This window comes from Flavobacteriales bacterium (genome assembly GCA_026129465.1).
GTDB lineage: Bacteria > Bacteroidota > Bacteroidia > Flavobacteriales_F > PHOS-HE28 > PHOS-HE28.
Map to the genome: position 1 here is coordinate 3,507,172 of JAHCIA010000001.1, position 57,671 is coordinate 3,564,842.

The 57,671-nt window shown below is 63.2% G+C and carries 30 protein-coding genes (2 of these 30 only partly in view); 9 read left to right on the forward strand and 21 right to left on the reverse strand.

The window, feature by feature from the left end:
* Positions 1-529 carry the 3' portion of a 16S rRNA (guanine(527)-N(7))-methyltransferase RsmG gene (gene rsmG, locus KIT10_14925; protein MCW5900556.1) on the forward strand. The gene continues 71 nt to the left of window position 1, outside the view, so 529 of the gene's 600 nt are visible here — the last part of the coding sequence; the start codon falls outside the window, past its left edge; its stop codon occupies positions 527-529.
* A 63-nt stretch (positions 530-592) separates the two neighbouring features.
* On the forward strand, positions 593-1,912 hold the full coding sequence (locus KIT10_14930; protein MCW5900557.1) for a hypothetical protein: 1,320 nt from the start codon (positions 593-595) through the stop codon (positions 1,910-1,912).
* A gap of 55 nt (positions 1,913-1,967) precedes the next feature.
* On the opposite strand, the gene KIT10_14935 is transcribed toward KIT10_14930, so the two are convergent.
* The 5 genes from KIT10_14935 to KIT10_14955 all read right to left on the reverse strand — a co-directional run bounded on the left by KIT10_14935 (position 1,968) and on the right by KIT10_14955 (position 11,330).
* Positions 1,968-3,143, reverse strand: coding sequence for a T9SS type A sorting domain-containing protein (locus KIT10_14935; GenBank protein MCW5900558.1), 1,176 nt, complete (start codon positions 3,141-3,143; stop codon positions 1,968-1,970).
* A 385-nt stretch (positions 3,144-3,528) separates the two neighbouring features.
* Entirely contained in the window at positions 3,529-7,917 is a 4,389-nt protein-coding gene (locus KIT10_14940; protein ID MCW5900559.1) for a right-handed parallel beta-helix repeat-containing protein, read from the reverse strand.
* Positions 7,918-8,273: 356 nt separating this feature from the next.
* Positions 8,274-10,097 carry an ATP-binding cassette domain-containing protein gene (locus KIT10_14945; GenBank protein MCW5900560.1) on the reverse strand — a complete coding sequence of 608 codons (1,824 nt, stop codon included), beginning with the start codon at positions 10,095-10,097 and terminating at the stop codon, positions 8,274-8,276.
* 75 nt (positions 10,098-10,172) lie between these two features.
* Complete coding sequence (locus KIT10_14950; GenBank protein ID MCW5900561.1) at positions 10,173-10,574, reverse strand: hypothetical protein; 402 nt, start codon at positions 10,572-10,574, stop codon at positions 10,173-10,175.
* Between the two features lie 99 nt (positions 10,575-10,673).
* Entirely contained in the window at positions 10,674-11,330 is a 657-nt protein-coding gene (locus tag KIT10_14955) for an orotate phosphoribosyltransferase (GenBank protein MCW5900562.1), read from the reverse strand.
* Between KIT10_14955 and KIT10_14960 the strand changes: the two genes are divergently transcribed.
* Positions 11,329-11,997, forward strand: a complete 669-nt coding sequence (locus KIT10_14960) for an NUDIX domain-containing protein (protein ID MCW5900563.1) — start codon at positions 11,329-11,331, stop codon at positions 11,995-11,997. The genes KIT10_14955 and KIT10_14960 overlap by 2 nt on opposite strands.
* On the opposite strand, the gene KIT10_14965 is transcribed toward KIT10_14960, so the two are convergent.
* The 5 genes from KIT10_14965 to KIT10_14985 are packed head-to-tail and all read right to left on the reverse strand — an operon-like array spanning position 11,978 to position 16,047.
* The gene (locus KIT10_14965) at positions 11,978-13,486 is read right to left on the reverse strand and encodes a hypothetical protein (protein ID MCW5900564.1); all 1,509 of its coding nucleotides are present in this window, start codon (positions 13,484-13,486) and stop codon (positions 11,978-11,980) included. The two genes, KIT10_14960 and KIT10_14965, sit on opposite strands and share 20 nt — an antisense overlap.
* Positions 13,483-13,959, reverse strand: a complete 477-nt coding sequence (gene coaD / locus KIT10_14970) for a pantetheine-phosphate adenylyltransferase (GenBank protein ID MCW5900565.1) — start codon at positions 13,957-13,959, stop codon at positions 13,483-13,485. The genes KIT10_14965 and coaD overlap by 4 nt, the downstream gene beginning before the upstream one ends.
* Positions 13,956-14,501, reverse strand: a complete 546-nt coding sequence (gene rsmD, locus KIT10_14975; GenBank protein MCW5900566.1) for a 16S rRNA (guanine(966)-N(2))-methyltransferase RsmD — start codon at positions 14,499-14,501, stop codon at positions 13,956-13,958. The genes coaD and rsmD overlap by 4 nt, the downstream gene beginning before the upstream one ends.
* Positions 14,489-15,289 carry a DUF3822 family protein gene (locus KIT10_14980; protein MCW5900567.1) on the reverse strand — a complete coding sequence of 267 codons (801 nt, stop codon included), beginning with the start codon at positions 15,287-15,289 and terminating at the stop codon, positions 14,489-14,491. Before KIT10_14980 ends, rsmD begins: the two co-directional genes overlap by 13 nt.
* Positions 15,290-15,294: 5 nt before the next feature.
* Complete coding sequence (locus KIT10_14985; protein ID MCW5900568.1) at positions 15,295-16,047, reverse strand: hypothetical protein; 753 nt, start codon at positions 16,045-16,047, stop codon at positions 15,295-15,297.
* Positions 16,048-16,227: 180 nt separating this feature from the next.
* Between KIT10_14985 and KIT10_14990 the strand changes: the two genes are divergently transcribed.
* Entirely contained in the window at positions 16,228-17,685 is a 1,458-nt protein-coding gene (locus KIT10_14990) for an AAA family ATPase (protein ID MCW5900569.1), read from the forward strand.
* A gap of 3 nt (positions 17,686-17,688) precedes the next feature.
* Here KIT10_14990 and KIT10_14995 read toward each other — a convergent pair whose 3' ends face one another.
* Genes KIT10_14995 through KIT10_15005 form a run of 3 tightly spaced genes read right to left on the reverse strand, consistent with a single transcriptional unit; the run spans position 17,689 to position 28,904 of the window.
* Positions 17,689-18,450 carry a 4'-phosphopantetheinyl transferase superfamily protein gene (locus tag KIT10_14995; GenBank protein ID MCW5900570.1) on the reverse strand — a complete coding sequence of 254 codons (762 nt, stop codon included), beginning with the start codon at positions 18,448-18,450 and terminating at the stop codon, positions 17,689-17,691.
* Positions 18,447-22,412, reverse strand: coding sequence for an amino acid adenylation domain-containing protein (locus tag KIT10_15000; GenBank protein MCW5900571.1), 3,966 nt, complete (start codon positions 22,410-22,412; stop codon positions 18,447-18,449). The genes KIT10_14995 and KIT10_15000 overlap by 4 nt, the downstream gene beginning before the upstream one ends.
* A 3-nt stretch (positions 22,413-22,415) precedes the next feature.
* Complete coding sequence (locus KIT10_15005; GenBank protein MCW5900572.1) at positions 22,416-28,904, reverse strand: amino acid adenylation domain-containing protein; 6,489 nt, start codon at positions 28,902-28,904, stop codon at positions 22,416-22,418.
* A gap of 357 nt (positions 28,905-29,261) precedes the next feature.
* On the opposite strand from KIT10_15005, the gene KIT10_15010 reads away from it, so the two are divergent.
* A complete protein-coding gene (locus tag KIT10_15010; GenBank protein MCW5900573.1) occupies positions 29,262-34,976 on the forward strand; it encodes a hypothetical protein in 5,715 nt (1,904 codons plus the stop codon).
* Positions 34,977-36,639: 1,663 nt separating this feature from the next.
* On the forward strand, positions 36,640-39,042 hold the full coding sequence (locus KIT10_15015) for a thrombospondin type 3 repeat-containing protein (GenBank protein ID MCW5900574.1): 2,403 nt from the start codon (positions 36,640-36,642) through the stop codon (positions 39,040-39,042).
* Between the two features lie 27 nt (positions 39,043-39,069).
* Here the strand turns inward: KIT10_15015 and KIT10_15020 are convergent, their stop codons facing one another.
* Together KIT10_15020 and pfkA are read right to left on the reverse strand one after the other, a co-directional pair.
* Entirely contained in the window at positions 39,070-43,341 is a 4,272-nt protein-coding gene (locus tag KIT10_15020; protein ID MCW5900575.1) for a gliding motility-associated C-terminal domain-containing protein, read from the reverse strand.
* 49 nt (positions 43,342-43,390) lie between these two features.
* The gene (gene pfkA / locus KIT10_15025; protein MCW5900576.1) at positions 43,391-44,386 is read right to left on the reverse strand and encodes a 6-phosphofructokinase; all 996 of its coding nucleotides are present in this window, start codon (positions 44,384-44,386) and stop codon (positions 43,391-43,393) included.
* 119 nt (positions 44,387-44,505) lie between these two features.
* Here pfkA and KIT10_15030 point away from each other — a divergent pair, with 119 nt between their 5' ends.
* The gene (locus KIT10_15030; protein ID MCW5900577.1) at positions 44,506-46,854 is read left to right on the forward strand and encodes a TonB-dependent receptor; all 2,349 of its coding nucleotides are present in this window, start codon (positions 44,506-44,508) and stop codon (positions 46,852-46,854) included.
* A gap of 58 nt (positions 46,855-46,912) precedes the next feature.
* Positions 46,913-47,515 carry a L,D-transpeptidase gene (locus tag KIT10_15035; GenBank protein MCW5900578.1) on the forward strand — a complete coding sequence of 201 codons (603 nt, stop codon included), beginning with the start codon at positions 46,913-46,915 and terminating at the stop codon, positions 47,513-47,515.
* Positions 47,516-47,535: 20 nt separating this feature from the next.
* On the opposite strand, the gene purE is transcribed toward KIT10_15035, so the two are convergent.
* The 4 genes from purE to KIT10_15055 form a co-directional block, all read right to left on the reverse strand.
* Positions 47,536-48,039 (reverse strand): 5-(carboxyamino)imidazole ribonucleotide mutase, encoded by a 504-nt coding sequence (purE, locus tag KIT10_15040; protein ID MCW5900579.1) that lies wholly within the window; start codon positions 48,037-48,039, stop codon positions 47,536-47,538.
* A 10-nt stretch (positions 48,040-48,049) separates the two neighbouring features.
* A complete protein-coding gene (locus tag KIT10_15045; protein ID MCW5900580.1) occupies positions 48,050-49,207 on the reverse strand; it encodes a 5-(carboxyamino)imidazole ribonucleotide synthase in 1,158 nt (385 codons plus the stop codon).
* A 32-nt stretch (positions 49,208-49,239) separates the two neighbouring features.
* Positions 49,240-49,854: an outer membrane beta-barrel protein gene (locus KIT10_15050; GenBank protein MCW5900581.1), complete on the reverse strand. Its 615-nt coding sequence runs from the start codon at positions 49,852-49,854 to the stop codon at positions 49,240-49,242.
* Between the two features lie 102 nt (positions 49,855-49,956).
* The gene (locus KIT10_15055) at positions 49,957-50,970 is read right to left on the reverse strand and encodes a zinc-dependent metalloprotease (GenBank protein ID MCW5900582.1); all 1,014 of its coding nucleotides are present in this window, start codon (positions 50,968-50,970) and stop codon (positions 49,957-49,959) included.
* On the opposite strand from KIT10_15055, the gene KIT10_15060 reads away from it, so the two are divergent.
* Entirely contained in the window at positions 50,933-55,990 is a 5,058-nt protein-coding gene (locus tag KIT10_15060; GenBank protein ID MCW5900583.1) for a T9SS type A sorting domain-containing protein, read from the forward strand. The genes KIT10_15055 and KIT10_15060 overlap by 38 nt on opposite strands.
* 90 nt (positions 55,991-56,080) lie before the next feature.
* Here the strand turns inward: KIT10_15060 and rpe are convergent, their stop codons facing one another.
* Together rpe and KIT10_15070 are read right to left on the reverse strand one after the other, a co-directional pair.
* Positions 56,081-56,728, reverse strand: coding sequence for a ribulose-phosphate 3-epimerase (gene rpe, locus KIT10_15065; GenBank protein MCW5900584.1), 648 nt, complete (start codon positions 56,726-56,728; stop codon positions 56,081-56,083).
* Between the two features lie 101 nt (positions 56,729-56,829).
* Positions 56,830-57,671, reverse strand: the 3' portion of a protein-coding gene (locus tag KIT10_15070; protein ID MCW5900585.1) for an RNA polymerase sigma factor RpoD/SigA. The gene runs 25 nt beyond the window's last position; only the last 842 of its 867 coding nucleotides appear in the window; its start codon lies off the right edge, out of view; its stop codon occupies positions 56,830-56,832.

Genomic DNA, 57,671 nt, shown 5'->3' on the forward strand with positions numbered 1-57,671 from the left:
TGCCCACTGGAACGAGCGTGTGAATCTGATCTCGCGGAAGGACTTCGAGCACCTGTACGAGCGGCACATTCTGCATTCGTTGGGCATCGCCAAGGTGGTGCGGTTCAAGAAGGGCACGCGGATCGTGGACGTGGGTACCGGCGGTGGCTTCCCCCTGGTGCCCTTGGCGATCATGTTCCCCCAGTGCACCTTCCATGGCATCGATGGTACCGGCAAGAAGATCGCGGCCGTGAAGGGGGTGATAGAAGGGCTCGGCCTCACCAACTGCACCGCCGAACAGGTGCGCAGCGAGGACCACAAGCAGCGCTACGATGTGATCGTGAGCCGAGCCGTCACCACGCTGCCGGAGTTCATCCGCATGACGAAGCACCTGGTGCCGAAAGGGCAGGGTAAGCTGTACTACCTGAAGGGCGGCGAACTGGCCGATGAACTGCTGCCGTTGAAGCAGAAGTACCGCGTCTTCGAGCTTTCGGAATTCTTCGAGGAGGAGTTCTTTGTGACGAAGAAGGTGGTGGAGGTGGAGTTGTAAGGAATACCATGGACTTGCAGCTGCAGCGTACCCTGTGGATGCGACTCCCAACCCTGAGCGAGCATGCGCATCATGAACTTCCCATGGATCCTTGTTCTGGTAGTTCACGGTCTCTCACTCCGTGCGATGGACCACTACGTGCTGCGGATCACCGACCCTTCAGCACGGCTGGTGCAAGTGGAAGCCACCATCCACACCACGGACCCGATGCTGTTGATGAGCCCCTTCGGTGCGGACCATCTGGAGCATGGCTGGGCCACGTTCGTGCAAGATCTGAAAGCCATGGTGGATGGGGCGAACGTGCCAGTGGAACGGATGCCTGGAGGTGCCCTCAAGATCGGCAGCGAGCCGGGAAAGGTGATCGCGCTGAGCTACACCGTTCGCATGGAGCACGACCTCACCTCATGGCCTTTCGGTAGTGATGAAGCTGCGTATGTGAAGGGCGATATGATGATGTCCACCGGCAACGCCCTGTTCATCACCAGGCTTGATCTCGATAGCGCGCTGGTGCGATTTGAAATGCCCGGAAACTATTCCGTGGCCACCGCATGGCAGCCATCGGGACCGCATTCGTTCCTGGTCAGGGGCGCTGAGGAATTGGTCTGGACGGTGCTGATCTTGGGTGACTTCCAACGGCATGAACTCGAGGCCGGGGACATGCGCGTGATCCTGGCCTTCGGCAACGACCTCCAGGATGCCAAGGAGGCGCTCATCGATATCACCACACGCGCCATTCACACTTACACGACCTATTACGGCGGACCGCCCCGCACGAACACGGCATCGCGCACCTACCTGCAAGTGATCAATGTGGACACCACCTTCGAGGGTGGCGGCGCGGCATTCACCAATTCAATGAGCATTCTGCTGAGTGATCATCCCGCGACCTGCGATACCATCTCCACGTGTTGCTGGCATCACATCATCGTGCATGAACTGGGGCACCTGTGGAACGGCTACAGCCTTACGGTGGATGAGATCGACCAATGGTTCCAGGAAGGCTTCACGGATCACCTCGCCTTCCGGCTTCAGCGCGACATCGGCCTCTTTACCGAAGCCCAATGGCGCTCCTTCCTCACGGAGAAGGAGCAGGAGGCCCAAGCGATCCGGCAGGCGACCGCTGTATCACTCGCGAAAGCCGGGGAGGACAAGGGCGCCAACTACCACCTCATCTATTCCGGTGGCTTCCAGTTCGCCCATCGGCTGAATGAATCGATCGCCGCGCGCACGAACAAGCACTATGACCTGCTCGATGTGATGCGCTCGCTCTATGGGACGCATGCAGGGACCGGCATACCCGTGGATCGCGTCGTGCTTCAGGCAAGTGCGGAACGCATCTGCACCTGCGACCTGCAGGACCTGTTCAGGGAAATGTTGGAGTGAAGGACGCCAGCTGGAGCCTGCTCAGCGAGTGGTACAAGCCCCTCACCATCCACTCTTATTGCACCACCACCTTCCCGCCCGTCAACCACTTTCCCTCGCTGGCGATGTGAACGTAGTATATCCCTGCGGCCAAGCCCTCCAACGCCAAGCCATGCGCACCATTGCCTGCGAGGCGTTCCTGCCGCACCACGCGAGCATCGCTGGCCACGAGCGTGAGGGCGAAAGGACCGTTGCCCACGCTGGGCGGCAGGCTGAGCTGCACCGTGCATTGCCCATGCGCCGGGTTGGGGTAGATGTGGATCGCATCCTGCAGGTTGGTGGCCTGCTCGGTGATGCCCACGCTGTTGCAGCCGGGCACGATGCAGCCCAGGCCGTCCACCTTCACCACCCAGGTGTCCTGGCTGTAGCCGGGCGGGTACGGGCCGCCGACGGGATTCCGTGTAACACCAGCCGCAATGAAGCCACCATCGAGAGTGGGGAGTACATCGTAGAAGCGGCCCTGGCCTGTGCTGATCACATCGTCCTGATAGAAATACGTGAACATCCATATGCTATCTCCGTCATTGGTTGTACGCGCCAAAAGCCCCTTTTCCGTATTGGGTGATTGGCTGATATACGTTCCGCCTGCGGCAATAAGATCTCCATTGAAGTTCTCCTTGCCTGAAAAGAAGATCGTATTCGGATATAATGCCCCATAGGTGTGTTCCCATAAAAGCGAACCATCGGAACTGTCCAACTTGGCGATGTATGGCCGCATAAGCGCGTAACTCGTAGCGTAGCCATGACCACTGAAGATGATCGGTTGTCCATCGGAGCCGGTGATCAATTGTGTGGCGCCTTCAGAGAACGGACCGCCCCAATCCACGCTCCAGATCACTTCGCCCAACGTATCCACGCGCATCACCCAGCGCTGGCCGTTGTCCGGCGTGGGAAAGGTGGAGCCTGCCAGGTAATAGGTGTGTGCCGGGCCGATGTCACACGAGATCAGTGCCTCCCACTCGGGTGGAGGCCCCCCATAGTTCCTGCGCCATTGCTCATTACCCAAGCTGTCTGTTTTAATAGCAAAGCCATCTATGCCATTCTGTAGGATATCTCCGAAACCCGTATCGCCCGCTATCAGAAAACCTCCGTCGGGGGTGCGCTTTACCTGGCGGCCGATCATGTAGTGTGCGGGCGTGGGCCCGCTAAATACGCGCGTCCACAGCGTGTCACCTTCGGCATCGAAGCGCATAAGAAAAACCTCATCGTAGCCAGTGCTGTCTTCGCTCGATCCCCCCACCACGAATCCGCCACCAGGGATAGTATCACAGCAGTTGGCCCAGCCGGCGAAGGCACTGTGCTGAGGCCGCCAAGAGCGTTTCTCTGACAGTTTTGTGCCACTCTCGTCCAGCCATGTGAGCAGTACGGAAGCATGAAATTCCCAGAGTCCTGGCGCAATGCTGTCATGATCCTCACTTACGGATAATGTCACATAGACATTATCTACGACCTCAATGCCGAACCCGGTTTGCGCGAATCCCCATCCGAATGCATCATACCGCTTGTTGAAGCCCTGGCCATGGGCCAGGGCTTCAACTAAGAGCGATATGGCAAGTAGCCAGTTCCGCATACATCCATCATCGTTGCACTACCACTTTCACTTGTTTGCTGGCCATGCCATCCACGCGTAGTTCGGCCATATAGATGCCGGGTGCCAGACCCTGGGTGCTCCATTGCAGCATGCCGGGGCCATCGCCCAGGCGAGTACTGCGCATCGTGCGCCCGTGCAAGTCCAGCAATCGCAATTCGGCCTGTGGGCTGCTTTCGGGCACTTCGTACACCACGAATAGCGGTCCATTGCTGGGGTTGGGGAAGGCTTCCAGCAGCATGCCGGTATCCCAATCGATGGCAGCGTGATCGCGCGGCTGGCCTGCGCTCTTAGGCCCATCCTCTGGCAGGATGATGATCTCCTCCGGAAGGTCATACCCTAAACCAAGTAACCAGGCGTTGGCATGCGCGCTGCCGATCACATCCCGTTGTGCGGCCAATTGTTCCAACCAGGCCACATCGGTCACTTCCGCATCGTGCCAGCCGCCCTGCTGTTGGGCTTCGGCGTAGTGCTTCAGCAGGGCGTATAGTTCCGGAACTTCGTTGGTCTGGCTTTCCTGCAGGGCCAGGGTCTCCAACTGGCCGTATTCGCCTTTGGCGGCCAACACACCGCTGAAGGCCAGGGGGCTGTTCCACGAAGGCAGCTCTTGGTGCAGCAGCAGCAGGCTGTCCAGTTGTTGGTCCAGGCTCAGACTGTCCAGCCAGGTCAGGTGTCCCAGGCCGCTGATCGCTTCAGAGAAGGCGCCCGCGTGCCAGGCCATGGTACTGCGCAGCAGGCTCAGGATGTTCACTTCCCCGCTTTGTGCGCTGTACACCATTGACGCATAGGAACTGGGCAGGGCATAGTGGTCCACCATCTTCAGCACTTCGCCCTGCAAGGGGCTGTTGCTCAGCAGGGCCTGGGTGATGTGCCAGGCATTCATGGTGGGGTTGCGCTCGAAGACGGCCTGCCACACCTCGGTGCTCACCTTGGGCGCCACGCTCTGCAAGGCATCGCGCACCTGCACGCTGCCGTGCGCCGGGTCGCTTACATAGCCCAGCAGGCTGTAGGTGTCTCCATCGTCCTTGGTGGCGTCGTAGGCCGCCTGTCCATCCGCATACGCATCGTATTCCTCTCCGGCCTGCACGCGCTTCACCTCGTGGCCGCCACCGTCCAAATGGGTTGGACAAGCAAGTTCTCTTTCACTGGGCCATGGTACACCTTGCGGGTTGGGCAAAAGCCAATCCAAGTCATGGTGGTCAGGCCGCGTTCTGTTCCCGAAAGTCGAAGTATGGTGGAAATACTCCACGAAGGTGCTGCTGTTCTGCACATACCAGTCCTCCTCTGGGTGGTCGCTGCCGGTGTGCAGCAGGCTGAAGCGGTTGCCGGCGGGGTTTCTCCATTGAACTTGATCGAAAGGGTCAAGAATGACCGAGCCTTGCGAGCCTTGCACGGTGACGTAGCTGCCGGTGAGTGCCACATCGAAGGCGTTGCCATCGGCCAGGCCGTAGTCGTTGCACTTCACCTCCAAGCCGATGGTGGCGGGCACGTTGGCGTTGCGGCCCTGGATGAGGGAGCCGGTGTAGAGGTTATCGAAGGTGTTGTTGTAGAAGGTGTTGTACTGCGGCCCGCTGTCCTTGATGATAAGGCCCACCTTGCGGTTGAGACCGGTGGGTTGCAGGGTGGTGAACGTGTTCTCCTGGATGGTGTAGCCGGTGCATTGGTCGCTGTACACGCCGTACACGGCACCGAAGATGCCGGGAATGAGGGGCTCCGGCACATTGAAGGTGCTGCGTGTGATGGCGGCATCCTGGATGCCTTCCATGCGGATGCCGAAGTTGGTGCCGGTGAAGGTGGTATTGTCCACGCTGAAGGTGCGGCTGGGGTCGAAGGTGGTGGCGAGGATGCCGCGGTGCAGGTTGGTGAAACTGCTGGGCGTGGTGTTCGCAGGCGGGCAGGGGTTGGGATAGGGAACGATCACGCTGCAGTGGTTGCCGACCGTGAAGCTGCTGTTGATGGCGCGGATGCCGGTGCCTTGCTCGAAGGGCCATTCCATGGGCGGGCCCAGGAGGCTGTTACCCCAGGTACAGCCCCGGAAGGGAATGCCGCGCACGCCCACCATGGCCACGTGGTCGGCCGGGAACTGTCCGGGCAAGGGCAGGCCGCCACTGGTCATCATGCTGCAGCGGTTGAAATAGCTGGCGTTGCTGGTGACGGCACCGCTCGCCAGCCGGTTCTCGAAGGGGTGGAAGACGGCATCGTACCGGTTGTTGAGGAAGGTGGCCTGGCTGGCGTGGACAATGCCCCCGGTGCTGTTCTTGATGATCGGCCCAAGCGGGTTCCTGGGATCCCCCTTGGCGGCGAGCACCCCGGTGCGTGCATGGGAGATGGTGGCGAACTCCATGCGCAGGGTTCCTTGATACTGCGGCAATTGCCGGGCGAAGTAGTTGCCATGCAACTGCACGCCGTCCCACATGCTGTTGGGGCACCTGTCATCCGCGGTGAGCGTGGCATTCTGTACATAGATCACCCCCCCTGGTTCCACGATGATCCTGCTGGCCCAGTGCATCTGGTCGCTGTCGGCGAAGCGGATGGTGGCCCCGTTGATGGAGAGGGTGGACCCGTTCGGCACGATCACTTCACCATGCAGGGTAAGGTCGGCGGTCCAATCGGTGTTCCCATTGGGAAGCATGTGTTGGCCGTATGCATCGGGCACCAGGTCGTAGGCCAGTTTGGCCTGGCAGTCGGGCCGAAATTTCATTAGGAGGGCATCGTCGAAATTGTGGCTGGTGTTGCCACTGATCACCAGCCCGCCATCGTCCGCCTCGGTGATCTTGTAGAGGCACTCCTGTTTGCGGATGTCGCCGGGCCAGATCTGGTGATCCTTGTCCGGTTCAGCATCGACGACCATTTCCCAGATGGGTGCGCCCGTGGCGCCATCGAGCTTGGCCACATAGGCACTGGTGGCCCAATAATCGTAGTCTTCCGTATTGACCCAATCGTGTCCCGAGAAGTCAGTGGTGATGTGGTCTTGGATGTGTGCCTGCAGGTCGGGATAGCGGAAGGGGTTCCCTAGATCAAATGGTGGATGCCACTTGCTGCTGACCACGGCGATGTGGCCATCGGCGGTGCTGGTGACGCCGGCCTGCAGGTCGTAGGCACGCACTTCGCCCAGGTCGGCGGTCCAGGTGGGCGTGGGGCCCGAACCGACATCGAAGCGATGCACTTTCAGCGTGGCGATGCTGCGTCCGGCATACCAGTTCGTTGGAGGCACAAAGTCGCTCAATACCGGCCATATGATCGCCAGGTCCTGTCCATCCACGTGAAAGCAGATGTCGTTGCTGTTCTGGATGCTCGCAGGGTCATGATCGCTGGCCAAGGAAGCACTGTTGGTGTGGTACACGGCATCCACGGTGTACGGATCGGCATCGATGTCTTCGATGAGGCATGCAAAGGCGTGGAGCGTACCTGCCTGGGGACCCTGGCTCACGCCATATTGCCCGGCAATGGCCACGTGCTGCGTGCCTCCAAGCTCCACGCTCTTCACGGAGAAGCCCCTGACGAGGTTGTTCGCCGTCCAGCCCAACGCGGTGCCCAGTGCATCCGTTGGATCGAACATGTACCGGTCCACGATACTGCCATCGCTGCGGATCCGCATGTTCCACATACGGTTCCAATCGCTCTGCTGGCCGCTGCCGCCGTGCATCACGCAATAGAACCCTGTGCCGCCATCCACGGCAATGGGCGCCAAGGCGAATCCCCGGCTGAAGGTCTTCCACCCGGCAATATGGTCCGTGGGCCAGCCATAGAGGTTCTGCCAAACCACCTGTCCGTTCAGGTCGATCTTGGCGATATAGGCCTTCGTGACCATGCCCATGAGCATGTCACCTTCGTACATCATGGAGCAATCCAACTCGGCCAGGTTAACGGGGTCGCTTAGCCCTGGATCATAGCCGACCACCTGTCCATTGTTCAGATCCGCAGCCTTCCGATTGGCATGGGCCTCACCAATGGCCACGATGTTCCCATCCGTGTCTAGGGCCACCCCGTAGAACGCACCGGGCAGGTAACTGCGGCACCAGAGCTGGTTGCCGTCCAGGTCGTATCTCGCCAGCCAGCTTTGAAGTGCTCCCTTCCGCAGGCCTGGCTTTTCCCATTCTATGGTCTTGTGGGGGTCAGTGTCCATGTCATCGAAGTCGAAGCAGAAGTAGCCGTCCACATATTTCCAATTCGGCATGGTGTTGTAGCCTGCCGCTGCATATCCGATATGCGTCCCACTTCCATCGTAGAGGTTGCAGTGCGCATACCACCAGTCCTCGCCGCTGTCCTCGCGGTCCATCATCTGGCCTGTGGAAGGAGCGTAGCTGAAGTAGCCATATTGCCCGAAGGGTACCCATGTGCCTACCGATCCCCAGAAGGGCATACGAGGTGGGGCCATGATGTCCACCCATTCCACAGCGGGACCGCCGTTGGTTTGGGCCAGGCATGTGGATGCTCCAAAACCCTTGTCAGACAAGGGTTCTAGGATGGGGGGGGGTAACAAAGCCAGCGATGATGGCTACCTTCAAGAGAATGTCTTTGTATTCAATGGTGAAGGGCTAAGGAAAATGAACTTATAGCATCCGACATGCGAATTCCAAATTCAGTGCACACATTCACTTCAAAAATGGTTGGCCGTGACCGTGGATCTGGTCGGTCAGGTCAGTGTTGTGCAGGAATTGTGAGATGTGCGTGTGAAGGTGTGAATTGTGTGGTCGCGCCCGCCCTCACACCTCACAAACAACACTTCACGAATCACACATCGCTGAGCTGTAATTTGCTCAAACTGTGGTACAGCCCCTCGCTAACCGCGATCAGCTCCTCGTGTCGGCCGCTTTCCACAATGGTCCCCTTGTCCAGCACCAGGATCCGGTCCGCGTCGCGCACAGTGCTCAGGCGGTGGGCGATCACGATGCTCGTGCGCCCCTTCATCAGTTCGTCCAGCGCCTCCTGCACCAGGCGTTCGCTCTCGCTGTCAAGCGCGCTCGTGGCCTCGTCCAGGATAAGGATGGCGGGATCCTTCAGCACGGCGCGGGCGATCGCGATGCGTTGCCGCTGACCGCCGCTCAATTGCACGCCGCGCTCGCCCACCACGGTGCCGTAGCCCTCGGGGAAGGAGGCGATGAAGGCATGTGCATTGGCCTTGCGGGCGGCGGCCTCGATCTCGGCGTCGCTCGCGCCGGGCCTGCCGTAGGCGATGTTCTCGCGGATGGTCCCACCGAAGAGGATCACCTCCTGGGGCACGATGGCCATACGGTCGCGCAGCGCGGTGAGCGGGTATTCACGCGCATCCTTCCCATCGATGAGGATCGCGCCGGAGACCGGGTCATGGAAGCGAAGGACAAGGGAGGCGATGGTGCTCTTGCCCGCCCCGCTCGGTCCCACCAAAGCGATACGCTGCCCCGGCTCGGCGGTGAAGGAGACATCGCGCAGCACGGGCATGTCCGGGCGTGAGGCATAATGGAAGCTCACGTTCCGGAACTCGATCCGGCCTTGCAGCGGCAGTGGTGCGGGCTTCGGTCCCAGCTCGATGGCCTCGCCCGTTTCATCGTGCAGGTCCATCAGGCGCTCCGTGGCACCGATGGCCTTCAGCAGCTGCGTGATGTACTCCGGGATGCTGCCGATGCTGGCGCCGATGAAGACCGAGTACATGATGAAGGTGACGAGCTGCCCAGTGCTCATCGCGCCTTCTTCCTTCAGGTGTACGCCGCGCCAGATCACCAGCACGATGGCGCCGAACATGCACAGGATGATGAACGACACGAAGGCGCCCCGCCAGCGCGCACCCTTCATGGCCAGGCCCCGCGCGGCATGTACGTTCCGCTGGTAGCGCAGCGCCTCCCAGGCTTCGTTGGCGAAGGCTTTCACGCTCTGGATGCCCTGCAGCGTTTCCTCCACCACCACGTTGGTGTCGGCGATGCGGTCCTGCACCTCCTTGCTCAGCTTGCGGATGAAGCGCCCGAAGACCACCGCCACCAGGGCCACCACGGGGATGCTCACCAACATGGTGAGGGTGAGCTGCGGCGAGAGCAGGGTGAGCAGGACGAGGCCCACGCTCACGATCACAAGTTGCCGCACCAGCTCGGCCAGGGTGGTGGTGAAGGTGTCCTGCAGCAGGGCCACGTCGGCGCTGATGCGGCTGTTCAATTCGCCCACACGCCGCGATGCGAAGAAGCTCATGGGCAGCTTCAGCAGGTGCTCGTAGGTGTCCTGACGGAGCCGTGCCAGCATGTGCTCGGTGACGTAGGAGAAGAGGTAGATGCGGCCGAAACCCAGCAAGGCCTGCAAGGCGAACACGCCGAAGAGCAGCAACGCTACCGAATCGATGTTCGAGAGGTCCAGCAAGGCTTCCGCATCGCGCGGCACCTCGCCCTTGGTGGCGTCCACCAAACTGCCCATCAGGCCGGGGAACACCAGGCTCAGCAGGCTGGTGCCCAGCAGCAGCACCATGCCCACCGCGAAGGGCAACCGGTAGGGGCGCAGGTAGCGGAAGAGCCGGAAGAACTTCCGCAGGGTGCTGCGGGTGAGCTTCGCGGGCTTGGCGTCATCGTCGTTGCGTCGGTTCCGTCTTGAGGCCATCGGGACGCTTGTCTGGTTGCGACGAACCTTGGTTCCATCATGGTCACATGCTCACATGGCACATGACCACATGTCTTATCCGTGGATCTTCACCATCCGGTCCGCGATGTGGTCGAAGAGGTTCTTCAGCGGCGTCTCCACCATCATCTTGATGAAGGGGTTGATCTCGCCGTTGAATTCCATCCAGGCGGTGGTGGTGCCGTTCTCCTCCTTCAGGTGGCCGTCCAGCGTGAAGGGGAAGGGGCTGCGCTCGGTGGCTTTCATGCGCACCAGGGTGGGTCCATCACCTTCCAGCAGTTCCAAACCGATGGTGGCCGCGCCCTGCACCTTGAAAGAGCACGACTTCCCGTCGCTGGTCCAGTCGCTGATGCGGCCCTGCGGCAGCAATTGTTCGAAGTTGTGCATGTCCTGCAGGAAGGCGTACAATTCCTTGGCGGGCTTGGCGATGGAGACCTGCTTGCTGGTGATGGTGGTCATGCTGTCGGGCTGATCGGTTGAAGGTTGGACATGGAAGGTCGTGGGTCGGTCAACATGCGACCTCCCCCGAAATGCATCGGGGTCCTCAACTTTCCCGCTTCATTGGACCTTGGAACCCACACCCCACGAGGCCGGCCCCTTCCGCCACTCGTTCAGCGGCATCAGGTCCTTCTCGGTGATGTAGTCGCTGCGCAGGGCCTGGTCCAGCAGGATGCTGTAGTTGGTAAGGGAGAAGAGCTTCACCTTCTCCTTGGCGAAGGCCTTGGCGGCCTCGTCGAACCCATAGGTGAAGATGCTCACCATGCCTTTCACCTCGCAGCCCGCGTCGCGCAGGGCTTTCACGGCGCTCAGGCTGCTCTTGCCGGTGCTCACCAGATCCTCCACCACCACCACGCTACGGCCCACGGTGAGGTCGCCCTCCACCTGGTTGCCCAGGCCGTGGCCCTTGGCATCGCTGCGCACATAGATGAAGGGCAGGCCCATGTCGTGCGCCACCAGCGCGCCGTGGGCGATGCCGCCCGTGGCCACCCCGGCGATCATGTCCGGACGGCCGAACTCGCTGTTGATGATGTGCACGAACTGCTGCCGGATGTAGGTGCGCACCGGTGGGTAGGAGAGGGTCTTGCGGTTGTCGCAATAGATCGGGCTCTTCCAGCCGGAGGCCCAGGTGAAAGGCTTCGCGGGGCTAAGTTTGACGGCCTTGATCTGCAGGAGGAACTCCGCGATCTTCAACGCGGGATCGAGGTTCGAGGGCATGCGGCGAAGGTATGACATCCACATGGGCGGGAAGGTGCTGCGCATAGCGCCGGAACCGCCGAACGGACCCGCACCCGATGACTGGATCGCGCTGCGCGTGGACGATCCTTCCGAGATCGCGAAGGCCGTGCAACTGATGGAGTCGCGTTCGGATCTGGCGGGCATCTGTCTGTATCCCGGGCGGGCGGGTGATCCCCGGGAGCATTTGGAGGAGGTCTTCACGCCGGTGGCCGCGGCGGGCGGCGTAGTGCTCGATGAGCAGGGACGATTGCTGGCGATTCGGCGGCTGGGCAAATGGGACCTGCCCAAGGGCAAGGTGGACCCCGGTGAGGGTCTGGAGGAGGCCGCCCTGCGCGAAGTGCGCGAGGAGTGCGGCCTGACGGAGCTGCAACTCGTGCGACCGCTCACCATCACCTGGCACAGCTACACGCACAAGGGCCGCCGCATGCTGAAGCGCACGGACTGGTTCGTGATGCGCGCGTCGGCCAATGAAGTGCTTGTACCCGAGACGGGCGAGGACATCACCGAAGCGCGCTGGTTCAACCGGGGTGAAGCGGATGTGCTGCGCGCGGACACCTACGCCTCGTTGCTGCCCGTGCTGGATGCCTGGGCCTTGGGCGAAGCGGACACACCGAAGGGTCACGCCATCACTCGTCCCAGACCTTGATCTTGCGGCCTTTCTCCTCCTCCACACGGGTGCGGTGGAAGATCTCGCCCAGGCCCGCGCTGGGCAGGGGTGCGGGGGCATGGGTGAGCACCCCGTCGTTCAGCAGATAGATGGCCGGCAGGCTGCGGATGCGAAGATCATCGCGCAACTGGGTGCCCGCCACCGCGTGGAACCATTGGAATGGTTCATAGGCCAGGTCGCGGCGGTGGCGCTTCACCTCGTCCAATGACCCATCCAGACTGATGATCGCCACGGGAATGATGCCTTCGTGGTCCTTGTGCAATTTGGCCAGCGCCTGCAGCTCCATCTCGCACCAGGTGCACCAGCTGGCGGTGACCATCACGCAGGCCGGTCCTTCCAACAGCGTGCCCAGGTCCGTACCACGTCCCCGCATATCCTCCAGGAGCATTTCCGGGAAGCGTCCTCCGCTGCGCATGGCGGTGAGGTCCCAATGCATGTTGGCGGCGATGGCCCGGTGTTCCGGATAGGCTGACGTTCTCGCTGTGGCTTCGATCAGGCGGACCACATCAGCGCCGCGCAGAGCCTTGTGCGCATGGTGCAGGTAGAGCTGGTCCAAGGCCACCAGTTCCGCCAGGCGATCGTCGCCACGCAGGAAGTCATGTCGCGCGAAGACCGCCTTCAAGCTGTCGATAGCCGGCATGGCCAAAGCGCGCAGGGTGGCTTCCTCATGATGGCGCATCGCGAAGGACAGCAGTGGACCGGTGAAGAGACCGCGGATGAAACGCACCTGCTCCGGCACGTCATAGCGGATCTCCCGGCCCTTGAGGTAGCGCTCCCACAGCGCCTTGTCGCTCACCTGCGGCCCTTGCCGCATGCTGGCCACGCCGTACTCGAGGTAGCGCATGAACCAGGGGTCGTCGATGTCGCGGTAGAAGTTCTTCAGGCGCAACTCGAAGCTGTCCACGCGCAGTTCGGACCAGTTCGGTATCACAAAGAGGGTGGGTGGTCTTTCCCCAGGGGTCTCCTGGGCACTTTCCTCCCCGCTGCGGCGGATCTCGGCGGCCTGCATCCCCGCCACCTGGTCGGTCGCGAGGTCCTCGAGGATGAACTCATCGAGTTTCTCGTTGAGGTCGCTGGTGAGCGCATTGATGTCCAGTGGGTCGATGTCGACGAGTTCGATGGGCATGCGGGCCGTGCCGGCGATGCCGCGTGGTGTGCCGGGGTCGGGCGGCAGCACGTGCACATGCAGGTCCGCACCGGGCCGCAGGTAGAGGTCGGCATGTTCCTCGGCGATGCGCAGCCGCACCTTCGCGGTGCCTTCCACCGGCACGGTGAGCGTGGCCTGACCCTTCGCGTCGAGGATCCCCGCTCCGATGCGGACCGTGCGCAGCGTGAAGAGATCGTCGTAGCGGTAGAGCAGCACCACCTGGCCTGCATGCCGGGGGGCGTCCACGCGCAGGGTGGCCGTGGCGCCGAGGAGCGTTGCGCCGTGCAGCAACAACAGCAGGAACGGAAGCAGGCGGCTCATGTCGTGGTGCGCAGGTCCATGGGCACCAACGCGCGCACATCGGCCTTATTGGCGATCAGCTCGCGAACGATGGTGCTGCTGATGTGGGCGTGCTCCGGCGCCGAGGGCATGAAGATGGTCTCCACTCCGCCGAGTTGGCGGTTCATCAGGGCGATGCTGCGCTCCACGCCATGGTCAGTGCTGTTGCGCAGGCCACGCAGGATGTAGAGCGCCCCTTCGCGCCTGCACAGGTCCACGGTGAGGCCCTCGAAGGCCATGGCCGACACGCGTGCTTCGCCGGCGAAAGCCTGGCGGATCCACGCCAGCCGCTGTTCCACGGCGAACATGGTGCGTTTGCTTTCGTTCACGCCCATGCCCACGATGATGCGGTCGAACAAGGGCAGCGCGCGCTCCACGATGGAGACATGCCCCACAGTGATCGGATCGAAGGTGCCGGGGAACACGGCGATGCGGGCGGTGGCTGTCGTGCTCATGGGCTGAAGGGCGGTGTGAAGAAGCTGAAATGCACCTGGCCGTAGCGTCGTGTCTCGCGGAATCCGGGCAGGGCGCTCATGTCCTTGCGGTCGGGGTGCTCCACGATCAACAGGCCGTCATCGCCGAGCAGTCCCGCTTCAGCCACCAAGGTAGGGATGCGCTCGGCGCCTTCCATGGCGAAGGGCGGATCGGCGAAGACGATGTCGAAGGTGCCGCGCGCCGTGGTGAGGTAGCGGAACACGTCGGCGCGCTGGGTCCTCAAACCCTTCTCGCCCCATGCTTCGGCCGTGCGCGCCATGAAGTCCACCAGCCGGCGGTCCTGTTCCACGGCCACCACTTCAATGGCCCCGCGGGAGAGGAATTCCAGCGACACATTGCCGGTGCCGGCGAACAGGTCGAGCACGCGGATCCCTTCCAAAGGCACGCGGTGCGTGAGCACATTGAAGAGGCCCTCCTTGGCGAAATCCGTGGTGGGCCGCGCGTCCATGCCGGCCGGGGGGTCCACACGTCGGTTGCGGTATCTGCCGCCTACGATACGCATGCGAACTGCTCCAGCAGGGCCATCCAGCGGCCGGCCGGGGCCTGTCCGCCTTCGCGCACATCGGCCCAGACGGTGTCCTGGTCGGCGGCCAGTTCCTTGAAGTAGCGGCCCAGCAATTCGCGCTCGCCGATGTGCAGGTGTGTTCCACCGGCCACGAGCCGGGTGGTGAAGGGCGATAGACCACAGGTCTCCAGCGCCAGCAGCGCGAAGTAGAGCACATCGTTCGCGGCGCGCACCGGATAGGTGTTGCTCAGCAGCAAACGGCCACCGTCATGCACCGCCGCGTCCAGGCGTTCCTGTCCGCGATGGAGCAGCAGCAGGGGGCCGCCATCGGCCATTCGCTGGGCGGTGCGCGCCATCAGCGCCTGCATGGGCAGCGGTCGCGCGTTGGGATGACGCTCCATCACCTGGCGCTCGTCGCGGTCGTCGTGGGTGTAGATGCAAACCGCGCCCAGGTCGGGGAGGGCTTCCTCGCGCATGGCGCCTGAAGGCATGCCCCCGTGGGTGAGCGCGAGATGCTTGGCGCCGCTGCCGGGAGCCAGAGCGCCTTCGGGCACGAGTGTGCTCCATTGGGGCAGGCCCACGTAGGAGACCGTGACAGGCTGGCGTGGTAACGACTTGTGCCGCAGGGCCTCCATGCCGGGGCCCCAGGCCATGGCATGGGGGGTGCCATCCTGCGCGTCATGCGCGCTCCACGCGGCAAGGCCCTGGCCAATGAGGATGCTCAGATGCCAGGCCCTCGCCCGGTCGGCGTCGTACCGGGATGTCCTTTGGACCCCGTGTTCCATGGCGGTCACTCCCCGCTCCAGTTGCCGGCGGTGCTGGCCTTTTCCATGTTGCCCACCATCAACGTGTCGCCGGGCACCATGGGGGTGGGGTCCTTCGCCAGGAACACCGGCACATTGCGGCCGCTGCTGGAAATGCCACCGGTCTTCAGGATGAAGGGCTGGCCGGAGATGGGCGAGTTGATGAATTGGTCAGGGTCGAAAGCGAAGACACGGCCCTCCTGCGCCTTGCTGGTGCGGAACAGGGAATCCAGTGCCGGGGCCATGATGGTGTCACGCACGATGATGCCCAGCTCCAGCGCGGTGGCCTCGGTGAGTGTGTCGGGCACCTGGCCGATGGCACGCACCATGGGGATGGAACCGGTCTTCACGAAATCGCGCAGGGTGTTCAGGTCGCCGGCGTAGTTGCCATAGGCTTGCCGGTAGCCAAGCTGCGCGGTGCGGATGTCCTTCAGGGCTTGGATCACCTGGCGGTCGTTCTCGCGTTTGGCTTTGGTGAACTCGAGCACCTCGGCCACCGAGCGCACATTGCGCCAGGCCAGGAATACGGCGAGCAGGCCGCAGACGATGCCGATGAGCATGCCCGTGCGCCTGTTCAATACGCCCATTTGCAGCAGCAGCGCCACCACCCCGGCGATCAGGGCCAGTGCGGCACCGAGCATCACCCAGGTGTTCTGGCCCTGCATGGCGCCCACGATGAGCAGGGCCGCGCCAAGGATGATCAATACCACGGGGAAGATGTAACTGGTCAGGGTCTTCATCGCAGGTGTGCCGGAGCTTCGGTCCGGGGCGCCCAAAAGTAATGGGACTTTCCATCACCGCAGGGCGATGGTCCATGGCGCTTGGAGAACGGCGGGACCGCAGCGTGGATCGGTGTTGTCCCCATGTGAAGCGGCTCCGATGGTGCAGGGCCGCAGGGCTTAGCTTGCGGCACGCCACCCATGTCCGCGCTCGCTCCCCTGGCCGAAAGGATCCTGACAGCGTTGGGCCACAACGCCACGGCGGGCCAGGAGCGTGCGGCGATCGCCCTGGACCGCTTGCTGGCCAGTGCCAGGCCCAATGCCACCTTGGTGCTGAAGGGCTATGCCGGCACGGGCAAGACCACGCTCGTGGGCGCTTTGGTCCGCGTACTGGCTGCCGAGAAACGCGCCGTGGTGCTGCTGGCACCCACCGGCCGCGCCGCCAAGGTGCTCAGCGCTTACGCCCAGGCGCCGGCCAGCACCATCCACCGGCGCATCTACCGGGGCCTGGATGATGAAGGGCAGGGGGGGCTGGACGTGGCCGTGAACCGCGACCGCGACGCGCTTTTCGTGGTGGACGAAGCGAGCATGATAGGACGCGGCGGCGGAGACGGTCTGTTCCGCGACGGCGACCTGCTCACCGATCTCTTCGAGCATGTGTTCTCCTCACCCGGATGCAAGCTGCTGCTCATCGGCGACCCCGCCCAGTTGCCGCCCGTGGGCAGTACCCACAGTCCGGCGCTCGATGTGAAGGAACTCGCAGCCTTGGGACTCACCGCCGGCGTGGTGGAACTCACCGAAGTGGTGCGCCAGGCCGAAGCATCCGGGATACTTTCCAACGCCACCGAGCTTCGCGGACTTCTGGAACCATCCCCTCGACCGGCGACCCTTCCGCCTCCCCCCGATAGGCATGGGGGCCCGCGGATACCGACATTCCAACCCCACCCGGATGTCCACCGCATCACCGGCCACGACCTGCAGGATGCGCTGGAGACGGCCTATGCCCGCGAAGGCCCCGATGAGGTCTGCGTGATCTGCCGCAGCAACAAGCGCGCGTACCAGTACAGCATGCAGGTGCGTGCCCGCATCTACGACCACGAGGAGGAGCTCTGCCCGGGCGACCGGTTGATGGTGGTGAAGAACAACTACTTCTGGGCTGGCCGCAACGGCAAGCCCGAGCTCATCGCCAATGGGGAGCCGATGGAAGTGGAACGTGTGCACGGCATCGAGGAGCGCTTCGGGCTCCGCTTCGCGGATATCACGGCCGTTTGGTGGAACGGCCGGGAGCAACGCGAACTCGATGTGAAGGTGATGCTCGATGTGCTGGCGATCGAAGCTCCGGCCCTGCCCGCGCCTCGGCTGCGCCTGCTGCAACAGGCTGTGATGGACACGTCACCCGCTACTACGAAGGCCCTGCGTTTCCGTGCGCTGCGTGAAAGTCCCCATGCCAACGCGCTGCAGGTGAAGTACGGCTACGCGGTCACCTGTCACAAGGCGCAGGGCGGTCAGTGGAACACGGTCTTTGTGGACCAGGGCTACGTGACCGAGGAGATGATCGATGAGGAGTACATCAGGTGGCTGTACACCGCCATCACCCGGGCTTCACGCGAGCTGTATCTCCTGAACTTCCATGGCCGATTCTGGGGGGAGGATGAGTGATCCTCATACTTCGTGGATGGCCACTTCGCCGAAAGCGATCTCCGTGGCGACACTCAGGATGTGCTCTGCTCCCATGTGCCAGGTGTGCAAATGGTAGACCTCCGCCGCATGCCGCACAAAGGCCTCATGGCGGATCGTCATGCGGTTCACGGCACCATCCACGCGCAGCACGCGCAGGTCGTCCATGATGCCCACGCCGCTGGCCTTCAGCACCGCTTCCTTGCGGGTCCAGTATTCCAGGAAGCGGCGTTTCGGTTCCGGTGCGGAGGCGATCACTTCGACCTCCTCGGGGGTGAAGTAGTGCTCGCCCACGGCCATGTGGTCCACCGTGCGGGCCATGGTCTCCACGTCCACGCCGATCTCCACCTCGCCGCCGATCGCGACCACCAACGCGTCCTTGGTGTCGCTCAGGTTGAAGCGCAGATCGACCCCCTTGATGAAGGGCTTGCCATAAGGGCCGCGATCGAAGCGCAGATCGGCCGGCCGGGCATCGAGGTGGTCCGCCAGCAGTTTCCGCAACAGACCGTGCGCGATGATGAAACGTTCGCGGTCCACATCGAAACGGAAGCGTGCCGCGCGCTCCATCTCCACGGGGTCGAGCGATGCTCGATAGGCCGGGATGTGGTCACGGTGCGGGGCCAGCTTGGCGAAATGGAGGACGATACCCTTGGCGCCCTTGGGTGGCATGCTGTCCGCGATGGGTACGATCGGTTCGGGTCCACCACAATGGATCGTCAGCAGGCGCTCCCCGGTGGACATGCTCATCCGGCTTGCACCGCTGCACGCTCCACCGCCCGCGCGATGCCCTGCGCGATCAGCTTGGACAGGGTCTTCACGTGCGGGTCCTTGATCATGTTGTAGTGGTCGCCCGGTGTGCTGGCCAAGGTAAGCTCGCCGCGCACGAGGTCCTGCCAGCCCATGTGGTCCGGGCCTGGCGAAGCCTCCGCCTTGATCATCAGCACCGGCCCGTCGTAAGGCTGGATGGCGTAGCGGTAGGTGGCCTGGTCGTAGATGTCGATGATGTGGAAGTGGCGCAGTTTGGGTGATGTCGCCTTGCCGCGGCGGTGGTACCACTGCACCATGCGTCGCATCAGGGCCTTCTTCAGCGGTGTGTACAGCTTGGCTTCGTTGCTCATCACCTTTTCGAAGAGGGCGGGTGCATAGGTGTCGAGCAAGGCCAGCATCAGCACCTGGTCGCCGTTGCGCTTGAGTTGCTGCGCCATCTCATAGGCCACCAATCCACCGAAGCTGAAGCCGCAAAGAAGATATGGGCTTTCCGGACGCACCTGCTTGAGTTCGCGGATGAAGTGCGCGGCGATGTCCTCCACGCTGGTGTAGCGGATGGGATGGCCATCCTCACCCTGATGGAAGTATCCCCAGAAGGGCTGGTCCTTGCCGAGGTCGCGCGCCATGAAGTAGTTGGCCTCGTCGCCATGCACGCAGAAGAGCGGCAGTTTGCTTCCTTCCTTCTGTATCGGTGCGAGATTCATCAGCTCCAGCGGCTTCACCTCGGTCTTCAACAGCTTGGCGAAGAGCGCCACCGTGGGCGCCTGGAAGAGGCTGTTCAAAGCCAGCTTGCGACCCAGCTGCTGTTCGATCCGCGTCAGCATCTGGATGCCCATGATGCTGTGCCCGCCCAGGTCGAAGAAGTTGTCGTGTACGCCGAGGTCCTCCACGCCCAGGGCTTTGCCCCAGATGGTGCTCAGCGTTTTCTCGATGGCATCGCGTGGCGCCACATGTTCGGCCTTCATGCGCGTGCTGCGCAGCTCCGGCATGGGCAGCAGCTTCTTGTCGATCTTGCCGTTGGGGTTCAGCGGGAAGGATGGCAGCACGACGAAGAACGATGGCAGCATGAACTTCGGAAGGGCTGCTTCCAAGTAGTTCCGCAGGCCAGCGATGAAGGCCTCCTGCCGCTCTTCATCCTTGGTCGGGTCGAAGTCCTTCGGCACCACATAGGCTACCAATTGCTGCCCACCGGGCATGTCCTTGCGCGCCATCACCAAGCGGTCGCGTACCTCGGGGTAGTTGTTGATGGCATTCTCGATCTCGCCCAGTTCGATGCGGAAGCCGCGGATCTTCACCTGGTCGTCGGTACGGCCCAGGAATTCGATCGAGCCATCCGGCAGCCACTTCACCAGGTCGCCAGTGCGGTACATCTTGGCGTTGCCACCCTGGAAGGGATCCGGCAGGAAACGCTCGGCGGTCAGTTCCGGACGTTCCCAATAGCCCAGCGCTACACCATCGCCGCCGCAGTACAGTTCGCCTTTGGCACCGACGGGCACGGGCTTCTGCTGCTCGTCGAGCACATAGAGGAAGGTGTTGTGGATGGCCTTGCCGATGGGCACCTGCTTGCCGATATCACCCTCGCTGTTGATGGGGTGGAAGCAGCTGTAGGTGGTGTTCTCGGTAGGGCCGTAGATGTTGTTCAGTACGCCGGGGCCCAGCACGCGCAGGGCCTTGCGGATGTGCGGCAGGCTCATCACCTCGCCACCGGTAAGGATGCACTTCAAGCCCTTCAGACGATCCACGTGCTCATCCACCAGCACATTGAAAAGTCCCGTGGTAATGAAGAGGATGTTGACGCCGTAGCGTTCCATCGTTTCGGTCACTTCGGCCAGCGTGGGTTTGGCCTGCGGTTGCAGCACCAGCCTTCCGCCGTTCAGCAGCGCGCCCCAGAGCTCGAATGTGCTCGCGTCGAAGGAGACGTTGCTCATTTGGGTGATCACGGCGTCCGGGCCGAAGGGTGCGTAGTTCTGGTTCTTCACCAAGCGCACGATCGCGCGATGCGGAACCACCACCCCCTTCGGCTTGCCGGTGCTGCCGCTGGTGTACATGATGTAGGCGGCCGCTTCCGGCGTATCCAACGGCGCATGGTCTCCAGGGTTCACTGCTTTGTTGCGATCACCGTCCAGGTGGATCACACGCGCATCATGCTTCGGCAGTTTGGCATTGAGTTCCTTCTCCGTCAGCAGCACCTTCAGGCCGGTATCCTCGAAAAGGAAGCGCAGTCGATCGGCCGGGTAGGTGTGGTCCAACGGCACGAAAGCGGCACCGGCGCGCATGATCGCGAGTTGTGCTTCCACCATGCCGAAGTTGCGCTCGCAGCACAGGCCCACGAAGTCGCCAGGCTTCACACCGTGCTCCTTCAGCAAGGCCGTCAATGCGATCACCCGCTGCTGCAATTGGGCGTAGCTGAGTTCCTTGTCGCGGTGGTTCAGCGCCACCTTGTCGGGGTACTGCGCCACCACTTCGTCGAAGAGCTGGTTCACGCCTTTGTCGCGTGGGTAGTCCACGGCCTTGCCATACCACTCGGCGGGCGGCATCACCTTTTCGCTGCTGAGCGTTTCGTCGCTTACCAGATCACCGATGCTCGCCGAAGGGTTGCTCGTGATGCGATCGATCAAGGTGTTCAGCTCCTGCATCCAACCGCGCACGGTGGCCTCATCGAAGAGATCGGTGTTGTAGCTCCACTCCAGGACCAAGCCTTCAACGTTGCCGGTGGCGTTCAGGAAAAGCTCGAACTGCTCGTACTTGCGCGGGTTGCTGATGAAGCGGTGCTTGATGCCCGCGAAGGCCACGCCATCGTCCATGTTCATGTCGATGTTGAACACGACGGGGCACAGCGGGATGCGACCGGGTTCGCGGGGCACATTGAGTTTGCGCACCAGCGTTCCGAACGTGTACTTCTGGTTGTCGAAGGCATCGAGTACGGCGGTACGACGGGCCTTCAGGTGCTCGATGAAGGGCATGTCCTCATCGATGCGGCTGCGCAGGGCGAGCAGGTTCACGCAGTGGCCCACCAGGTCCTTCATGCCGTAGTCGCTCTGTCCGGCGGCGGGCAGGCCCACGCACAGGTCGCTGTCGCCGGTGAGCTTGTGTATCAGCACCTCGAAGCTGGTGAGCAGCGTGGTGACGAAGCTCGCGCCACTGCGGGTGGCGGTCTCGCGCAGGCGGCGCACCAGGGCGGGGTCCATCTCCAGGTCCAGGCGATGGCCCTTGAAACTCTTCTGCTTCGGACGCGCACGGTCGGTGGGCAGGTCCACGCGCGGCACGGTGCCTTTGAACAGCGTGGTCCAGTAGTCCTCCACCTGCTGGTGCTCCGGGCTCTTCGTGAAGTCGATCTGCGCGATGGCGTAGTCGCTGAAGCGGAACACCTCCGGCAGCACCGGCGCGCGGCCTTCCTTCAGCGCACTGTACAGGCGGCTCACATCGGCCATGATGATGCCCAGGCTCCAGCCGTCCACGATCACGTGGTGGCCGCTCAAGCGCAGCAGGTGCGTGTCGTTGCCGGTCTTGATCAGCTGCACGCGGAACAGCGGTCCGGTCAGCAGGTCGAAGGGCAGCGTCATGTCGCGGTCCGCGATGGTCTGTAACTCCTTGGTGCGCTCGGCATCGCTCTTTCCGCTCAGGTCGGTGAAGGTGAAGGGCACCTCCATGTTTTCCTGCACGATCACGCGCATGCCATCGGCACTGATCACGCTGCGCAAGCCTTCATGGCGCTTCACCAGTTGGCGGATGGTACGCTCCATCAGCGCGGCATCCACGGCGCCGACGAGTTCCAACGATACGGATTCGATGTAGGCGCAGCTCGCCTCCACGCCCATCTGCGAAGCCACCCACACCTCGCGTTGGGCTTCGGTGCTGGGCGCGGTGCGCTCGATGGCCGGACCCGCGAAGGGGTCGAAGTCCACCGGCTGGAACCTGGTCTCGGGGATGAATTTTTCCATGGCCTAGTTGGCGTCGTCGGTCACCAGCATCATGTACTTCCCTTCCCGCTCCGGATCCGGCACGAACCACGCGGGTTCACCCTCCGGCGTACGGCCGATTCTCGCACCGGGCACCGGCGCTTCCTCGGCACGTTCGATGCGCTCGTGGGGCTTCCGGGCGTGGCCGTTCAGCGTGCTGTTCACCACCTGGATGGGGTATGTCTGCTCCGGCATGAAGCCGCTCTCGCGCAGCTCCTTGCAGGTCTTCTCTACCGCGTTGATGATGAACTCGATGTCCGCCGCCGTGTGCGCCGTGGTGATGAAGTGCGGGAAGTCGAGCACGTGTACGCCGTGGTAGCGCATCAGCATGAAGAAGAGCTCGGTGTAGTTGACGCTCTCGTCGTACTTGGTCTTGAAGGCGCTGCCGAAGTTCACCCAGCGGTAGGGGAGCTGGTATTGGTCGAAGAGGCCGTTCACGCGCGCCACCATGTCCTCGGTCATGGTGTTGAGGCGCTCCTGCAACGCGGGGCCTTGCTCTTTCATGAAGACCAAAGAAGCCTTCATCGCGGCCATCGTGAGCGGGTGACGAACGAAGGTGCCGGCGAAGTAGGTCACACCAGCGGGCGGCACGCTGTCATCGCCGTACCGCCAGTGGCCGCCGTCGAGGGCGTCCAACCATTCGCTCTTGCCGATCATGGCGCCCACGGGCATGCCGCCGCCGATCACCTTGCCGTAGGTGCCGATATCGGCCTGGATGCCGAAGAGCGCCTGCGTGCCGTTGGGGTGCGTGCGGAAGCCGGTGATCACTTCGTCGAAGATGAGCGCGGTGCCGTTCTCCTGCGTGATGCGGCGCACTTCGCGCAGGAAATCCACCGGACGGAATTCCATGCGGCGGCTCTGCACCGGTTCCACGAGCACGGCGGCTGCTTCGTGGCAGCGCTCCTTGATGATCTGCAGGCTTTCCGGCGTGCCGTAGTCCAGGATCAGCATGTTCTGCACGGCCTCGGGCATGATGCCGGGCGCGCCGGGGTAGCTCTTCTTGCTCTTGCTGCCGCGGATGATCACCTCGTCGTTGATGCCGTGGTAGCTGCCGCTGAAGGCGATGATCAAGCTGCGGCCGGTGACGGTACGGGCCATGCGCATCGCGCCCAGCACTGCTTCGGAACCAGTGTTGCACACGGCGGCACGTTCAGCGCCGGTGAGTTCGCACAATAATTTCGAGACTTCCGCCGCCAGCGGGTGCATCGGACCGATCTCGATGCCCGTTTCCAGCTGTTTGTGGCAGGCCTCCTTGATGAAGTCGGGCATGTAGCCGAACATCGAGCTGCCGAAGCCGCTGAGGATGTCCACGTACTCGTTGCCGTCGATGTCCCACAGGTGGCAACCCACGCTGCGGTCCACCACCACCTGGTAGATCAGCTCCTTCGTCTGCGGTTTGAAACCGGTGACCACACGCGGGTCGGCCATCGGCTGGCGGTTCTCTTGTGTGAATGCCTTGCTCTTCGCGGTCTTCGCCACGTAGCGCTTCACGAAGGCGTCGAACCACGCGCGTTGCTGCGGCGTCATGTCGTCCACCTTCTCCTTCACGATGCGGGCCTGGGCGCCGAATACCTTCTTGAGTTCGGGGGCGTCCTCGAGGGCAGAAACAGTTGTCAGTTGTTGGTTGTCAGTTGTCGGGCTGCCACTGACAACCGACAACTGAGAACCGACAACTCCGCCTGACCAATGGGGCAGGATATAGTCGGCGAGTTTATCCAGATTCGGCACCTCCTCGTTCAGTTGCCGGAACGAGATCTTCACGCCGAACTTCTTCGAGAGCGATGTCGCTACCTGTGTCAGGAAGAGCGAGTCGAGGCCCATCTCGAGGAAGGTCTCCTCGTTGCTGGCTTCGGCGAGTTCCAGGCCGGAACTCTCTTCGAGCAGGTGCTTGATCTGCGCGATCAATGACTCCTTCGGCGTGAGGTTCGCGTCGCCGCTGTTCGGTACAGGTGCTTCGATCGTGGTGCTAGCTACCGCACGACCGCCATCGGCCACCATCGCCACGGGGTCCACCCAATGACGGATGCGCTCGAAGGCGTAGGTGGGCATCGAGATGCGATGGCGTTCTTCACGCTCATAGAATTTGCTCCAGTCGATGAGCACGCCGCTTTGCCAGAGGCCACCAACAGCCTTCAGCAGTTGCGCGAGTTCGTTGCCGTTGCCTGCTGAATCACCCAGCGAGGGGACCGCCGCTTGTTTCTTGTTGTCGCTACTTTGCTGGCGTGCAAGCGTTGTGGCCGTGGTACGTGGGCCGACTTCAAGCATGACTCTGTCGGCATCCGACCATGCGAACTTCACCGCTTGCGCGAAACGCACCGTGGCGCGAAGGTGATCGCTCCAATACTTTGAAGAGCCGGCCTCGTCATCCTTCAGCCATTCGGCGGTCACCGTGCTGATGATCGGGATGCGGGGCGCGTTGAGCTTCACGCTCTCCACCACCTTGCGGTATGGCTCCACCATGGCGTCCATCATGGGGCTGTGGAAGGCGTGGCTGGTCACGAGCAGCTTGCAGGTGATGCCCTCCTGCTCCAGTTCGGCCTGCAACTTCGCGATCGCCTTATGCGGACCGCTGGCCACGCACAGCTGCGGACCATTGTTCGCGGCGATGCTGCATCCTGAAGGCAGGCGCTTCACCACATCCTCTTCAGCCGCACGCACGCTGAGCATACTGCCACCGGGCAGTTCCTGCATCATGCGGCCACGGTTGGCCACGAGCTTCACGGCATCCTCCAGCGAGAACACGCCAGCAAGACAAGCGGCTGCGAATTCGCCGATGCTGTGGCCCATCATCGCGTCGGGCGTGATGCCCCAGTGCATCCACAGTTTCGCCAGGCTGTAGTGCATGGTGAAGAGCGAGGCCTGCGTGTAGATGGTCTGCTTCAGTTGTTCCGCAGCTTTCTCTTCTTCACCGGGGTTCGGGAAGATGATGTCGCGCAGTGACGTGCCGAACTCAGTGCTGAAGAGTTCGCAGCACTGATCGAAGTGTTGTTTGAAGACCGGCTCGCTCTCGCAGAGGTCGCGGCCCATGTTCACGTATTGCGAGCCTTGTCCGGGGAACATGAAGACCACGCCGGGTGCGGCTTCGTGCAGTTCGCGCGTGCCGAGCAGGTTGGTATCCTTGTTCGCGATCGCCTCGATCACTTCGCTGTGCGTGCCACCCACGATGAGGCGGCGGTGCTTGAAGTGCCGACGACCGACCTGCAGCGTGTAGGCGGCGTCCGCCAGCGATACGTTCGGATGCGTTTCGAGCCACGCGCGGAGGTTTTCCGTCATGGCGTCGAGGCTGGTCTTGCTCTTCGCGCTGAGCAGGAACAGTTGCTTACTGCGCGATGCGCTCGACGCTACCATCACGGGCGGCTCAGCGAGAATAACGTGTGCATTCGTTCCGCCCACGCCGAAGGAGGAGACACCAGCGATGCGCGGCTTACCCGGCAACCGCGGCCATGCCTCACGCTCGGTAAGGACCCTGAATGGTGAATTGGCGAAGTCGATCGCGGGGTTCGGGGTCTCGAAGCCCACATTCGCGGGGATCACTTCCTCTTTCAGTGCAAGAGCGGTCTTGATCACCCCCGCAGCACCAGCGGCGGGCGTGAGGTGTCCGATGTTGCTCTTGATGGAGCCGATCACGCAGTGGTGACCATTGGTCTTTCCGCCGAAGGCCAACGTCAACGCCTCCACCTCGATGGGGTCCCCCAGTGGGGTCGCAGTGCCGTGCGTTTCCACGTAGGTGATCTGGTCCGGCGTCACGCCTGCATCAGCCTGCGCCATGGCGATCACCTCGGCTTGGCCGCGCACGCTGGGTGCGGTGAAGCTGGCCTTGTCGCTGCCGTCGTTGTTGAGGGCGGCACCTTTGATCGTGGCGTAGATGTGGTCCTTGTCGCGGATGGCATCGTCGAGGCGCTTCAATACGATGATGCCCGTGCCGTCGCTGAAACTGGTGCCCTTGCCTTCAGCGTCGAAGGTGCGCGTGCTGCCGTCGGGGCTGTACATGCCGCCTTCGTTGTACACGATGCCGCTGTTGAAGGGCACCGTGAGCGCGATGCCTCCGGCCAGGGCCATGTCGCATTCGCCATCGCGCAGCGCTTTGAACGCTTGGGCGATCGCGACGAGCGAGGTGCTGCACGCGGTGTGGATGCTCAGCGCCGGGCCACGCAGGTCGAATTCGAAAGCCAGGCGGGTGGCGATGTAGTCCTTCTCGTTGGCCGTCATCACTGCGAAGTCGCCGACCTGCTCGATCAGTTCGGGATGCCCGATGACGTTGCGCGTGAAGTAGGTGTTGTTGCCCATGCCGGCATACACGCCGATCAGTCCCGCGAACTGCGCGGGGTCGTACGCGGCATCCTCCAGCGCGGCCCAGGCCGTTTCCAGGAATACACGCTGCTGCGGGTCCATCAGCGCGGCCACCTTCGGGTTCACGCCGAAGAAGGCATGGTCGAACTTGTCGGCATCACGGATCACACCCCGCGCCTTTACATAATCGGGATCGTTGCGCAGTTCGGCGGGAATGCTCGGGTCGAGCTCGTCCACCGTCCACGTGCTGATGCTGTTCTTCTTGGCCAGCAGATTCTTCCATAGCTGCTCCACGTTCTCGGCGCCGGGGAAACGGCCGCTCATGCCGATGATGGCGATGTCGCCACGCTTCGGCGCGTCATGACGCGACCCTACGCGGGCTTTCGCCATATCGGCAGGACTTTGCGATCCACCGGATCCTTCCAGGAACGCGGCGCACGCTTTAACCGTCGGGTGCTGGTACAGCTTCACGATGGGCAGCTTCAGGCCGTGTCCTTCGAGCTGCGCCACGGCTTGGATGCTCAGCAACGAGTTGCCGCCGAGGTCGAAGAAGTTGTCGTCGATGCCCACGCGGTCGATGCCGAGCAGGTCGGCCCACACGTTGGCAAGGGTCTTCTGTACGCTTGTCGTCGGTGCGGCATAGGCCACATCCAGGTCGGGGCGCTTCACATCGGGCGCGGGCAACGCCTTGCGGTCGATCTTGCCGCTCGGGGTGCGGGGCAGCTCCTTCACGGCCACGAAGGCGGAAGGCTGCATGTAGTCGGGCAGGAGGGTGGCGAGGTGCTTGCGCAGCTCGTTGGTGCTGAGTTCGCTCTTCGCCAGGTAGTAACCGATCAGGCGCTTCAGGCCCGGACGGTCCTCACGTACGGTCGCCACGGCTTGCTCCACCGCAGGGTGTTTCTCCATCGCCACTTCCACCTCACCCAGCTCGATGCGGTAGCCACGCACCTTCACCTGACCATCGATGCGGCCTTTGTAATCGATCTCGCCGTTGGGGAGTTCAGCAGCGCGATCGCCGGTCTTGTAAAGACGGTCACCGGGAGTGAACGGATCAGCAAGGAAACGCTCGGCCGTTAGGTCATCACGACCGATGTAGCCCTTTGCCACGCACGCGCCGCCGAGGTAGAGCTCGCCTTCCTCGCCCTGGTTCACGGGCTTCATGTGCTCGTCGAGCACGTGGAGCTTCACGTTGTCGATGGCGCTGCCGATGTTGGGCAGTGCTGGCCAGGTGCTGGGATCGCCTTTCAACTCGAGTTCGCTCACCACGTGGCCTTCGGTTGGGCCGTACTGGTTGCAGAATCGGCAACCGGGTAGCTGCTTGAAGAGGTTGGCGATGGCGGGTGTGATCTTCAGTTGCTCGCCGCTGGTGAAGACCTCTTTCAGCGTGGAGGGCACTTCGCCCGTGCGCTCCACCGCTTCCGCCAGGTATTGCAGCGCCACGAAGGGCACGATGATCCGGTTGATCTTCTGTGCGATGATCTTCCGCAGAAGCTGCGTGCTGTTGAGGCGGTCCTCGTCGGTGATCAGCACCAAGGTGCCGCCCTGGGCGAACGTGGTGAAGATCTCCTGGAAGCTCACGTCGAAGCTGATCGGCGCGAACTGCAGGGTGCGGTCACCTTCGCCGCATACGCTGGTGCGCAGCTGCCATTGGATCAGGTTCGTCAGCGGCGCATGGTGCATGGCCACGCCCTTGGGCCGGCCGGTGCTTCCGCTGGTGAAGAGGACGTAGAGCAGGTCCTCGGGCTTGGCCGGGCAGGGGCCATCGAGGAGCGGACCGTTCTCCAGGTCGATGTCCTCGATGAGCAGCACCTTGGCCGCAGTGCCCTTGAACAGGTGCTGGTGTGCCTTGCTGGTGATCACCACCGGGGGCTGGGCATCCTCCAGCATGCCCGTGATGCGCTCGGTGGGGTAGGTGGGGTCGATGGGCACATAAGCGGCGCCGGCCTGCACGATGCCAAGGACGGAGACGATGAGCTCAGGGGAGCGGTCGAGGCAGAGGCCGATGGTGTGGCCCGGGGCGGCGCCTTTTCCGGTCAGGGCGTCCGCCACACGCAGCACGGCCCTCCACAGATCGTCATAGCTGATGGCACCCCCATCATGCTGAAGGGCTTTTGCATTGGGCCGCTGTTTGGCCGTTCCATGGATCGGTCCCAGGGCTGTCCTCGTGTCGTTCAATGGATCCATCGGGGGGGCAAGCGGTACGCCATGGTCGAGTCGGTGCTGGACTGAAGATCGCAGCAAGCCGCGTACGACCGAAAGGGGCTTGGAACGCATCCCGAAGGGATGGGTTTCCACGCGAGACCAAGGTCTTGGCGCAGCACATGGCAAAGTAATGACACCGGGCAAGGTTCTGGTCGCACCCGTCGATGAAATGGGGGATCCGGTCGATCCTCACAAGATGCTGGTCGGCCTAACATGGGACCTGGCCAAGTTGGCCTCATGGTCCTCATGATCAGCGCAATAGCCGCCCTGCCGCAGGCGCGCGCACGCACGGGTGGACGCGCGTGACCGTTCCCCCTAACTTCGGCGCCCTTTTGCCCCATGCCCCCGGTCCTTCGTGCCACACTTCTCCTGGTGGCCGCTCTCCTTCATTGGGCGGAGCCTGTCAGTGCGCAGACCGTAGGTCATGACCGCAGCGTGCGCATGTGGGTGGAGGTCCAGGAAGCGCCGCCGCGCATCACGCTGAAGTGGCTGCCCCATTCCAACACGTATGGCTTCACCATCTGGCGCAAGCTGAAGGGTGGCACGAATTGGGGATCGCCTGTGGCCGACCTGCCCAATGGCACCACCGAGTGGCAAGACAACAACGTGCAGGTCGGCGTGAACTACGAGTACAAGATCGTGCGGACCACGGCGAACCTGGGGAATGGCTATGGGTATGTGAACAGCGCCATCCGGCTTCCCCTGGTGGACCAGCGCGGCACCGTGGTGCTGGTGGTGGACAACACCCATAGCACGGCGCTGGCCGCACAACTGCAGCAGTTGGAGGACGACTTCGTGGGTGATGGCTGGAAGGTGGTCCGCCATGATGTGAGCCCGAACGCCACGGTGCCCAGCGTGAAGGCCCTGATCCAATCCACCTGGAGCGCCGATCCCCAGAACGTGAAGGCCGTGTTCCTGGTGGGCCATGTGCCGGTGCCATACAGCGGCAACCTCGCGCCGGATGGCCATGGCGAGCATTATGGCGCCTGGCCGGCCGATGTGTACTACGGCGAGATGAACGGCTCCTGGACGGACAACACCGTGAACAATGCCGGTGGCGCCTGGCCGATGAACCACAATGTGCCGGGTGATGGCAAGTGGGACCAGACGGTGATCCCCACCGCGGTGGAACTGGCCGTGGGGCGGGTGGATCTGCATGACATGCCGGCCTTTCCGCAAAGCCACACCCAGTTGCTCTCGAACTACCTGACCAAGCTGCACAACTGGAAGCACAAGGTCTTCACCGCCCAGCTGCGTGGGCTGGTGGACGACAACTTCACCGGGTACGGTGACGCCTTCTCGCAGAACGCGTGGCGTGGCTATGGCCCCTTGGTGCATCCGGACAATGTGCAGGCACTGGACTATTTCTCCACGCTGAACAACCAGAGCTACATGTTCAGCTACGGCTGTGGTGGCGGCTGGTTCACCGGCGCCAACGGCATCGGCGATACGCCGGACTTCGTTTCGCCCGGCGTGCAGACCATCTTCACCGTGGTCTTCGGCAGCTACTTCGGCGACTGGAACAATCAGAACAATTTCCTGCGTGCCACGCTGGGTTCGGGCACCACCTTGGCGAGCTTTTGGGCGGGCTATCCCAACTGGTACATCCAGCACATGGGCATGGGCGAGACCATCGGCTATGGCACGGTGCTCACCCAGAACAACACAGGGCACTACGACCCGGCCAATTGGCAGAACAACCGCATCCATGTCGCGCTGTTGGGCGATCCCACGCTGCGCATGCACATCGTGGCGCCACCAGGCAATGTCACGGCCATGGTCACCGGGCCGGAGAGTGTTGGGCTGTCGTGGGGCGCTTCACCGGACGCCACCATCGGTTACCACGTCTACCGCCGCGATCCGGCCACGGGCAATTGGACCAGGCGGACCACCGCCCCAGTGACGGCCACCTCTTTCACCGACAACACCGCCGGCCTCTCGGGCAACGTGCGCTACATGGTGCGTGCGTTGAAGCTCGAAGTCTCGTACAGCGGCAGCTACTTCAACCTGAGCCAGGGCAAGTTCGCCCAGGTGGAACTGGTGCAGGTGCCGGTGGACTGCAACGGCGTGGCCGGTGGACCCGCGATGCCGGGAACACCTTGCAACGATGGGAACCCCTGCACCACCAACGACAGCTGGAACAACGCCTGCCAGTGTGTGGGACAGCCCGTGGTCTGTACGCCTTCGCATCCATGTGTCACGGCGGCCTGCGTCAATGGCAACTGTGTGGAGACGCTCGTGCCTGATTCCGATGGCGACGGTGTGTGCGATGCGTTGGATGGATGTCCCTTCGATCCGCTCAAGACACAACCTGGGATCTGTGGCTGTGGCAACCCGGAACCAGGGACCGCCTGCGACGATGGGAACCCGGCCACTGCCAACGATGTCATCGGCGCCAACTGCCAATGCGCGGGCCTGCCGATCGACTGCCTGGGAGTGCCCGGTGGTCCCGCGCAGCCGGGTTCGCCCTGTGACGATGGCGATCCCGCCACCGGCAACGACACCTGGGGCGCGAACTGCCAATGTGTGGGCCTGCCCTACGATTGCCTGGGCATTCCGGGAGGTACCAACGTACCCGGAAGTCCCTGTAATGATGGCCCTCCTGGCACCATCGACCAGCATTGGAACACGGACTGCGAATGCGTGGGCACGCCTGTGGATTGCCAGGGCATACCAGAGGGACCTGCGCTGCCCGGTACGCCCTGCGATGATGGGAACCCGGCCACCGGCAACGACACCTGGAACGTGCAATGCCAGTGCATCGGACTGCCGATCGATTGCTTCGGCGTGCCCGGTGGGAACGCTGTGGTGGACGACTGCGGAGTGTGCGGGGGCAACAACGCCTGCATCGACGCCACGGTGTGCGTGATACTGGACCAGGGCGATGGGAACGACCCGGACGGTGAGGAGGCTGAGAACGGCAACATCTACATGAACACGGGTTCCCTGGACCTGGTCTACGACAGCGAGGGTGTACCCTTCCGCGGCGACCAGCTCTCCGCCCTTCGCTTCCGCGCCGTCGCCGTACCACCGGGCGCCACCATTGTCACGGCCCATGTGCAGTTCACCGCGCGTACCGGCGGCAACCTCGATCCCTGTCTCGTTGAACTGTCCGCCGAGGATGTGGACCATTCCGCACCGCTGAACTCCGCGCCATTCAACTTCAGCGGCAGACCGCGGACCCCGGGCATCCCATGGGCGCCACCCGCTTGGAACCAGCCCAATGCGGCCACGGACAATGAGCGTTCGGTCAACATTGCGGCGGCCATCCAGCAGGTGGTGGGGCGCCCTGGTTGGCTGCAGGGCAATGCGATCACGGTCTTCGTGAATGGCACTGGCCGCCGGATGGCGTGGAGTTGGAACCAAAGCCAGGTGCGCGCCGCTGTGTTATGCATCGGTTACCAGATGCCTGCGCCCACATTCGATTGCCTGGGCGTGGAGAACGGACCCGCCATGCCGGGATCACCTTGTGATGATGGCGATGCGACGACCGGCTCGGATACCTGGGCGAACGACTGCGTATGTGCCGGTCTGCCGATGGATTGCCTCGGTGTGCCGGGCGGTGGCGCCTTGCCGGGATCGCCCTGCGATGACGGCGATCCCACAACGGGTGGTGATGCCTGGACCAGCGATTGCCAATGCATCGGTCTGCCGCTGGACTGCCTGAACGTGCCGGGTGGATCGGCCTTGCCGGGAACGGTCTGCGATGATGGGAACCCGAATACGGTGCAGGATACGTGGGGCGAGGACTGCCTCTGCGCAGGTCTGCTCGTGGATTGCGAAGGCGTGCCCGGTGGAAGTGCGCTTCCCGGATCGCCGTGCGACGATGGCGATCCCGATACCGTGCAGGATGCGTGGACAAGCGATTGCCAATGCCTTGGTCTGATCGTGGATTGCCTGGGTGTGCCGGGCGGAGGCGCCTTGCCGGGCGCGCCCTGTAATGACGGTGACCCGACGACTGGCGGTGATGCATGGACCAGCGATTGCCAATGCATCGGTCTGCCGCTGGACTGCCTGAACGTGCCGGGTGGATCGGCCTTGCCGGGAACGGTCTGCGATGATGGGAACCCGAATACGGTGCAGGATACGTGGGGCGAGGACTGCCTCTGCGCAGGTCTGCTCGTGGATTGCGAAGGCGTGCCCGGTGGAAGTGCGCTTCCCGGATCGCCGTGCGACGATGGCGATCCCGATACCGTGCAGGATGCGTGGACAAGCGATTGCCAATGCCTTGGTCTGATCGTGGATTGCCTGGGTGTGCCGGGCGGAGGCGCCTTGCCGGGCGCGCCCTGTAATGACGGTGACCCGACGACTGGCGGTGATGCATGGACCAGCGATTGCCAATGCATCGGTCTGCCGCTGGACTGCCTGAACGTGCCGGGTGGTTCGGCCTTGCCGGGAACAGCCTGCGACGACGGCGATCCCACCACCGGCGCGGACACCTGGACGAGCGATTGTCAATGCGTCGGCCTGCCCTTGGATTGCTTGAATGTGCCAGGCGGACCGGCACTGCCGGGGACACCCTGCGATGATGGTGATCCGACCACCGGCGGGGATGCCTGGTCGAGTGATTGCCATTGCGTCGGCCTGCCCTTGGATTGTTTGAATGTGCCAGGCGGACCGGCACTGCCGGGGACACCCTGCGATGATGGCGACCCCACCACCGGCGCGGACACTTGGACGAGCGACTGCCAATGCAATGGTCTTCCACTGGATTGTCTTGGCGTCCCCGGAGGAAGCGCATGGCCTGGATCATCGTGTGACGATGGTGATCCGACCACCGGCGATGATGCCTGGTCGAGTGATTGCCAATGCATTGGTCTGCCGCTGGACTGCCTGAATGTGCCGGGAGGATCGGCCTTGCCGGGCACCTCCTGCGATGACGGCGACCCCACCACCGGCGCGGACACTTGGACAGGCGATTGCCAATGCGTCGGTCTGCCGCTGGACTGCCTGAACGTGCCGGGGGGATCGGCCTTGCCGGGCACCTCCTGTGATGATGGCGATCCCACCACCGGCTCGGACACCTGGACGAGCGATTGCCAATGCATTGGTCTGCCGCTGGACTGTCTCAACATACCCGGGGGCTCGGCCTTGCCGGGAATGCCCTGCGATGATGGCGACCCCACCACGGGTGCGGATATCTGGACGAGTGACTGCCAATGCATCGGCCTTCCGCTCGATTGTTCGGGCGTGCCAGGAGGCACCTCGTTGCCCGGTACATCGTGCGACGATGGCGACCCCACCACGGGGCTCGACACTTGGAACAATAGCTGCCAGTGCGTGGGGCTCTTGATCGATTGTCTGGGCGTGCCCGGTGGATCGGCTCTGCCCGGCGCACCCTGCGACGATGGAAACGCGAATACCGGCAACGATGTCTGGACCGATGCCTGCGATTGTGCCGGGCAGGCCTACGACTGCCTTGGTGTGGCCGGTGGCGCGGCCCTGCCTGGAACACCTTGCGATGACGGGAACCCTGCCACCTTCTTCGATACCTGGACGACCAGCTGTTTCTGCCAGGGTTGGCCGGTGGATTGCGCCGGCGTGATCAATGGTTCGGCCTTCATCGATGTATGCGGCCAATGCGTGGGGGGAAGCACCGGCCAGCTTCCCGCACCGGACAACGACTTCGACGGACTACCGGATTGCCTGGACAACTGCCCGGAGGCCTACAACCCCGACCAAGCGGACTTTGATGGCGATGGCGTGGGCGACCCCTGCGACAACTGTCCCTGGGTCTTCAATCCCGATCAGTTGGACAGCAATGGCGACGGGGTAGGCGATGCCTGCCAGGGTGGTGGCATCGGCATGGAGGAATGGTCCGGTCTGCCGCTGCTGCAGGTCTTCCCCAATCCTACGTCCGGCACCTTGCATCTGGGCGCCTGGGGCTCCATGGCCGCCGAGGTGTTCGTGCTGGATGTCTCCGGCGCTTTGGTGAAGCGCATGATCGCCGCCCCGGTGATCGACCTGTCCTCCCTGGCGCAGGGCACCTATCAATTGGTGCTGGTGGACCCCGCTGGTGATCCGCTGGGCAGGGCCCGAGTGGTGCGCCTGTGAGCACTTCGCCCTGTGCTTTTTTCGTCGAGTGATCATCCTGAGAGGTCGTCCACGGCCCGGTGTTCATCGCCACCATCCCCGGATCACGCCAATTGCCTTGTAACCATGGCCGGTCCATGGGGGTAAGAACCCGCTGTTCATCAACCTGAACAGCATGGTGATAGCGGAACGTGGGCCACAGGGAGGGATCTGGAAGCGTGGATGGCAAGGCGGTCCACCGGTGTTCGGGCGGACCATTCACGCAATGGTCCACCCCCTGATCTTGGTCATCCTCATCGCCCTTGCACCTGCAACGGCCCAAGCCCAGACCCTTGCGGAAGGTGCCGCCGTGAAGGTGCATGCCACCGTACAGACCCAGCCGCCGCGCATCACCCTGCAATGGGTGCAACATCCAGGATCGACCGGATTCACCATCTACCGCAAGCTCAAGTCGGCCGCGTCATGGGGTTCGGCCATCGCCACTTTGGCGGGAAACGCCACGCAATACGCCGATGACAACGTGCAGTTAGGGGTTTCCTACGAGTACCGCGTGCACCGCACCGGGAATGGCAACGCCAATGGCTATGTCAACAGTGGCATCCAGGTGCCGCCCATGGAGTACAAGGGCAAGATCATCCTGCTGGTGGACAACACCCTTTCCACGCCACTCGCCCCGGAACTCGAGCAGCTTCGGCAGGACCTGCGCGCCGACGGCTGGACGGTAATCCGTGAGGATGTCGCGCCCACCGCCGCGGTGCCCAGCGTGCGCAACATCATCATAGGCCACTACAACAGCGATCCCACGCACGTGAAGGCCGTTTATATCGTGGGCCATGTGCCGGTGCCATACAGCGGGGACATCAACCCCGACGGCCACGGCGAGCACCGCGGGGCCTGGCCTTGCGATGGTTACTACGGGGAACTGGACGGTACCTGGACCGACAACGGCAACTACCAGAACAACGCGCCCAACCCCAAGAACAACAACGTGCCCGGTGACGGCAAGTTCGACCAGAGCAATTTCCCCGGTGCGGTGGAGCTGCAGGTGGGCAGGGTGGACCTGTATGACATGCCGGCCTTCACGCAGGGCGAGGTGCAATTGATGCGCAACTACCTGAACAGGGCACATGCCTTCAAGCACCGCGCCTTCATTCCGCAGACGCGGGCCATGATCTTCGACAATCTCCAGTGGGTCAGCCACCCCCTGGCCGCCAGCGGATGGCGCAACATTCCAGCATTGGTGGGTCCCTCGGAGATCACCGCGGCACAACCCTACGGCCCGCCATTCTGGGCGCTCACCATGGACCAGAGCTACCTATGGACCTACACCTGTGGGGGAGGTTCCTACATCTGGGAGGGTGGGGTGATCAACTACAACATGGCCGGCAACATCGGCAGCACGCACGAGTACGCGACGTTCAGCAGCGTGGGAGGCGTGTTCAACATGTCACTGGGCAGCTATTTCGGCGATTGGGACAACCGCAACAACTTCCTGAAGGCCCCGCTGGCCCTTGGCGAAGCGCTCACCAACTGCTGGTCGGGCATGCCGCCCTGGTTCTACCACCACATGGGCCTGGGCGAGAACATCGGGTACAGCACCTGGGCCACCATGAACAACAGCGGGCTGTACCTCCCCGCCAACGACGGCTGGCAGGGCAGTATCGGCCGTACACATCTCGCACTCATGGGCGATCCTTCGCTGCGCATGACCATGGTGGCGCCACCGACGAACCTCAGCGTCACCAATAGCTCGGGTTTCGCCAATTTCAACTGGACACCTTCCACGGAGACAGTGCTGGGGTACTACCTCTATGACATCAACCCCACCACGGGCGTCGTCACCCGGCTGGTGGACGAGCTGATCAACGGCGGCACCTACCTCAATCCGGCCATTCCCTTCATCGCGGGCCGCGAATACATGGTGCGAGCGGTGAAGTTGGAGACGAGCCCAAGCGGCAGCTATTTCAACCTCTCGCTGGGTGCCATGGCCATTGCCGCAGGAAGTCCATCGAACGATTGCCTGGGTGTGCCAGGTGGCAACGCGGTGCCGGGATCGCCCTGCAACGACAACAACCCGAACACGGGCAACGATACCTGGAACGCGAACTGCCAATGCGTGGGCCAACCGCTGGATTGCCTGGGCGTGCCCGGTGGCAATGCGGTGCCGGGATCGCCGTGCAACGACAACAACCCGAACACGGGCAACGATACCTGGAATGCGAACTGCCAGTGCGTGGGTCAGCCGCTGGATTGCCTGGGCGTGCCCGGTGGCAATGCGGTGCCGGGATCGCCGTGCAACGACAACAACCCGAACACGATCAACGACACGTGGACGGCGAACTGTGAGTGCGTTGGAACGCTTCTTCCTGCCGACTGTCTTGGCGTGCCGGGTGGCAGTGCGGTGCCGGGATCAGCTTGCAACGACAACAACCCGAACACGGGCAACGATACCTGGAACGCGAACTGCCAGTGCGTAGGCCAACCGCTGGATTGCCTGGGCGTGCCCGGTGGCAATGCGGTGCCGGGATCAGCTTGCAACGACAACAACCCGAACACGATCAACGACACGTGGACGGCGAACTGTGAGTGCGTTGGAACGCTTCTTCCCGCGGACTGCCTTGGCGTGCCGGGTGGCAGTGCGGTACCCGGTTCACCCTGCAACGACAACAACCCGAACACGGGCAACGATACCTGGAACGCGAACTGCCAGTGCGTAGGCCAACCGCTGGATTGCCTGGGCGTGCCCGGCGGCAGCGCGGTGCCGGGATCGCCGTGCAACGACAACAACCCGAACACGGGCAACGATACCTGGAACGCGAACTGCCAGTGCGTGGGCCAACCGCTGGATTGCCTGGGCGTGCCCGGTGGCAATGCGGTGCCGGGATCAGCTTGCAACGACAACAACCCGAACACGGGCAACGATACCTGGAACGCGAACTGCCAGTGCTTGGGTCAGCCGCTGGATTGCCTGGGCGTGCCCGGTGGCAACGCGGTGCCGGGATCGCCGTGCAACGACAATAACCCGAACACGGGCAACGATACCTGGAACGCGAACTGCCAATGTGTGGGTCAGCCCCTGGACTGCCTGGGCGTGCCCGGCGGCAGCGCGGCGCCAGGATCAGCTTGCAATGACAACAACCCGAACACGATCAACGACACGTGGACGGCGAACTGTGAGTGCGTTGGAACGTTGCTTCCTGCGGACTGCTTGGGCGTGCCCGGAGGCAATGCGGTGCCGGGATCGCCGTGCAACGACAACAACCCGAACACGATCAACGACACGTGGACGGCGAACTGCGAGTGTGTTGGAACGCTTCTTCCTGCGGACTGTCTTGGCGTGCCGGGTGGCAGTGCAGTGCCGGGGTCAGCTTGCAACGACAACAACCCGAACACGGGCAACGATACCTGGAACGCGAACTGCCAATGTGTGGGTCAGCCGCTGGACTGCTTGGGCGTGCCCGGTGGCAATGCGGTGCCGGGGTCGCCGTGCAACGACAACAACCCGAACACGATCAACGACACGTGGACGGCGAACTGCCAATGCCTGGGCATCCCCGTCAACATGGATTGCGCCGGCATCGTGGCTGGAAATGCCTTCGTGGATGATTGTGGGAACTGCGCGGGAGGGAACACCGGCATCATCCCGAACCCGGATGCGGATGGGGACGGGATCCTCGATTGCGATGACATCTGTCCGGGTGCCTTCGACCCTGAGCAGGGCGACTTCGACGGCGATGGCATCGGCGATGCCTGCGACAATTGTCCCTGGGTGTACAACCCGGATCAAGCGGACAGCAGTGGCAATGGGCTCGGCGATGCCTGTGAGCAGATCACCGGTCTCTTGGAGCCAGGCGCTGATGCCGGCCTAGTGCTCCATCCGAACCCCGCCGTGGACCATGTGTTCGTACGATGCGCCATCCCAGGGGCACGCTACATGCGGATGCATGACGCCGTGGGCAACGTGATCGCCGAAACGGGGCTGTCCACCCGCCACGATGTGGGCCACCTGGCCATGGGCGTCTACTTGCTCACCGTGCTGGATGCCGATGGACGTCCGCTGGCGCAGGCGCGGTTCGTGAAACAGTGACGGCCCCGGGTCCCGATCTCCGGATCGTCACTTCAGAAGGGTCACCGTGCCCATCATGTCGCGCTGGATCCGGCTGTACCCATCGCTCACGATCAGGTGCCACACGTAGACACCCTGCGGCAGGATCTCGCCTTCGTTGCGATACCCGCCATTCCAACCCACCGTGTGTTCGCGCGTCTCGAACACGATGTGGCCCCAACGATCATAGATGATCAGGTCGTACCGTTCGGGATCGATGCCGAGCACCGAGGGGATGAACACATCGTTCAAACCATCCCCGTCGGGTGTGAACGCGTTGGGCACGTACGGTGTGAGTTCATCTTCCACCACGACCTCCACGCAGAATACATTGGTACAGCCGAGTGCGCTCGTGGCGGTCAGGCAGATCTCGTACGTGCCTGCGAGCGCAGGTGCGATGGTCAACGCGAAGGAGGCTCCTCCGGTCAAGGGCTGACCGTCCAAGGTCCAGGTGTATTCCACGCCGGGGGTCGGGCCATGCGTCACACTCACCGTGGGATCCTCGGTGCTCACGCGCAAAGGGGTCACACTGAACAATGCCGGAGGGCCTGAGGAGACCACGACCGCATCGGCGATGGTGACAGTTCCGGTGCAACCGTGCGCGTCGGTCACTTGAAGCGTGACATCATATTCGCCTGCGTACCCATAGACATGTGACGTGCTGGGGACGGAAGCATTGCTGAAGCCATTGCCAAAACTCCACAATGCCGATTGGAGTGGTCCAGGGGTGGTGTTGATGAATTGTACCGTGAGGGGCGCGCAACCGCTGGAAGGTGCCGCGATGAACGAAGGCACAGGCACAGGCCAAAGGCCTACGGCCACCGTGGCCGTGGAAATGTTGCCTGCGCATGCTCCGGTGCCGTTCACCGTGTACACATATGCCCCAGGGGTGTCCGCAGTGGGGTCGAAGGCTCCGGAGCTTGGGCCATTGGGTCCTGTCCAGGAACCGCCGGGTTGTGCTCCTGCGCCGAGACCATTGTTCAGCGCGGTGGCGACGCCATTGGCGCAAATGGTGATGGCGCCATCAGGACCGGCGTTCGGCAGGCTGGCAATGGTCAGGGCCACCACGGCTTGGGCGGAAGGGCAGGGGGGCGTACCGGTCACGGTATAGGTGTAGTTGCCACCGATGGCCGTGGCCGGATCGACCGAGGTCACCACCTGGCCCAGGGGATCGGTCCATGTTCCGCCGGGATCCGGTGTGCCGCCCAACCAGCCGGAGGGGTCCGTTACCGGCGCATTCTCGCAAAGCGACAACTGGCCACCGATACCCGCCTGGGGCGGTTGCACGATGTTGATCGTCAATACGGCACTTGCGGAAAGGCAAGGTGGTACGGCGGGGATGGTATAGGTGTAAGAACCACTTGCGGCTAAACCAGGATCCAAGGTGCCCGGTACTTGAGCACCCCCTGGGCCGGTCCATGTGCCGCCGGGATCCGGGCTTCCACCTAACAGCGAGGTGAGTCCCACGGGCGCACCGGAACTGCATAAGGATGCGCTGGCGTTGCTGCCCGCGTTGGGTTGTGCGGTCTCGTTCACGGTCACTGTGGCGGTGGCATTGACGCAGGGCGGTGGCGCGGTCACCGTGTAGGTGTAGATGCCGGGCGCATGGATGGCGGGATCATAAGTGCCGCCGAAGGCACCGCCACCAGGGGCTGTCCATGTGCCGCCCGGCGCGGGGTTGCCACCGAGTTGTCCGAAGAGATTGGCCGGTGCGGAACTCTCACACAGCGTGATCGCGCCGGGAGAACCGGCACTGGGCTGCGGCACGATGGTCAAGGTCAAGGTGGCCTGCGCGCTCACGCAGGGTGGCGCGGCGCTGACCGTGTAGGTGTAGTTGCCGGAAGCGGCCGTCGCGGGATCGAGTGTGCCGGGCACCTGCCCACCCCCGGGGCCGGTCCACGTGCCACCGGGATCCGGGCTTCCACCCAACAGCGAGGTGAGTCCCACGGGCGCACCGGAACTGCAAAAGGATGCGCTGGCGTTGCTGCCCGGGTTGGGTTGCGCGGTCTCGGTCACGGTCACCGTGGCGGTGGCATTGACGCAGGGCGGTGGCGCGGTCACCGTGTAGGTGTAGATGCCGGGCGCATGGATGGCAGGATCATAAGTGCCGCCGAAGGCACCACCACCAGGGGCTGTCCATGTGCCGCCTGGCGCGGGGTTGCCACCGAGTTGTCCGAAGAGGTTGGCCGGTGGGGAACTCTCACACAGCGTGATCGCGCCGGGAGAACCGGCACTGGGCTGCGGCACGATGGTCAAGGTCAAGGTGGCCTGCGCGCTCACGCAGGGTGGCGCGGCGCTGACCGTGTAGGTGTAGTTGCCGGAAGCGGCCGTCGCGGGATCGAGTGTGCCGGGCACCTGCCCACCCCCGGGGCCGGTCCACGTGCCACCGGGATCCGGGCTTCCACCCAACAGCGAGGTGAGTCCCACGGGCGCACCGGAACTGCATAAGGATGCGCTGGCGTTGCTGCCCGCGTTGGGTTGTGCGGTCTCGTTCACGGTCACTGTGGCGGTGGCATTGACGCAGGGCGGTGGCGCGGTCACCGTGTAGGTGTAGATGCCGGGCGCATGGATGGCAGGATCATAAGTGCCGCCGAAGGCACCACCACCAGGGGCTGTCCATGTGCCGCCCGGCGCGGGGTTGCCACCGAGTTGTCCGAACAAGTTCGTGGGTGCCGAGGTCTCACACAAGGTGATCGCGCCCGGCGTGCCCGCACTGGGCTGAGGCACGATGGTCAAGGTCAAGGTGGCCTGCGCGCTCACGCAGGGTGGCGCGGCGCTGACCGTGTAGGTGTAGTTGCCGGAAGCGGCCGTCGCGGGATCGAGCGTACCGGGCACCTGCCCACCACCAGGGCCGGTCCACGTGCCACCGGGATCCGGGCTTCCACCCAACAGCGAGGTGAGTACCACAGCCGCGCTGGAACTGCACAAGGAAGCAGTGGCATCCAGGCCAGCGTCAGGCTGCGCATTCTCGGTCACCGTCACCGCGGCGGTGGCATCCGGGCATGGTGCCACGCCAGTCACCGTGTAGGTGTATACACCCGACGTATGGGTCGCTGGATCGTAGGTGCCGCCGAAGGCACCGCCACCTGGGGCCGTCCAACTGCCACCGGGCATCGGGTTGCCGCCGAGATAGGTCGCCAGATCCGCTGGAGAGCCCGTGCTGCAGAAGGAGACGCTTCCATTCGTGCCGGCATTCGGCGCGGGGTTCACCGCAACGTTCACAGTGGCTGAGACCGCTGTGCAGGGGGGAGGTGCGTTCACCGTATAGGTGTAAACCCCCTGCGCATCAGTGGCGGGGTTGAAATTGCCACCGAACGGTTGTCCACCCGGACCTGTCCACGACCCCCCGGGGGTGGGCGATCCACCGAGCTGGCCGAGGAGGGCGATGACCGGATCGGAAGAACAGACCGTGACCGAACCATTCGTGCCCGCGCTGGGCTGTTGTGTCACCGACACATTGATCACGGCTTGCACGGTGCAGGCGGGTGACGCGTTGGTGACGGTGTAGGTATATGCCCCGGCCGGATCGGTGGCGGGATCGAAGGTGCCCGGGTGTGGCACGCCCCCGGGTCCCGTCCAAATACCACCTGGTGTGGGTGCGCCGCCGAGGACGCCGAAGAGACCAACAGGCGCTGCGGTGGAACACAAAGCGAGTGGGCCACCTGTGCCGGCGTTCACCGGGCAGGCGGCGATGGTGGCCGCCAGCACGGGGATGGGATCGTTGCCACAGGCCGCGCTGCCCCATGATCCGGTCTCACTGTCGCCGAAGGTGTTCACCGTCACGTTCGCATTGATGCCGTTCACACAGGCCGGCCCGCTCACCGTGGTGATGGTCCAGCAGAACTGCCAGTTCACAGCGCCGGTGCAGAAATCCCCGAAGTTGTTGCCAGGGTTGGCGTCCGCCGGGATGTTGTAGTTGTAGAAAAAGCCCGGACCCTGCGGGCCGATGTTGGTTCCTGCCGTGCCCTGTACGCTGTTGTACCAACCCCAGGTGCCGGTGCCGGAGCAGGAGGGGGGCGGTGGTCCGGGCACAAGTGTGCTCATGTCCCAACCGGGTCCGAAATTGGCCACGATACCGTGGAACCAGTTGGAGTTCGTGGAGTTCCAAAAGGTGACCGTGAAACAGAAGGTCACCGTTTCCCCACAACCATAAGTGCCGCCATTGGCCGGTGGCGATGCCGTGAAGACCCATCCCTGCATGCAGGGTTGTGCGGCCACCGGGGCCAGAAGAAGACCCAGATGCCAGGTGAACAGGAATTTCAGCGTGCGGGGTGTCACCATGTGGTGTGCTTCGGAGTGGATGACCGATCCGCGGTTCCCTTGGTTGTCTTCAAGTCGCCAGGATGTGCAACACACGATAAAGGTCGGGGTCGAAAGGCTTCTTCCCGCCGATCGCTTCGGCGAAGGATGTGAATACGACCTGGCCGCAGACGAGTCCCGCCATTGTACCGTGTCCGCCCGCCGCGAGATGCTCCACGGCAGCCACCCCCAACCTGCTCGCCAGTATCCTGTCATTCACGGTGGGCGATCCGCCGCGCTGCAAATGGCCCAGCACCGACACGCGTATGTCGAAGTGCGTGGTGCGCTGCTTCACCTTGCGGGCGATGTCGAAGGCCCCGCCTTCCTCATCACCTTCCGCCACCACCACGATGCTCGAGGACTTGCTGGAGGCCGCGCTTTCCAGTGTATGCACCAGCTCGTCGATGCCCTGCAACTGCTCCGGCACCATGGCATACTCGGCCCCTGCCGCCAGCGCACTGGCCATGGCGATGTGGCCCGTATCGCGTCCCATCACTTCCACGAAGAAGAGCCGGTCGTGCGAGGAGGCCGTGTCGCGGATCTTGTCGATGGCTTCCACCGCCGTGTTCACTGCCGTGTCAAAGCCGATGGTGTGGTCCGTTCCCGCCAGATCGTTGTCGATCGTGCCCGGTAGTCCCACCACGTGCGTCCCGTGTTCTTCATGCAGCACGCGTGCCCCGGCGAATGTGCCATCGCCACCGATGGCCACCAACGCATCGATGCCCTGCCCAACCAGATTCGCTGCCGCTTTGGCGCGGCCTTCCTTCGTGCGGAAGTCCTCGCTCCTCGCGGACCGCAGGATGGTGCCGCCGCGTTGGATGATGTTGCTCACATCGCGCGGGCCCAGCGGACGGAAGCGGCCCTGCACCAGACCGTCGTATCCGCCTTCGATGCCGGAGACCTGCCATCCCGAATGGATCGCGGTACGCACCACGGCCCGGATGGCCGCATTCATGCCGGGGCTGTCACCGCCGGAGGTGAAGACACCCACATGGCGGGAAGCTGCGGAGGATGTTGTGGCGGACATGGTGGATGACTTGGACGATCGGTCGCCAGGAGTGCCGAAAATAGCCCTTGGTCGCATCTTCTCCTCGGTGATTTCTGCAACCCGGTTGCATGAAGGCTGAACCTCTGTAATTTCGCGGCGTGTGGCCGGTGAAGCGTTTCCCAGTGGGATGGATCGTCCCGGTGCTGTGCTGCTCGCTATCGTTCCCCACCCAGGCCCAGGATCCCAGTTGTACCCTGGTCCTTTCCGGCAACGTCTTCGACGAGCACGACCGCACCCCGCTTTCGTATGCCGAGGTCTTCCTGCCCGGATCCGGCAAGGGTGGTATCACCGATGAGCATGGCAACTACCGTGTCACCGGGATATGCCCGGGCACGCACGTGGTGCGTGTCACACACTTGGGTTGCGAACCGGTGGAGCGGCGCATCACCATGGACCGTGACATGGTGGCGAACTTCAAGCTGGAGCACCATCATGAGGAGTTGCGCGAGTTGGAGGTGATACGCAAGCGGCCCGATGAGAATGTGGGCCTGGCGCAGGGCGAATTGGACAAGAATGCCATGGAGAAGGCCGCTGGACGGGACCTCGCCACAGTGATCGCCACCCTGCCAGGCGTGAACATGCTCACTTCGGGTCCCACCATCGGCAAGCCTGTGATCCATGGCCACTCGGGCAACCGGGTGCTCATTCTCAACCAGGGCGTGCGGCAGGAGGACCAGCAATGGGGCAACGACCACGCGCCCAACCTGGACCCCTTCAGCAGCGATCGCGTCACCGTGGTGAAGGGAGCGGCATCCGTGCAATATGGTGCCGACGCGATCGGTGGGGTGATCATCACCGAACCGGTGGAGCTGCCGCGCACGGCGGGTGTGGGCGGTGAATTGCGATCGGTGGGCATGTGGAATGGACGCGGTGGCGGCGTCCATGGCATGCTCCAGGGCGGCGTGCGCAGCGTACCCGGTCTCGGCTGGCGTGTGCAGGGATCGGGCCGTCGGTTGGGCGATTCGGAAGCACCAGGCCATGTCCTCAGCAATACCGGGCTGCGCGAAGCGGGTGCCTCGGTGGCCGTGGGGCTGCATCGTCACTGGGGTGGCGGATCGGTCTACTACAGCCTGTTCGCCCGCGAAATGGGTGTGTTGCGTGCTGCGCACATCGGTAACCTCACCGACCTGCAGAACGCCATCAGCAGCGGTGTGCCATGGTACCAGGCACCTTTCGGGTACGACATCCTGCCTCCACGTCAAACGGTGATGCACCACCTGCTGAAGACCGAGGGCCGCTACCGGCTCAGCGAACGCGACATGCTGGTGCTCACCTATGCCTACCAGACCGACGACCGCCAGGAGTACGACAACCGGCGCGCCGGCCGCAACGAGCGCCCCGCATTGGATCTCTTCCTGCTCACCCACACCGCCGATGCCGTGGTGAACCACTGGCTGGGGCCGCATGTGCATGGCAAGGTGGGCGTCAGCGGCATCTACCAGGCGAACTACAACATGCCGGGCACCGGCATCCGGCCACTGATCCCCAACTACGCCAAACAGAGCGGCGGGGTCTTCGTGCTGGAGCATTTCCCGGTGAATGAAGGATTGGAGCTGGAGGCCGGGGCTCGCCTGGAGGGTACCGGCCTTCGCGTGGGTCGTTTCAACCTGGCGAACGAGTATATCGTCAGCGAGCACGATTTCTTGAACCACGCGCTCAGCGTTGGGGGCACCTGGTCTCCACGCGACAGTCTCGCGCTGCGGCTCAACATCAGCTCGGCGTTCAGGCCTCCGCATGTGAGCGAGTTGTACAGCGAAGGCCTCCATCATGGAGCCGCCGCCATCGAGCGTGGCGACCCGCGGCTCACGAGCGAACGATCCCTCAAGGCCGCTTTCGACATCGATGCGTACGCTTTCCACGATCGTTTGCACACCCAGGTCACCTTGTACCACGATCGTGTGGCCGGCTACATCTACCTGCGTCCTGCGGGTTTCGAGCTCACCATCCGCGGGGCGTTCCCCGTGTTCGACCATGTGGCCACCGACGTCGTGCTCAATGGCATGGACCTTTCCCTGGAGTACCGGCTGGTGCAGGACCTCGCATGGCGCACACGCGGAAGCATCGTGCGCGGCCGCGACATCACCCAGGGCGAGTGGCTCTTCCAGATGCCCGCCGATCGCATGGAGAACGCGCTGCTCTGGCGACGACCGACACTGGGCACATGGCGCGGGGTGGAGGCCGCGATAACCAGCACCATGGTGGCGAGGCAGTCACGCGTCCCGCCAGGCCTGGACTTCATGGATGCGCCGGAGGCCTATCACCTGCTCGGCTTGTCCCTGTCGGCGGCGAAAGCGGTGGGGAGGAACGAGTTGCGCATGGGCGTGCAAGGCAACAACCTGCTCAATACCTCCTACCGCGACTACCTGGACCGCTTCCGCTACTTCGCCGATGCGCGAGGACTGGACCTCTCGGTATGGCTGCGCTATGGCTTCGGTGCGCACCGGTGAACACACGTAATAGCGGTGGCCAGGCGTTACCCGGTCACGCGCCAGGCATTGCGGGATCATGCGACGGATGTTCTACCAGGCATTGTTCAGTGTCCATCTGCTGGCCGCCTGTCAGCAGCCGCCAGCCGTTATCATGCACGCCGGGGATCGTGCCCATATACCGGACAAGGTCGATCGGGACCTGCGGACCATCATCGAGGAGCGCGCCATTCCGGACGACAGCGTGCGGCTGGTGGTGCGCAAGGCCGCGCGCCTGTTGATGGTCGTCGCATCAGGCGACACGCTGAAGCGCTACCCCTGCGTGTTGGGTGAAGCGCCCGTGGGCGACAAGTCCATGCAGGGCGATCGATGCACACCGGAAGGGACCTTCACTTTTCGCGACAAGTACCCGCACCGCGAGTGGCACAAGTTCGCCTGGATCGACTACCCGAACGAGGAGAGCTGGCGCCGCTTCCGGCAGCGCAAGCGCGATGGGCTTATCCCGGCGAACGCGGCCATCGGCGGGGAGATCGGCATCCATGGCGTGCCTGAGGGCATGGACCATTGGATCGGCATGGGGCACGACTGGACCTTCGGCTGCATCGCCATGCGCAATGCCGATCTGGATGAGCTCTGGACCTGGATCAGGCCGCGATCGTCCATCCTGGTCATCCTGCCTTGACCGGATCGACCCGCGGGGCGCTACTTGTCGAAGTCGTTGGGATAGTGCTGGCGCAGTGCGGCTATGCCATCGCGCACCTTGTCCTCCTGCTCGCCCTTGAAGGCGGCGAGACGCTCGGCGAGCTTGTCGTCCGAAATGGCCAGGATCTGCACAGCGAGCAGACCGGCGTTGCGTGCACCGTTCACGGCTACGGTGGCCACAGGCACGCCATTGGGCATTTGCACGATGCTCAGCAGCGAATCCCATCCATCGATGGAGTTGCGGCTCTTGATGGGCACGCCGATCACGGGCAGCGTGGTGAGCGAAGCCACCATGCCGGGCAGGTGGGCGGCGCCTCCTGCCCCGGCGATGATCACCTTGATGCCGCGGTCCGCCGCGCCCTTCGCATAGGCGAACATCCGATCGGGCGTGCGGTGCGCGCTCACCACGGTGAGTTCGTGCGCCACACCGAATTCCTTCATCGTGTCCGCGGCCTCGCGCATGATCTCCAGATCGCTGCGGCTGCCCATGATGATCCCTACCATGTTCGCTGCTTTAGTTGGTGGTGGGTTGCGGTTCCTCTTTCTGCGGCACCACGCGGCAATGTGTGCGCGTCACCGCGATGGCCTGGTCCAGTCCTGGGTGATCGGCCGCCATCACGGTCACGTGGCCCATTTTCCGGCCCGTGCGTGTCTCGTACTTGCCATAGAGGTGCACGAAGGCGGCGGGCAGATGGAGCACGTCGTCCAGGCCTTTCAACCAGGGTGCACCAGTACCGCCTTCGCCGACCAGGTTGACCATGGCGGCATGGCCACGGAGGTCGGTATCCCCCAATGGCTGCTCCAGATAGAGACGCAACAATTGGTCGAATTGCGAGCTGGCGCAGGCCTCGATGGTGTGGTGCCCGCTGTTGTGCGCGCGTGGCGCGGTCTCGTTCACGAGCAAGGCGCCGGCGGCGGTGAGGAACATCTCCACGGCGTAGATGCCCGGTTCGCCGAAGGCCTCGGCCACGCGCATGGCCAGCCCGCGTGCTTCGTGTTCCACATGCGCATCGATCCTGGCCGGCGCACGCAAATGGTCCACCAGGTTGTAACGCGGATCGAAGACCATCTCCACCGGATCGTAGGAGACCTGCACGCCCAGGTGCGACCGCACTACGATCACCGCCAGTTCCATGGCGATATCCACTCGTTGCTCCAGAACGGCAGGTCCGGGAAAGGCCTTCGCCGCATCGGCGGCGCCATCGATGCGCATCACACCCCGGCCGTCGTAGCCACCGGTACGCGCCTTGAGGAAGCCGGGCAGCAGCTCGGTGTGCGCGGCGATCCCTTCCGGACCATCGACCAAGGCGAATGGTGAAGTGGGCAGTCCGTGATCAGCATAGAAGGTCTTTTGTAGGCCCTTGTCCTGGATGGTCCGCAATACGGCGGGGTCAGGGATGACGCGCTTGCCTTGCCGCTTCAGGTCCTCCAAGGCCTCCACGCTCACATGCTCGATCTCGATGCCCACCACGTCCGCGTCGGTCGCGAAGGCCAGGACGGTATCGCGATCGTTGAAGGATCCACAGGTGAAGCGGTGGGCGATCCCGGCACAAGGCGCATGGGGATCGGGGTCGAGCACATGCACCCGGGCATCGTAGCGCAGGGCGTTCTCGATGAACATGCGGCCCAACTGGCCACCACCGAGGAGCGCGATCACAGGGGTCTGCGCCATGTGCGGCAAAGATAGCCGGTGGCGCGAGGCGGTCAGCGTCGCCGGCGCGTCGCCTTGCTGAATTGCACCACGCGGTAGCCCAGCGTGAACTGCAGGCTGCGGTTCCGGGGGAACAGGGCATCGTCGGCTTCGAGCACGGGCGTCATGCCGCTGTAATAGCGCAGGGTGAGGTCCACCCCGGAGCGGAAGTCCACGCCCATGCCGCCGTTGAAGCCCACATCGATGTTGTTGAAGCGCTGGCTGACATCCTCCCATTCGCCCGCACCCTGGCGTTCCATGGCGAAGAGCAGCTTGCCGGCCTGGACGCCCCCCTGCAGGTTGAATCCGTTGCCGGTGTACCATTTCAGTGAAAGGGGGCCCTGGATGTAGATGGTGCGGTCGATCACGGGGTCGCCCTTTGGTTTGCGGTAACCGGAACCCATCGCCGCCACCAACAGTTCGGGCTGGAGTTCCAGTCCGGGTCCGACGCTGATCGGCGCGTAGAGGCCCATGACGGCCCCGGGCAGGGGGAAGTTCTCGATCACTTCGGAACGTGTGGTGCTCATCAGGGGGCCACCCTTGATGCCCAAGCCGGAACCCTGTGCCATCAGGCGGCTGATGGATAGGGAGAGAATGGTCAGCAGGAGAAGGCCATGGGTGCGGCGCATGTGCGGGGATCTCTGTTTCGCACGCGCTCGAACGTGAATGGGCCCTCCGGGGTTACACCGGTCGGGACCCCGGCCCATACCAAGGGCATCGACCCCACCGAATTATCGATCACTGACGATCAGCGGCATGACCACCCTGCGGTCCTGCTCCAGGATCGACAGCAGATACCCACCCGCAGGGAGGTTGGTCAGGTCCGACCGATGCACCGGCCCAGTGGCCAGTTCCTTCATGACGGAGCGCCCCAAGGCATCGTAGTAATTCAGATGGACCGTACCCGGGCCTAGTCCTTCCACCACCAATAGGTCTTGGGTGGGGTTCGGGAATATGCGGATCCCAGGCGTGCCATGCTCGGGCATGGCGGTGGACAGGCCGCATCCCGTGGCGGTCAGCAGGCTCGCCCGAAGGCCATTCAGTACCCCGTTCATGTAGGTACATTGTTGTGTGGTGAACATGCTGAGGCAGGGCGCATAATCGAGGAAGTTCTCGAATTGTGTCAAGGTGCCGCATTTCTGCAGGTTGCTATTCCCGCAGCTCCAGGTCGGGGAATCGGTATTGGGCGTATCGGCGATGCCGTCGTCACTGAAACAACTGTTGCCGTCGAAGGTGTGGCGAAGGCCGAAATAGTGGCCCGCCTCATGCGTGGCGGTGCGTGTGGTGAGCGTCATGCCGTGCTGGTAGTCGATCACCAGGCCGTCGTTGGGGCTGCCCGCCATGCCGCCTGTGGGCAGGTAGGTGTAGCCGCTCACGATGCCCCAGGAACCGCCGTTGATGTCGCACACCCAGATGTTCAGGTACTTGGAGGGATCCCACGCGCTGATGCCCAGCGGAGGCGACTTCATGGCGTGTGGTTGCCAGTTGGGGTCGAACCAGGTGGCCGTGGTGAAGGTGCGCGTGATGCCGTTGGTGGGATCGCCCCAAGGGTCCACCTGCGCCAGGCAGAACCTGATGTCCGGGTTGCCGATCATATTGACGAAGGCGGGGCGCACCGAGGCGAGGTCCGGATTCTCCGCGTTGAAGTCCTGGTCCATTTGCTGGATCACGGATTGGATCAATGCGTCCGGGATGTTCTCGGCCTGCGTGTTCCACACCACATGCACCACCACGTTCGCTGCCATCAATGGTGGTGGGCAAGGCGGCGCCAACATCCTCGTGGAGATCACGGGCAACACCACCGAGACGGGCACCGCCGTACTGAACCAGGGCGCCTGGACCACACTCACCGTCCAGCCCAGTGGTGGTGCATCGCGCACCATCACCGGCAACCTGGCCGCACCGCTCATCAACTTGAATGGCGCCGACAACGTGACCATCGATGGCCTGAACACCGGCGGCAATTCGCTCACGATCTCCAACACCAACAACGGCACCACCAGCGGCACCTGCACCATCCAATTCATCGCGGACGCGGTGAACAACCTGGTCACGCGTTGTACGCTTTTGGGATCGTTCAGCAACAGCGCCATCACCACCAATGGTGGCGTGGTATTCTTCGGCGCAGGGGCGATCGCCACAGGCTGCGACAACAACACCATCAGCTTCTGCGATGTGGGCCCGGCGGGCAGCAACCTGCCGGTGAAGGCCTTCCACTTCGGAGGCAGCAGCGGTTCCGAAGCCTTGCGCAGCAGCGGCAACGTCATCGACAACTGCAGCATCTACGATTTCTTCCTCGGCGCGGGTCCGAGCGCGGGCGTCTATGTCAGCTCCAACGACGGCACCACCGAGCTTACCATCAGCAACAACCGCTTCTACCAGACCGCCGCACGCAGTCTCACCAGCAGCAGCCAGCATTCGTCCATCTGGATCGCCAACGCCAACGGCAATGGCTTCCAGGTGACCGGCAACACCATCGGCTACGCCTCATCCACGGGCACGGGTACATACACCTTCAGTGGTATCGGCGGGTCCACCTTCGTGCCCATCTTCCTGAACACCGCCTCTGTCCTCCCTTCCAACGTCACGGGCAATACCATCACCGCCATCGCTTTGAGCGGAGCCATGAACGGGACATTGGCCGCATCGGTGCCTGTGCGCCTCATCGGCAGCAACGTCGGCGCCATCAACATCAACAACAACACCATCGGCAGCCAGTCCGCCTTGGACGCCATCACCTTCACCACCTCCAGTGGCTCAAACGCCGATGTGAACGCCATCCACAAGAACGGGGCGGGTACGCTGAACACCAACGGCAACCAGATCGGTGGCATCACTGTGGGTGGCACGGGTGTCGCCGCTTCCCGCTTTTATGGCATGCGGGCGAACAATGCTGCGGGCACCAACTGGACCTGCAATGGCAATACCATCGGCGGCACGGTGGCCAACTCCATCCGCAGCACCACCACCAATACGGCCACGCAGGTGCAAGGCATCATGTTCTTCGATGCGAACCTCACGGCGGAGAACAACCTGATACGGAACCTGACAGCCGCCAATGGGACCGGAGCGAATAGTACGGTCTCTGTCGGGGGTATCGTATGTCAGAACAATACGGGCACCAGGGTCATCAGAGGGAACACGATCCATTCCTTGAGCAACACGAACGCGCTCGGAGGTATCTCGGCGACCGGGATCAACTTCGAGGCCGTGGTTTCCGCCACGAACGTGGTGGAGGGCAACTTCATCCATTCGCTCCGGCTTGGCAGCGGTGGTGGTACGATGAATGGGATCTATATCGGCTCAGGCGGCGCGTCGATCCGCAACAACATGGTGCGGCTTGGGATCGATGCTGACGGAGCCTCCATCACACCCTCGATCTTCATCAATGGGATCTACGAGAATGGTGGTACGAATACCATCTGGCACAATAGCGTGTACATCGGAGGAGCCGGTGTGGTCGGCACCAACAATACGTGGGCGCTTTTCAGTAATGTGACGGTCACCCGTGATATCAGGAACAACATCCTATGGAACGCACGGTCCAATGGTTCCGGGTCGGGTTCGCATTTGGCCATCCGGGTGAACTCGACCAACATGAACACCAACCTCACCAGCGACCACAACTGCTTGCGGGTTACTGGCACGGGCGGTGTGTTGGGGAACAATGGCGCCAACCGCATCGACCTGGCCGCCTGGCAGGCCAGCTTCGCCCCGGCGACCAAGGACCAGAACAGCTTCTCCTCTGACCCGCTCTTCATCGCGCCCGAGGGACCCGCCACCGGTGTTGGCGCGGTGGACCTGCACATCCAGCCCGCATCCGGTTCTCCGGTGGACGCTACGGGCGTGTTGATCGCGGCGGTGGCCGTGGACTTCGACGGTGACGACCGCACCGATCCGCTGACCACACCGGTTGACATCGGTGCCGACGCGGGGAACTTCTCCGCAGGCAGCCCGTGCAGTGGCCTGCCCGATGCGGGCACCGCATCGGCCTTGGACACCGAGTTGTGCGATGGCGAGAGCGCCGTGCTGGAGAGCGATGCGGTCAATACCGACTCGGGCATCGTGTACCAGTGGATGGTCTCCAACGTGACCGGCGGGCCTTACAGCAACGCCACAGGCACCGGTGCCACCACATTGAATTTCTCTTCCAGCGCTTTGGCACCGGGTACCTACTACTTCGTGCTTCGTGCGCGCTGTGTGAACGAGACCATACCGGATGGCGACAGCTTCTCCAACGAAGTGGAGGTGACCGTATATCCCACACCCGCGCCGACTGTCAATGCCGGTGGTCCTGTGAGCTTCTGCCCCGGTGGCAGTGTCACGCTCTCATCCTCCATTGCGGGCGACAGCTACTTGTGGGTGCCCGGTGGCAGCACCGATCCCAGCATCGTGGCCAGTGCGGCGGGCTCTTACACCGTGACGGTCACCACCAACGGCTGCCCGGGCACCAGTCCTGCGGTGGTGGTGTCCATTCTGCCCGCGCCTTCAGGCGTCACCGCCGATGCGAGCGAACTGGCTGTTTGCGCGGGTGATGAGGTCGACCTCTTTGGCGCGGTTTCCACGTTGCCGCCGCATTTTCCGCTGAATGAAGGATTCAACGCGCCCACCAGCTCTTGGACGAACGTGAACAATTCCTCAGGCGGTTCTCCTCCCAATGGCGCGGATTGGACCCTGCGGCCAAACGGATACAATCCCGGTGGGGGTTGGTCAGGGGCCATCAACAGCAATGATGCCTCGCAATTCTTCCTTGCCAGCCGAACGCTTCAAGGTGGTTCGGGTACGGCCGACGTGGAGTTGATCAGTCCCCCGTTCAGTACCCTGGGAGTCAGTACCGCGAGCCTGTCCTTCTTCCATTTCCTGGAGATCTTCGACTTCAATGGATTCGGACGTGTCGAAGTTTCTACCGATGGCTCGGCTTGGACCACGGTCGCCAATTACCCCAATACCAGCATCGGTTCCCGCACCAATTTCTTCAACCAGGTGCTGAGTTTGAACGCCTATGTCGGCGAGCCCACGCTGTATCTGAAGTTCCGGTACAGGCAGACTTTTGGCAATGGTGGCTGGGCGATCGACAACGTGTCCGTCAGCGGCGCAGCTATTCCGGCCTACAGTTGGACCTCCGATCCGGCGGGCTTCAGCAGCGGTGCACAGAACCCCACCGGCGTGCAGATCGATGAGGACATCACCTTCACGCTTACCGTGACCCACCCCAGCGGTTGCACGACTTCCGACGATGTGACGGTATCGATCGACCTCACCGATGGTGATGGCGACGGTATTCCGGATTGTGTGGACAGCTGCCCGTTGGTCTTCGGCGAGGTGGGCGACCCCTGCGACGATGGCTACCCGGATACGGTGCTCGATGTGCTGGGTGGTGATTGCATTTGTGCAGGTGAGCCTTGCACCGCCGACCTCTACATCGCCTACGACCAGACCACCAACTACCAGGATGTGGTGTGGACCATCTACGAGCAGTCTACGAACATCGCCGTGCAGACCGGCGGCTTTGGCCCCGGCGCCGGCAGCGCCACCACCTGCGTGCCCGATGGCTGCTACTACCTGCGCGTGACCAATAGCGGCGGCAACGTGGTCTCCGGCGGCTATCGCCTGGTGCTGGATTCCGCCAATGTTTCCAGCGCCTACGGCAACCTGCGCATCATCGACAACCGGGGCAACCTGGTGCTGGGTCCCGGTGGCGACAGCGGCATCAGCAACAACGAGGGCTTCTGCATCACCAATGGCTTCATCGGCAGCGATGAGCCCATCTACACCAGCTGCGACCGCTACTGGTGGAAGAGCGGCGACTACCTGGTGGCGAGCGAGAACGCCACGGTGAGCGCCGAGTTCGGCGGTCCATATGCCAGCACCAGCGGCTACGAGTTCTGGTTCTACGACCCCAACGGTGGCCTCAGCTTCCGCAAGACGCGCGTGCACACCGTGAGTGATGGCTTCGCGCCCAACAACGCGGTGCGCGCCTGCCACATCAAGCTCAACAACTGGGCGGCCGCCAGCCACCTGCAGAACGGGGTGCTCTACAACGTGCGTATCCGCGGCGTGGTGGCCGGCAACCCGATTGGTGAGTACGGCCCCGCCTGCCGCGTGGTGCTCGATCCGGTGCTGGCCCAGTGCCACCCCACGGGCTTGAACGACATTCCTGGCAACCCCAACTTCAGCTGCGGCGTGGACCGCATCTGGGGCGGGCCCAACCAATTGGCCAACCGCATTTTCTGCCGCCCGGTGGCCGGTGCCAACCGCTACCAGTGGGAGTTCACCAATGCGAACGAGACGTATACGGCCATTCTGGAGACCACCGGCGTGCAGCGCCACCTGAACTGGAGCAGCCAGCCCGCCATGCAGACCGGCAGCAGCTACCAGGTGCGTGTGCGCGCCAGCAAGGACAATGGCGGCACGTGGTGCGAATGGGGCTGGACCTGTCAGGTGACCATCGTGCCCAGCGCCGCGCCGGGCAACGAGAACCTGGCCCTGGAAGGCGAGGCCGCCAGCAACCTGGCCCTCTGGCCCAACCCCAACAACGGCCAGCAAGTGTGGATCACCCTGGATGAGCTGGCCGCCGAGGTGGGCGCCGTGGCCGTGGACCTCTACGACCTGAGCGGCCAACGCGTGATGGCACGCGAGATCGCCACCCAAGGCGGACATCTCTACACCAACTTCGACCTCGGTGGCATCGCCGCCGGCACCTACCTGGTGTCGATCATCGCCGGGGAGCAGCAGCACGTGAAGCGGCTGGTGGTGCAGCCGTAGTTTCGAGGGACGCGATCCCTCGAAACAAGGCATAGCAAAGGGCCGCTCCCGCAAGGGAGCGGCCCTTTCGCATAGGGGGTCCTGTGCTTGTCAGCCCGCCAGCCGTGCCATGGCCGCTGTCGGTTCCGTGGCACCGAACACACTGTTCCCCGCCACCAGCACATCGGCTCCGGTGGCGGCCAGCTGCTTCGCATTGTCCTCACCCACACCGCCGTCGATCTCGATCAAGGCCTTGGAGCCGGTCTTCTCGCGCAGCGCCACCAGCGTCTCGACCTTGGCATAGGTGCGCTCGATGAACTTCTGACCACCGAAGCCGGGGTTCACGCTCATCAAGCACACGATGTCGATGTCGGCGAGCACATCCTCCAACAGGTCCACCCGGGTGTGCGGGTTGATCGCCACACCGGCCTTCATGCCTGCGGCCTTGATGGCCTGGATGCTGCGATGCAGATGCGGGCAGGCCTCGTAGTGAACGGTCAGGTGGTCGGCTCCCGCATCGCGGAAGGCGTTGATGTACTGGTCGGGACGCACGATCATCAGGTGCACATCGAAGGGCTTCTTCGCGTGGCGGCGGATGCTCTTGATCACCGGCAGGCCGAAGCTGATGTTGGGCACGAAGACCCCGTCCATCACGTCGATGTGGTGCCAGGCCGCAGGGCCTTCCTCAATGAGATCAACGGCCTTGCGCAGTTCCGCGAAGTCTGCGGACAGCAGGGAAGGGGCGAGCAGGTGTGGCATGCTTGGCGAAGGTAGCCGCTCACCGAGCTTCCAACCCTCAACCTGCCTGCCGGCAGCCTCCCTGCGGTAGATACGGCGGGCTGATCAACCTCCGGCCATCATCAACCCAGATAGGCCTTCAGAACCCCGCTGCGGCTGGTGTGCTTCATGCGGCGGATGGCCTTCTCCTTGATCTGGCGGACACGTTCCCTGGTGAGGTCGAACTTCTGGCCGATCTCTTCCAGGGTGTGCGGTTGGTTGCCGTTGAGTCCGAAGTACAGCCGGATCACATCGGATTCCCGGCCGGCCAGCACGGACAGCGAACGCTCGATCTCCGTGCGCAGACTGTCGCTCATGAGACTGTCCACCGGATTGGGGATGTCGTCGTTGTGCATCACGTCCATCATGGTGCCGCTGTCGTCCCCATCGCGAAGGGGGGCGTCCATGCTCACATGGCGACCGGTATTGTTCAGGCTGGTCTTCACCTCCTCCAGGGTCATCTCCAGCACTTCGGCCAACTCATGCGCGGTCGGGGGGCGCTCATGCTCCTGCTCCAGTTTGGCGAAAGCCTTGTTGATCTTGTTGATGGAGCCGATCTTGTTGAGTGGCAGGCGCACGATGCGCGCTTGTTCGGCGAGACTCTGCAGGATCTGCTGGCGGATCCACCACACGGCGTAGCTGATGAACTTGAAGCCGCGCGTCTCATCGAAGCGGCTCGCGGCCTTGATCAGTCCGAGGTTCCCTTCGCTGATGAGGTCGGGCAGGCTGAGGCCCTGGCCTTGGTATTGTTTGGCCACGCTCACCACGAAGCGCAGGTTGGCCTTGGCCAGTTGTTCCAGCGCTCCGGTGTCACCTTGCTTGATGCGCCGGGCCAGCTCCACCTCCTCCTGGGCGGTGATGAGTTTCACCTTGCCGATCTCCTGGAGATACTTGTCCAGGGACGGCGTGTCCCGGTTCGTCACCT

What these genes read in the sequence shown, in the direction of transcription:
- KIT10_14985 (MCW5900568.1), bottom strand. Translation starts at nt 16,047, where the DNA reads ATGAAGACCCTGACCAGTTACATCTTCCCCGTGGTATTGATCATCCTT.
- KIT10_15045 (MCW5900580.1), bottom strand. Translation starts at nt 49,207, where the DNA reads ATGGCGCAGACCCCTGTGATCGCGCTCCTCGGTGGTGGCCAGTTGGGC.
- KIT10_14930 (MCW5900557.1), top strand. Translation starts at nt 593, where the DNA reads ATGCGCATCATGAACTTCCCATGGATCCTTGTTCTGGTAGTTCACGGT.
- KIT10_14995 (MCW5900570.1), bottom strand. Translation starts at nt 18,450, where the DNA reads ATGAGCATGTCCACCGGGGAGCGCCTGCTGACGATCCATTGTGGTGGA.
- KIT10_15005 (MCW5900572.1), bottom strand. Translation starts at nt 28,904, where the DNA reads ATGGATCCATTGAACGACACGAGGACAGCCCTGGGACCGATCCATGGA.
- pfkA (MCW5900576.1), bottom strand. Translation starts at nt 44,386, where the DNA reads ATGTCCGCCACAACATCCTCCGCAGCTTCCCGCCATGTGGGTGTCTTC.
- KIT10_14965 (MCW5900564.1), bottom strand. Translation starts at nt 13,486, where the DNA reads ATGAGCCGCCTGCTTCCGTTCCTGCTGTTGTTGCTGCACGGCGCAACG.
- KIT10_14935 (MCW5900558.1), bottom strand. Translation starts at nt 3,143, where the DNA reads ATGCGCTTCGATGCCGAAGGTGACACGCTGTGGACGCGCGTATTTAGC.
- KIT10_15050 (MCW5900581.1), bottom strand. Translation starts at nt 49,854, where the DNA reads ATGCGCCGCACCCATGGCCTTCTCCTGCTGACCATTCTCTCCCTATCC.
- KIT10_15010 (MCW5900573.1), top strand. Translation starts at nt 29,262, where the DNA reads ATGCCCCCGGTCCTTCGTGCCACACTTCTCCTGGTGGCCGCTCTCCTT.
- KIT10_14950 (MCW5900561.1), bottom strand. Translation starts at nt 10,574, where the DNA reads ATGACCACCATCACCAGCAAGCAGGTCTCCATCGCCAAGCCCGCCAAG.
- KIT10_14990 (MCW5900569.1), top strand. Translation starts at nt 16,228, where the DNA reads ATGTCCGCGCTCGCTCCCCTGGCCGAAAGGATCCTGACAGCGTTGGGC.
- KIT10_15055 (MCW5900582.1), bottom strand. Translation starts at nt 50,970, where the DNA reads ATGGCAGCGAACGTGGTGGTGCATGTGGTGTGGAACACGCAGGCCGAG.
- rpe (MCW5900584.1), bottom strand. Translation starts at nt 56,728, where the DNA reads ATGCCACACCTGCTCGCCCCTTCCCTGCTGTCCGCAGACTTCGCGGAA.
- KIT10_14940 (MCW5900559.1), bottom strand. Translation starts at nt 7,917, where the DNA reads ATGGCCCCACCTCGTATGCCCTTCTGGGGATCGGTAGGCACATGGGTA.
- KIT10_15000 (MCW5900571.1), bottom strand. Translation starts at nt 22,412, where the DNA reads ATGGAAAAATTCATCCCCGAGACCAGGTTCCAGCCGGTGGACTTCGAC.
- KIT10_14955 (MCW5900562.1), bottom strand. Translation starts at nt 11,330, where the DNA reads ATGCCCTCGAACCTCGATCCCGCGTTGAAGATCGCGGAGTTCCTCCTG.
- rsmD (MCW5900566.1), bottom strand. Translation starts at nt 14,501, where the DNA reads ATGCGTATCGTAGGCGGCAGATACCGCAACCGACGTGTGGACCCCCCG.
- KIT10_14945 (MCW5900560.1), bottom strand. Translation starts at nt 10,097, where the DNA reads ATGGCCTCAAGACGGAACCGACGCAACGACGATGACGCCAAGCCCGCG.
- KIT10_14960 (MCW5900563.1), top strand. Translation starts at nt 11,329, where the DNA reads ATGCGGCGAAGGTATGACATCCACATGGGCGGGAAGGTGCTGCGCATA.
- purE (MCW5900579.1), bottom strand. Translation starts at nt 48,039, where the DNA reads ATGGTAGGGATCATCATGGGCAGCCGCAGCGATCTGGAGATCATGCGC.
- KIT10_14980 (MCW5900567.1), bottom strand. Translation starts at nt 15,289, where the DNA reads ATGGAACACGGGGTCCAAAGGACATCCCGGTACGACGCCGACCGGGCG.
- KIT10_15020 (MCW5900575.1), bottom strand. Translation starts at nt 43,341, where the DNA reads ATGGTGACACCCCGCACGCTGAAATTCCTGTTCACCTGGCATCTGGGT.
- KIT10_15015 (MCW5900574.1), top strand. Translation starts at nt 36,640, where the DNA reads ATGGGCGATCCTTCGCTGCGCATGACCATGGTGGCGCCACCGACGAAC.
- coaD (MCW5900565.1), bottom strand. Translation starts at nt 13,959, where the DNA reads ATGAGCACGACAGCCACCGCCCGCATCGCCGTGTTCCCCGGCACCTTC.
- KIT10_15035 (MCW5900578.1), top strand. Translation starts at nt 46,913, where the DNA reads ATGCGACGGATGTTCTACCAGGCATTGTTCAGTGTCCATCTGCTGGCC.